The 56949-nt window shown below is 69.8% G+C and carries 55 protein-coding genes and 5 pseudogenes (1 of these 60 only partly in view); 46 read left to right on the forward strand and 14 right to left on the reverse strand.

The window, feature by feature from the left end; all coding sequences use genetic code 11:
• Positions 1-238 precede the first annotated feature (238 nt).
• A complete protein-coding gene (locus tag QK440_RS12055) occupies positions 239-1762 on the forward strand; it encodes an aldehyde dehydrogenase family protein (protein WP_282793054.1) in 1524 nt (507 codons plus the stop codon).
• Between the two features lie 162 nt (positions 1763-1924).
• Here QK440_RS12055 and QK440_RS12060 read toward each other — a convergent pair whose 3' ends face one another.
• Positions 1925-3313, reverse strand: coding sequence for an integrase (locus QK440_RS12060; protein WP_282793055.1), 1389 nt, complete (start codon positions 3311-3313; stop codon positions 1925-1927).
• Positions 3310-3507 carry a DNA-binding protein gene (locus tag QK440_RS12065; RefSeq protein WP_282793056.1) on the reverse strand — a complete coding sequence of 66 codons (198 nt, stop codon included), beginning with the start codon at positions 3505-3507 and terminating at the stop codon, positions 3310-3312. The genes QK440_RS12060 and QK440_RS12065 overlap by 4 nt, the downstream gene beginning before the upstream one ends.
• A 1067-nt stretch (positions 3508-4574) precedes the next feature.
• Here QK440_RS12065 and QK440_RS12070 point away from each other — a divergent pair.
• Positions 4575-5044 (forward strand): annotated as a pseudogene (locus tag QK440_RS12070) (transposase); the annotation flags it as partial.
• A gap of 642 nt (positions 5045-5686) precedes the next feature.
• Here QK440_RS12070 and QK440_RS12075 read toward each other — a convergent pair.
• The 3 genes from QK440_RS12075 to QK440_RS12085 all read right to left on the reverse strand — a co-directional run bounded on the left by QK440_RS12075 (position 5687) and on the right by QK440_RS12085 (position 7537).
• Positions 5687-5968, reverse strand: a complete 282-nt coding sequence (locus QK440_RS12075) for a hypothetical protein (protein ID WP_282793057.1) — start codon at positions 5966-5968, stop codon at positions 5687-5689.
• 124 nt (positions 5969-6092) lie between these two features.
• Positions 6093-6638 carry a GNAT family N-acetyltransferase gene (locus QK440_RS12080; protein WP_282793058.1) on the reverse strand — a complete coding sequence of 182 codons (546 nt, stop codon included), beginning with the start codon at positions 6636-6638 and terminating at the stop codon, positions 6093-6095.
• A complete protein-coding gene (locus QK440_RS12085) occupies positions 6635-7537 on the reverse strand; it encodes an XRE family transcriptional regulator (RefSeq protein WP_282793059.1) in 903 nt (300 codons plus the stop codon). The genes QK440_RS12080 and QK440_RS12085 overlap by 4 nt, the downstream gene beginning before the upstream one ends.
• A 704-nt stretch (positions 7538-8241) precedes the next feature.
• On the opposite strand from QK440_RS12085, the gene QK440_RS12090 reads away from it, so the two are divergent.
• The 13 genes from QK440_RS12090 to QK440_RS12150 all read left to right on the forward strand — a co-directional run bounded on the left by QK440_RS12090 (position 8242) and on the right by QK440_RS12150 (position 21165).
• Positions 8242-8715, forward strand: coding sequence for a hypothetical protein (locus QK440_RS12090; protein ID WP_282793060.1), 474 nt, complete (start codon positions 8242-8244; stop codon positions 8713-8715).
• A gap of 213 nt (positions 8716-8928) precedes the next feature.
• The gene (locus tag QK440_RS12095) at positions 8929-9384 is read left to right on the forward strand and encodes an ATP-binding protein (protein ID WP_282793061.1); all 456 of its coding nucleotides are present in this window, start codon (positions 8929-8931) and stop codon (positions 9382-9384) included.
• Complete coding sequence (locus QK440_RS12100) at positions 9381-9989, forward strand: class I SAM-dependent methyltransferase (RefSeq protein WP_282793062.1); 609 nt, start codon at positions 9381-9383, stop codon at positions 9987-9989. Before QK440_RS12095 ends, QK440_RS12100 begins: the two co-directional genes overlap by 4 nt.
• Before the next feature lie 58 nt (positions 9990-10047).
• The gene (locus QK440_RS12105; protein ID WP_282793138.1) at positions 10048-10245 is read left to right on the forward strand and encodes a DUF5999 family protein; all 198 of its coding nucleotides are present in this window, start codon (positions 10048-10050) and stop codon (positions 10243-10245) included.
• Positions 10242-12401 (forward strand): tetratricopeptide repeat protein, encoded by a 2160-nt coding sequence (locus QK440_RS12110; RefSeq protein WP_282793063.1) that lies wholly within the window; start codon positions 10242-10244, stop codon positions 12399-12401. Before QK440_RS12105 ends, QK440_RS12110 begins: the two co-directional genes overlap by 4 nt.
• A 585-nt stretch (positions 12402-12986) precedes the next feature.
• On the forward strand, positions 12987-13139 hold the full coding sequence (locus tag QK440_RS12115; RefSeq protein ID WP_282793064.1) for an FxLD family lanthipeptide: 153 nt from the start codon (positions 12987-12989) through the stop codon (positions 13137-13139).
• 71 nt (positions 13140-13210) lie between these two features.
• Positions 13211-16216: a lantibiotic dehydratase gene (locus tag QK440_RS12120; protein WP_282793065.1), complete on the forward strand. Its 3006-nt coding sequence runs from the start codon at positions 13211-13213 to the stop codon at positions 16214-16216.
• Entirely contained in the window at positions 16213-17757 is a 1545-nt protein-coding gene (locus QK440_RS12125; protein WP_282793066.1) for an SCO6880 family protein, read from the forward strand. Before QK440_RS12120 ends, QK440_RS12125 begins: the two co-directional genes overlap by 4 nt.
• 61 nt (positions 17758-17818) lie before the next feature.
• Complete coding sequence (locus tag QK440_RS12130; protein ID WP_282793067.1) at positions 17819-18313, forward strand: DUF6238 family protein; 495 nt, start codon at positions 17819-17821, stop codon at positions 18311-18313.
• Between the two features lie 43 nt (positions 18314-18356).
• On the forward strand, positions 18357-19871 hold the full coding sequence (locus tag QK440_RS12135; protein ID WP_282793068.1) for an ATP-binding protein: 1515 nt from the start codon (positions 18357-18359) through the stop codon (positions 19869-19871).
• 16 nt (positions 19872-19887) lie between these two features.
• Positions 19888-20457, forward strand: coding sequence for a hypothetical protein (locus QK440_RS12140; protein ID WP_282793069.1), 570 nt, complete (start codon positions 19888-19890; stop codon positions 20455-20457).
• A 118-nt stretch (positions 20458-20575) separates the two neighbouring features.
• Entirely contained in the window at positions 20576-20986 is a 411-nt protein-coding gene (locus QK440_RS12145; protein WP_282793070.1) for a hypothetical protein, read from the forward strand.
• A 26-nt stretch (positions 20987-21012) separates the two neighbouring features.
• The gene (locus QK440_RS12150) at positions 21013-21165 is read left to right on the forward strand and encodes a hypothetical protein (RefSeq protein ID WP_282793071.1); all 153 of its coding nucleotides are present in this window, start codon (positions 21013-21015) and stop codon (positions 21163-21165) included.
• 310 nt (positions 21166-21475) lie between these two features.
• Here the strand turns inward: QK440_RS12150 and QK440_RS12155 are convergent, their stop codons facing one another.
• On the reverse strand, positions 21476-21952 hold the full coding sequence (locus QK440_RS12155) for a hypothetical protein (protein WP_282793072.1): 477 nt from the start codon (positions 21950-21952) through the stop codon (positions 21476-21478).
• A complete protein-coding gene (locus tag QK440_RS12160; protein ID WP_282793073.1) occupies positions 21949-22548 on the reverse strand; it encodes a hypothetical protein in 600 nt (199 codons plus the stop codon). The genes QK440_RS12155 and QK440_RS12160 overlap by 4 nt, the downstream gene beginning before the upstream one ends.
• A gap of 870 nt (positions 22549-23418) precedes the next feature.
• Between QK440_RS12160 and QK440_RS12165 the strand changes: the two genes are divergently transcribed.
• The 10 genes and pseudogenes from QK440_RS12165 (at position 23419) to QK440_RS12210 (ending at position 32164) form a co-directional block, all read left to right on the forward strand.
• Entirely contained in the window at positions 23419-23967 is a 549-nt protein-coding gene (locus QK440_RS12165) for a hypothetical protein (RefSeq protein ID WP_282793074.1), read from the forward strand.
• Positions 23968-24254: 287 nt separating this feature from the next.
• Positions 24255-24563: a hypothetical protein gene (locus QK440_RS41385; protein ID WP_349239286.1), complete on the forward strand. Its 309-nt coding sequence runs from the start codon at positions 24255-24257 to the stop codon at positions 24561-24563.
• Entirely contained in the window at positions 24452-25393 is a 942-nt protein-coding gene (locus QK440_RS12175) for a glycosyltransferase (protein ID WP_349239287.1), read from the forward strand. Before QK440_RS41385 ends, QK440_RS12175 begins: the two co-directional genes overlap by 112 nt.
• Before the next feature lie 267 nt (positions 25394-25660).
• Positions 25661-26263: pseudogene (locus QK440_RS12180) on the forward strand (TnsA-like heteromeric transposase endonuclease subunit); the annotation flags it as partial.
• Between the two features lie 163 nt (positions 26264-26426).
• Positions 26427-28460, forward strand: coding sequence for an integrase (locus QK440_RS12185; protein WP_282793075.1), 2034 nt, complete (start codon positions 26427-26429; stop codon positions 28458-28460).
• Positions 28457-29230 carry an AAA family ATPase gene (locus QK440_RS12190; protein WP_282793076.1) on the forward strand — a complete coding sequence of 258 codons (774 nt, stop codon included), beginning with the start codon at positions 28457-28459 and terminating at the stop codon, positions 29228-29230. The genes QK440_RS12185 and QK440_RS12190 overlap by 4 nt, the downstream gene beginning before the upstream one ends.
• A 104-nt stretch (positions 29231-29334) precedes the next feature.
• Positions 29335-29592, forward strand: coding sequence for a hypothetical protein (locus QK440_RS12195; protein WP_282793077.1), 258 nt, complete (start codon positions 29335-29337; stop codon positions 29590-29592).
• Positions 29589-30941: a TniQ family protein gene (locus QK440_RS12200; RefSeq protein WP_282793078.1), complete on the forward strand. Its 1353-nt coding sequence runs from the start codon at positions 29589-29591 to the stop codon at positions 30939-30941. Before QK440_RS12195 ends, QK440_RS12200 begins: the two co-directional genes overlap by 4 nt.
• 23 nt (positions 30942-30964) lie before the next feature.
• A complete protein-coding gene (locus QK440_RS12205) occupies positions 30965-31117 on the forward strand; it encodes a hypothetical protein (protein ID WP_282793079.1) in 153 nt (50 codons plus the stop codon).
• A 12-nt stretch (positions 31118-31129) separates the two neighbouring features.
• The gene (locus tag QK440_RS12210) at positions 31130-32164 is read left to right on the forward strand and encodes a hypothetical protein (protein WP_282793080.1); all 1035 of its coding nucleotides are present in this window, start codon (positions 31130-31132) and stop codon (positions 32162-32164) included.
• A gap of 63 nt (positions 32165-32227) precedes the next feature.
• Here the strand turns inward: QK440_RS12210 and trxB are convergent, their stop codons facing one another.
• Together trxB and QK440_RS12220 are read right to left on the reverse strand one after the other, a co-directional pair.
• A complete protein-coding gene (trxB, locus tag QK440_RS12215; RefSeq protein WP_282793081.1) occupies positions 32228-33202 on the reverse strand; it encodes a thioredoxin-disulfide reductase in 975 nt (324 codons plus the stop codon).
• On the reverse strand, positions 33199-33612 hold the full coding sequence (locus tag QK440_RS12220; protein ID WP_282793082.1) for an arsenate reductase ArsC: 414 nt from the start codon (positions 33610-33612) through the stop codon (positions 33199-33201). The genes trxB and QK440_RS12220 overlap by 4 nt, the downstream gene beginning before the upstream one ends.
• Positions 33613-33707: 95 nt before the next feature.
• Here QK440_RS12220 and QK440_RS12225 point away from each other — a divergent pair, with 95 nt between their 5' ends.
• The 5 genes from QK440_RS12225 to QK440_RS12245 all read left to right on the forward strand — a co-directional run bounded on the left by QK440_RS12225 (position 33708) and on the right by QK440_RS12245 (position 38379).
• Entirely contained in the window at positions 33708-34016 is a 309-nt protein-coding gene (locus QK440_RS12225; protein WP_282793083.1) for a metalloregulator ArsR/SmtB family transcription factor, read from the forward strand.
• Positions 34013-35119 carry an ACR3 family arsenite efflux transporter gene (gene arsB, locus QK440_RS12230; RefSeq protein WP_282793084.1) on the forward strand — a complete coding sequence of 369 codons (1107 nt, stop codon included), beginning with the start codon at positions 34013-34015 and terminating at the stop codon, positions 35117-35119. Before QK440_RS12225 ends, arsB begins: the two co-directional genes overlap by 4 nt.
• Entirely contained in the window at positions 35116-36177 is a 1062-nt protein-coding gene (locus QK440_RS12235; RefSeq protein ID WP_282793085.1) for an ArsO family NAD(P)H-dependent flavin-containing monooxygenase, read from the forward strand. Before arsB ends, QK440_RS12235 begins: the two co-directional genes overlap by 4 nt.
• 127 nt (positions 36178-36304) lie before the next feature.
• Entirely contained in the window at positions 36305-37576 is a 1272-nt protein-coding gene (locus QK440_RS12240) for an APC family permease (RefSeq protein ID WP_282793086.1), read from the forward strand.
• Positions 37577-37872: 296 nt separating this feature from the next.
• On the forward strand, positions 37873-38379 hold the full coding sequence (locus QK440_RS12245) for a DoxX family protein (protein ID WP_282793087.1): 507 nt from the start codon (positions 37873-37875) through the stop codon (positions 38377-38379).
• Positions 38380-38389: 10 nt separating this feature from the next.
• On the opposite strand, the gene QK440_RS12250 is transcribed toward QK440_RS12245, so the two are convergent.
• Complete coding sequence (locus QK440_RS12250; RefSeq protein WP_282793088.1) at positions 38390-38695, reverse strand: PadR family transcriptional regulator; 306 nt, start codon at positions 38693-38695, stop codon at positions 38390-38392.
• Between the two features lie 162 nt (positions 38696-38857).
• Between QK440_RS12250 and QK440_RS12255 the strand changes: the two genes are divergently transcribed.
• Positions 38858-39661: a phosphatase PAP2 family protein gene (locus QK440_RS12255; protein ID WP_282793089.1), complete on the forward strand. Its 804-nt coding sequence runs from the start codon at positions 38858-38860 to the stop codon at positions 39659-39661.
• Between the two features lie 14 nt (positions 39662-39675).
• Complete coding sequence (locus QK440_RS12260; RefSeq protein WP_282793090.1) at positions 39676-39888, forward strand: hypothetical protein; 213 nt, start codon at positions 39676-39678, stop codon at positions 39886-39888.
• Positions 39889-40027: 139 nt separating this feature from the next.
• On the opposite strand, the gene QK440_RS12265 is transcribed toward QK440_RS12260, so the two are convergent.
• On the reverse strand, positions 40028-41518 hold the full coding sequence (locus tag QK440_RS12265) for a SulP family inorganic anion transporter (protein WP_282793091.1): 1491 nt from the start codon (positions 41516-41518) through the stop codon (positions 40028-40030).
• Positions 41519-41929: 411 nt separating this feature from the next.
• On the opposite strand from QK440_RS12265, the gene QK440_RS12270 reads away from it, so the two are divergent.
• Positions 41930-42340: a MerR family transcriptional regulator gene (locus QK440_RS12270; RefSeq protein WP_282793092.1), complete on the forward strand. Its 411-nt coding sequence runs from the start codon at positions 41930-41932 to the stop codon at positions 42338-42340.
• A gap of 60 nt (positions 42341-42400) precedes the next feature.
• Here the strand turns inward: QK440_RS12270 and QK440_RS12275 are convergent.
• From QK440_RS12275 to QK440_RS12285, 3 genes and pseudogenes are all read right to left on the reverse strand, one after another.
• Positions 42401-42598: pseudogene (locus tag QK440_RS12275) on the reverse strand (N-acetyltransferase); the annotation flags it as partial.
• Positions 42599-42684: 86 nt separating this feature from the next.
• A complete protein-coding gene (locus tag QK440_RS12280) occupies positions 42685-43044 on the reverse strand; it encodes a metalloregulator ArsR/SmtB family transcription factor (RefSeq protein ID WP_282793093.1) in 360 nt (119 codons plus the stop codon).
• Between the two features lie 84 nt (positions 43045-43128).
• Complete coding sequence (locus QK440_RS12285) at positions 43129-44202, reverse strand: NAD(P)/FAD-dependent oxidoreductase (protein ID WP_282793094.1); 1074 nt, start codon at positions 44200-44202, stop codon at positions 43129-43131.
• A 105-nt stretch (positions 44203-44307) separates the two neighbouring features.
• Here QK440_RS12285 and QK440_RS12290 point away from each other — a divergent pair.
• The 13 genes and pseudogenes from QK440_RS12290 to QK440_RS12350 all read left to right on the forward strand — a co-directional run.
• Positions 44308-45707 (forward strand): annotated as a pseudogene (locus tag QK440_RS12290) (NAD(P)-binding domain-containing protein).
• Entirely contained in the window at positions 45704-46933 is a 1230-nt protein-coding gene (locus QK440_RS12295; RefSeq protein WP_282793095.1) for an MFS transporter, read from the forward strand. Before QK440_RS12290 ends, QK440_RS12295 begins: the two are co-directional and overlap by 4 nt.
• A 475-nt stretch (positions 46934-47408) precedes the next feature.
• Positions 47409-47624 carry a hypothetical protein gene (locus tag QK440_RS12300; protein WP_282793096.1) on the forward strand — a complete coding sequence of 72 codons (216 nt, stop codon included), beginning with the start codon at positions 47409-47411 and terminating at the stop codon, positions 47622-47624.
• Between the two features lie 17 nt (positions 47625-47641).
• On the forward strand, positions 47642-47887 hold the full coding sequence (locus QK440_RS12305) for a hypothetical protein (protein ID WP_282793097.1): 246 nt from the start codon (positions 47642-47644) through the stop codon (positions 47885-47887).
• A 72-nt stretch (positions 47888-47959) separates the two neighbouring features.
• The gene (locus QK440_RS12310) at positions 47960-49129 is read left to right on the forward strand and encodes a hypothetical protein (protein ID WP_282793098.1); all 1170 of its coding nucleotides are present in this window, start codon (positions 47960-47962) and stop codon (positions 49127-49129) included.
• Between the two features lie 154 nt (positions 49130-49283).
• Positions 49284-49583 carry a hypothetical protein gene (locus tag QK440_RS12315; protein WP_349239288.1) on the forward strand — a complete coding sequence of 100 codons (300 nt, stop codon included), beginning with the start codon at positions 49284-49286 and terminating at the stop codon, positions 49581-49583.
• Between the two features lie 2 nt (positions 49584-49585).
• Positions 49586-49936, forward strand: a complete 351-nt coding sequence (locus tag QK440_RS12320; protein WP_282793099.1) for a hypothetical protein — start codon at positions 49586-49588, stop codon at positions 49934-49936.
• 894 nt (positions 49937-50830) lie between these two features.
• Positions 50831-52171 carry a hypothetical protein gene (locus QK440_RS12325; protein ID WP_282793100.1) on the forward strand — a complete coding sequence of 447 codons (1341 nt, stop codon included), beginning with the start codon at positions 50831-50833 and terminating at the stop codon, positions 52169-52171.
• Between the two features lie 42 nt (positions 52172-52213).
• Positions 52214-53473 carry an MFS transporter gene (locus QK440_RS12330; RefSeq protein ID WP_282793101.1) on the forward strand — a complete coding sequence of 420 codons (1260 nt, stop codon included), beginning with the start codon at positions 52214-52216 and terminating at the stop codon, positions 53471-53473.
• Positions 53451-54260: pseudogene (locus QK440_RS12335) on the forward strand (IS5 family transposase). The gene QK440_RS12330 and the pseudogene QK440_RS12335 overlap by 23 nt, the downstream one beginning before the upstream one ends.
• A gap of 54 nt (positions 54261-54314) precedes the next feature.
• Complete coding sequence (locus QK440_RS12340) at positions 54315-55166, forward strand: chromosome condensation regulator (RefSeq protein ID WP_282793102.1); 852 nt, start codon at positions 54315-54317, stop codon at positions 55164-55166.
• Positions 55167-55378: 212 nt separating this feature from the next.
• The gene (locus tag QK440_RS12345; RefSeq protein ID WP_282793103.1) at positions 55379-55876 is read left to right on the forward strand and encodes a hypothetical protein; all 498 of its coding nucleotides are present in this window, start codon (positions 55379-55381) and stop codon (positions 55874-55876) included.
• Between the two features lie 966 nt (positions 55877-56842).
• Positions 56843-56949 carry the 5' end (the start) of a serine hydrolase domain-containing protein gene (locus tag QK440_RS12350; protein ID WP_282793141.1) on the forward strand. Its footprint extends 1009 nt past the window's final position, so only the first 107 of its 1116 coding nucleotides appear in the window; its start codon is at positions 56843-56845; the stop codon falls past the right edge of the window.

Here is a 56949-nt window from a genome sequence, read left to right on the forward strand (position 1 = left end):
GGCCGTGCTCCAGGCGCCGGGGTCAGGCCCTCTCACCGGGCCGGTCCCCACGTCCTCACACCGGTTGCCCGAACAGCAACCGACAACCACAGCCCACAGCCCACAGCCCACAGCCCACAGCCCACAGCCCACAGCCGGGCAACGAGGTCGGAGACGCAACGTACTTGCAACCTTCTTCTTCCTACGCTCGCGGCGAGAGCTGCCCGACGGCGGGCAGCGTGTTCGGGGAGGCAGTCACATGGCCCGTTACGCGGCGCCCGGTACTGAGGGTGCGGTCGTCTCCTACAAGGCCCGGTACGACCACTTCATCGGGGGCGAGTACGTGCCGCCGGCGCGTGGGCAGTACTTCGAGAACCCGAGCCCCGTCAACGGCCAGCCGTTCACGGAGGTGGCTCGGGGTACGGCCGAGGACGTGGAGCGGGCGCTCGACGCGGCGCACGCCGCCGCGCCCGCGTGGGGTCGTACGTCCGCCGGGGAGCGCGCGGCCGTACTCCGGCAGATCGCGGACCGTATGGAGGCCAATCTCGAACAGCTCGCGGTGGCGGAGAGCTGGGAGAACGGCAAGCCGGTGCGGGAGACGCTGGCCGCTGACATACCCCTGGCCATCGACCACTTCCGGTACTTCGCGGGGGTGATCCGGGCCCAGGAGGGGACGCTCAGCGAGGTCGACGAGGACACGGTGGCGTACCACTTCCACGAGCCGCTGGGGGTCGTGGCGCAGATCATCCCGTGGAACTTCCCGATCCTGATGGCGACATGGAAGCTGGCTCCCGCGCTCGCCGCCGGGAACGCCGTGGTGCTCAAGCCCGCCGAGCAGACCCCCGCCTCGATCCACGTGTGGCTGGATCTGGTGAGCGATCTGCTGCCACCGGGCGTCGTGAACGTCATCAACGGCTTCGGGGTGGAGGCGGGCAAGCCGCTCGCATCCAGTCCCCGGGTGGCGAAGGTCGCGTTCACCGGGGAGACCACGACAGGGCGTTTGATCATGCAGTACGCCTCGGAGAACATCAAGCCGGTCACGTTGGAACTGGGCGGCAAGAGCCCGAACATCTTCTTCGACGACGTGTGGGCGGCCGACGACGACTTCCGCGACAAAGCTCTCGAGGGCTTCACGATGTTCGCGCTCAACCAGGGTGAGGTCTGCACGTGTCCGTCGCGGGCGCTCGTCCAGCGCGGGCACTACAGCGAGTTCCTGGAAGCGGCGATCGCGCGCACCGAGTTGATCAAACCCGGTCACCCGCTCGACACGGACACGATGATCGGTGCCCAGGCCTCGAACGACCAGTTGGAGAAGATCCTGTCCTACCTGGACATCGGCCAGCAGGAGGGCGCCAAGGTCCTCACCGGCGGGCAACGCGTCGAGTATGACGGGGAGCTGGCCGGGGGCTGGTACGTGCAGCCGACGATCTTCGAGGGTGACAACCGGATGCGGATCTTCCAGGAGGAGATCTTCGGCCCGGTCGTCTCGGTCGCTTCGTTCAACGACTTCGACGACGCCATGAAGATCGCCAACGACACCTTGTACGGGCTGGGCGCGGGCGTGTGGACGCGGGACATCAACACCGCGTACCGGGCGGGTCGTTCGATCCAGGCGGGTCGCGTGTGGACGAACTGCTACCACGCCTATCCGGCGCACGCGGCGTTCGGCGGGTACAAGCAGTCCGGCATCGGCCGCGAGACGCACAAGATGATGCTGGAGCACTATCAGCAGACGAAGAATCTCCTGGTGTCGTACTCGGCGAAGAAGCTCGGCTTCTTCTAGACGCACGAAGAAGGGCGCCTGACCTGGGCTTTCACCAGTCAGGCGCCTTCCGGTCGGCCCGCTCAGAGCAGGGCCCGATTTACAACGTAACTCCCAGTTCCTCCCACCGCTATCCCGCTGCTGACCAGCTCTTCCGGACCAGTCACGGACCAAAACGCCGACTCATCCCTCAGGCACCACACCCTGACTGACGCGGTCCCACTCCTGCATGGACTGCTCGATCAGCCGGTTGGCCTGCTCCCTGACGCCATCCAGGAACTTCGCGTAGTACCGGAAGAGGACCTCGATGCTCTGGCCCGCGCGGCGAGCGCATTCGGCTGGGTCCACACCGGAGTACAGCCAGAACGAGATCCCGGCGTGCCGGAGATCGTAGGGCCGCTTGGCCAGCCCGGAGGCGAGTTCCGTGCGGGTCAGCACATGGTTCCGTGCCCGCGCCCACGTAATGCCATATGCAGACGCGTCCACATAGTTGCCGGCCTGGTTCCGAAACACCCGACCGTCCGGCGCCACGCCGAACCGCTTGATGTGCGCCCGCAGGACGCGCACGAACTGCGGCGGGATGGGCACCGGCCGGGTCGCGGTAGCCGCACGGCGCTTGAGCGAGTGCACCTCGTGCACCGCGCCGTCGTCCGTCCACTCCTTGCCCGCGGTGATGACGCCGCCCGACAGGTTGAGCATCCCCCACCCGGCCCCGGGCAGGCGGCACTGTTCGAGCCGGAGGTGAATGACCTCCGCCGGCCGCATGGCCGCGTAGTACATGCAGCCGAAGAACGCTTCCAGGTGGGGGCCGCGCCCGCGCTGCTGAGCTACCGCCGTAAGCAGCCGGGAGACTTGGGCCGGATTGGGGACGGCAGCCGGGTCGACCTCCTCGCTGACCGCCGGAGCGTGCCACCTCAGCCCGTTGAGGGGATTCTCCGCGAAGTAACCTTTTTCCACTGCGGTGTTGAGCACTTCGCTCAACGCAGCTCGCTTGCGCCGGGCCGTCTTGGCCGCAGCCGCTTTGCCGTCCAGCTTTCGACACAGAGCGTCCAGCGCCCCTCGCAGCACGTCGGCTTCCGCGAGAGCACTGACGGGCAGGGAGTTTCGCTTCAGCCAGTCCAGGGCCTTCCGCCATTCATCGGTCGGCTCTTTGGCCCATGCGTTCTTGTTGAACGCCCACGAGTACAAGGCGCGCCGCAGTACCCGCGGCTCCGGATATGTTACGCCAGGGTGCACCAGGGCAGGCGTGACGGTGGCGAATGCGTCGGCCAGGGTACGGCGGGTGTTTCCCGGTGTGTGGTCCCACCGTTGGTCGAGGTATTCGCGGGCAAGGTCGTACCACGTCGTTCGCTGCTTGATGGCTCGCAGCTCGGACGTCGGCAGACCCGTGTGTTCATCGAAAGGCTCGCCCTCGCGCGCCGCCGTCATCAGCTTCGCATGCCGACTCTCGGCGAGCCCGAGGGTCATGAATGACTCTGATTTTTCGCGTCCGTTGACCGTCCACCGGACCATAAACGCCTTGCGCCGGTCAGGGCGCTCGCGTATGTCCCAGAAACGGACGTTGTAACTCATCGCCAAGTGTCAGAATCTCTCTCGCAAGCGTCCCACCAGGCATCCAGATCTGTGCGACGGCACCGGAGTTCACCATTGGGCAGCTTGATCATGCGGGGGGCTTGCCCGCGGGCGCGCATGCGGTAGAACGCCGACGGACTCATACGGATCTCCGCAAGAACCTCGGTCAGCTTCAGCGCAGAAGGACGAGCCATGCAATTTCACCTTCGTATCGAGAAAGACTCCATGCCGGAAATTTACGCGTGCATTGATGCGCAGCACAGACCGCCCGCCCTGCAGGGCCACCCCTCGCGGAACAGCCGATAAGACGCAGGAGGCCTAACGGATCGACACAGCGTGGGATTTTCCTCACGGCACACAGGCGAGCAGCCAAGGAGAAAATCTGACGTAGTAAACAGTCAGCCAAAGCCATGGGCATGAAGACGCGGTCATAGATAGGGCAGCAGGCGGCAGCAGCGCCCGATACCTCCTCGCGAATGCGTGCGGCACTGCCAACTGCGTCCGTCCGCCACGACTCCACCGCCAGGCACAGCCGCGCGCGAACACCTCAATGCTCTGCACGATCCCCGGTTTCGCTAACCGGGGATCGTCTGATATGTATCGCTCAGCGCAACTAAGGGGAGGAGTTTCGTGCCCCCGCCCCGTGCTGTCCAGCACACCAGCCGATAGGACCGCAGTGCCAGCGTTGGGCCCCCGGCGTCGCGTTCTAGCAGCCTGTCGCCAGTTGGGCGGTCAAGATTTCTAGAGATGACGCACCCAGAGGCGCCGAGGACTCGGGCTACGTAACCGGTCACGGACCTGGCGTGCGCAAAGACCGGGTGGTCACGGCGGTAGCCGCGTTGCAGTAGGCCCTCACCAAGAAGCCCGGCACGCAGACGCACAGACACATCGCCGTGGATAGGGGCCCTGGGTCTCGCGTCTTTCGGCTATCGACGCATTCACGGAGCCGAGCATCAGGAAGATAAGAGCGGTATTGCGGACGGACTCGAAAGCAGGCTCGACAGGTGGACCTCCGTGGGGTCGGTTGCTCGGTGCGGAGACCGCGCAGCGTGATCTGCGTATCGCCGCTGACCTGGTGTTTCCCGGGACGTTGTACGTTGACATGGTCTCGGAAAAGGTTCCAGCCCTTCGGCGGTCTTTCCCGTCTGCCGTGGGCGAATGCTGTCCTTTGACAGCGAACCCAGGTCTCCGTCTTGGCAAAGCGGAACTCCTTGCCATGCTTCGGCGGTCGCCCGCCCTGGGGTAGGACAGGGGAGACGAGCTGTTCGACCTCACCGACGCGTTGCTGTATGTGGACGGGCCGGTGACGGCGCCGGTCGACTTGACGCTGGTGGCTGAGCACTGGCGCGGACACAGCGCGATGTACGACGCGCTCAACAGCGGAAACGTGGATGCGTCCCGGCTGCGCCAGGTGCTGGCCGGCCTGCCCATGCCGCAGGCCGCCGACGGCCGCCTGGTCCTCGCGGTCAACGTGAGCAACTGGCTCCGCCCGGACGCGCCGACCAGCGCGGATCGTCTGTTCTGTCACGTCTAGGGCCGCAGCGGACGGCCCTGGGATCAGTTCGTGCCCGGCTGGTCGTACTCGTTCGTCGCGGCCCTGGAGCGGGCCGGACGTCGTGGTGCCAGCTCCTGGACGCCGTGCGTTTCGGGCCGGACGACAACGTCGCCGAGGCCACCGCCGCCCAGATCTGCCGGGTGGTCGTGGATCTGATTGAGATGGGCCGCTGGCACGCGGATGGCCGGTCGAAGCCCTATGAGCCCACCGTGCCTTGCACGAATCGCCGAAGGTGCGCACGCACGGTGTTGGGCTGCTCCAACCAAGGCTCGTGCCCGGCGTCTTCGACGCGAGTCAGCGGAAGGTCGAGCCTGAGCGCGAGTGATTCAAGAGCCGCCAATACGTGGAGCCGCTCCAACTGCGCTGCGGACATGCGGCGGCTTCGCTCCGCTCGCTCAAGTGGGCGGTGGAGCGCTCGGTGAGCCGGTGGATGCCGTCGAAGAGGGTGTCGTGGCTGTAGCGGGGGCGGTACAGCAGCAGCCGCGCGACTCCGGCCCCTGGACTCGTACGAGATCGCTGATCGTCTGCGGGCCCTGAAGGCGACGTAGTCGGCCCGGTGAGCCAGCAACCAGCCTGCCTCCGGGCCCGGGCCCGGAGGCAGGCAGCGGGCGACGGTACGGTGTCGGCCGGGCGGCAGTCCGGCCATGTCCACCGTCGCCCCCGGCCCTCGCGCCATCTTCGTCTACCTCGCCTGCCTGGTCGCCTCACCAGCGCTCACCGCGCACTTCGGACTCGTCCCTGTCGGCTTCGGCCTCGCCGCACCGGCTGGGACTGCAGTCTCCGCGCTCACCACCTGGGCGCGGCACGGCGATCGACGCCTACGGCCGGGCTGTCGTAGTCCTGATGTGGCTGCCCGGCAGTATCCTGGCCGCCTTCCTGGCGCCAGCCTCCCTCGTCATCGCGACCGTCCTTGCCTTCTTGGCCACCGAGCTGGTGACCGCCGCGGCGTGGAAGGCGTTGCGACCGTACGGGAAGTGGGCAGCGGCCGGTGCAATCCTCGCCGCCGGGGTCGTCATTGACGTCGCGACGTACGCGTTCATCGCGGGCCTGCCCATCGCGTCCGTGACGCTCGGGAAGCTCGTTGCGAAGTTGTGGATCACTGCTGCGGTCGCTGTGACAGGGCTGACGGCGCGCAGGCTCCTGAATCGCTCGGCTGGCTCCCGCCTGGGGTGCTTGCCCTGCGGAGAGCAGCCTCGCGGGAGACGTCCTAACTTTCCGGTGTGGTCACTCCTCGTCAGTGCTGAAGGACCGCAGAGGCTTGACCATGACTGCATACAGCGGTGAGTCAGCAAACGGGCGTTGCTCACCCACCTTCTCGTAGCCCCACGTTTCGTAGAGCTTCTGCACCTTTGGGTGGGTGACGTCGACCAGGAGGACGGCGAGGTCCTCACTGCGCTCCTTCAATAGTTCTTCGTGTAGCTGATTCGCTATTCCCTGCTTGCGCCAAGATGGGCGCACCATGATTTCTGAGACGGCGTAGGTGGCTGTGTAGCCGTTTTTTGGCTCGAATTCAGTTTTGCGCCACCATTCGCGCCCCGAGGATAGTGGAGCGCCGTAGGCGAAGCCGGTCGGTTCGGTACCGTCGAAGGCGACTACGCAAGTGAAGCCTTCCATCTCTGACCAGTGATCGACGAACCAGGGGAACCGCTGGTTGAACTCGTCGTGCATAGCGTCACGGTAGGAGTCGGCGTGCACATCGATCAGCATCTGCTTGAAGCCCTCGGGGAGGCTTCCATGGCGATAGTGCTGCAGGTCGATCAGCTTGGTCACACTCGACTCCATTCGTCTCGCATGCGTTCCACCCAGTCGCGGGTGTACGTCGCGGAAGGGGCGGTCCTGAGCAGGTCGCGGTGGAAATCGCCGACCAGAGTGCGCATCCGTTCAGGCAGGGGTGCGCCGTTCATGATCGAGAAGACGGCGGCCGCAGACTGAGTGGCCTGCTCCGGTTCCCCTTGCTGCAGTTGGGCGCACGCAAGCTGGCACGTTGCCAAAGCTCGGTTGCGCTGAAATTCGTGTGGAATTTCGCTTAGGGCTCGGTGCGCCATGGCTTCCGCGGTGGCGTGTTCACCGATGCGGAAATGGGCGATTGCCGAGAGGTGGTTGAGTTCAGCCGGTCCGTAAAAGGCCGTCCAGCGTGGCCGCCTGTTCTCAGGTGCCTTCAAAAGGGCCTCCTGGGCTGACCCGAGCGCTCTCTTAGCCGCTCGGCGGTCCCGTAGCGCCGCGTAGGACAGTGCGAGACGTGCGCGTGCCAGAGAGCTGAAGAAGGGGTCGATTCGGGCAGCCTTGGAGGCCACCGCTGCCTGAGCTGCAGAACGATGCTCTGACCAGTTCTTCCGCTGGGAGGAGAGCAAACCGATGTTGATCCAGACGTGTATCACCGTGGGCGGGTCCTGAGAAAGGCCGGCGAAGGTAGTGGCCTCGTGCAGGCATCTCTGGGCAGTGTCCAGGTCGCGCAGGTCGATGTACGACCAGGCTGCGAGGTTGGTGTACTCAGCGGCCAACGCATACAGAGCGCGCCGCACCTTCTCGCTGGCGTTCCGTTGCTGGAGGTCCAGTACCTTTTTGCGAGCGCTGAGTGCCCGTACAGCCAGAGAAGCGTCTCCGCCTTGGCGGTCGTCGGCTTCCACCAGCGCCTCCATGCCGGCAGCAGCCCGCTCAACGTCGGACATGCCCACCGATCTACGCCGTCTAAGCACGGGGGCAGCTCCGGCTGCGGTGCCGGTGGCCGAAACCATGAAAGCGCGACGCTTCATAGGGTCCTCCTGCATGGAGCGGGGCGCACTGAGCCCCAAGTCCGTCACAGGGCAGCCGAACACATGCTCAAGTGCGGCGCAAGTACGGCTGATTGGGCGGCGACTCGACCCGTCAAGCAGCGCTCGGACCGTTCGCGAGGACATGGTCCCTGGGCGGCCGGTGGTCGTCAGCAGCGCGTTGTTGCACCGGCGGGCCAACTCCTCCTGCGTGAGGCCGAGTTGCTTCATGCGGGCCTGAAGGGCGAGGTTCGCTCCCATGTACCGAACGTAGCGCTGCGACCACGGTGTTGCCCAGGGGCAAGGTAATGCGAACGTAAAGTCTTCCGGTTGGTGGGAGACAGAAAACCGGAACTTTGCCTGTTGCCGCCTACCGAGAACTCGTTGACTGGTCACCTGCCGTCGGGCCGGGCTCGGCGCGAGGGCAGAGAGCGATACCCGGCTGTACCCAGGCGCGCGCCTGGGGCTTTGAGCCGGAGGGACTGACCGTGACCATCACCAATGGAGGTGCTGGCATGACCGCCTCGCTGCCCCACCGTGTCCGTACCCCAGCTCGACGGCCGGTCCCCCCTGCCGGCCCGCCCCTCTTCCGCCGCGAGGAATGGGCTGCCAGCCCCGCGAGCGTGGCCCCCGACATGGGTGACCTGGCCGACCGCGTCAGGGGCCTCATGAACCTGGCGGGCGGTGGGACAGGGTGCGTGCCGCTGGGCGGGAGGCTGTTCGATGTCGTGGTCACCGCGACCGGTCATGCCGCGCGGGCCATGGTCCGGCTCATGGACGAGGTGCAGATCGACGGCTGCGGGCCCGTGATCGAGGACCCGGGGCGGTCGTGGTTGTACTGGCTCGTGCCGCCCGGCACCAGCCTCCGGTGGGAGCCGCACCGGTACGCCATCTGTCTGGGGCGCCCGTACGAGCTCGCCCTGCCGCCCCTTGGCCGGACGGAGCCTCCGGGCCCTTACTGGCTGCGGCCCTGTAAGGCCGACCGGCTAGTGCCCGCGACTCCGCTCCGGGACAACCTCGACCGCTTCCAGCCCGCGCCGGTACCGCACGAGGTGCTGCTGGCCGCCGAGCTGCGAAGCCTCGGGTGCCCGAGTTGATCTTCGTTGACCTCCCCTCCTGTCTCTGCGGACCTCTCCCTCCTCGCCGCCCGTAGAGACCCGCGGGCCCTGCCTACGGGGGGCAGGGCCCGCGGCCCACCCCTTCCGACCCTCCTGAGGACGCTGCTGATGCCCACCACACGGCCCCCACTGCTCCCGCCCGTCGGCCCAAGCTCACGCCCGCCGGACCCTGGGATCACGGTCTCCCTCGCCATGCCCGCGTATCCGCGGGCGGAGTGGTCGACCACGCTGGCGCCCGTCGGCGACGTGGCGCGTGCAGCCCGGCTGCACGCGCGGACACGTCTGCCGATGCTGGGCTGGCACGGCGACGTCGAGACCGCCGCCCAGGTCGCCTCCCGGCTCGTCGACAACGCGATGACCCACGGCCACCCGGACCCGTCGGAACTGCCCTTGGGACTGCTGCTGGTGGTGACCGCAAACGACGAGCTGATCATCGCCGTCCAGGACACCAACCCCGCCTTCCCCGACTTCGCCGAGCTCGCCCACGGCCCCCTGCCGCCGCACACGATGTCCCAGAGGCCGTCGAGCTTGACCTGGATACGCCGCGACCTCGGGGGGAGGATCGCCTGCTGCACGAGCCCGGAGTCGAGCACGAAAACCGTGCAGGTGACCCTGCCCCGCCTCGCACGGCAGGAGGCGACGGGATGACGCTCCCTGCGCAGCTTTCTGCGGCCGACTGGGACGAGTACCACCGGGCAGGCCGGGGGTGCATGGTCACCGACCTGGAAAGAGAGCGGTTCCTGAGTCTGGCGCCCGCGCCGCTGGGCCGTCGGGTGGTCGATATCGGGTGCGGCAGCGGACGGTGGACTCGGCAACTCGCTCAGTGGGGCGCGCAGGTCACCGGCTATGACTACTCCTCTGAAGCCCTGGCTCAGGCCCGCGCCCACGCCGCCGCCGGGCCCTCCTACGAGCAGTGGGACGTCACCGGCGGGCCCATCCCCACGAGCCTGGCTCCCGGCACCGTGGACCTGGTCACCTGCCGCCTGTCCCTGGCGTACCTGGACATCGCGCGGTTCCTCGGTGACGTCACCCGCTGGCTCACCCCCGACGGTGCCCTCTACATCCTGACCCCGGTGAAGGACGACAGGCTCGACGCCCCACGGCAGCCGCCCACGGATGAGGACCCCTACCTGCGGGCGCTCCCCCAGTCCCAGCTCAACAGCCTGAGGGCCGACAGCCAGTGGAAGCGGCACCAGCTCAACGCGACGGGCGGCCGCTTCACCGCGCTGGTACTGCAAGGGCCAGCGGCCTAGCGCGGCCGCAGGCCCGCCGAGCACTCCCATACCGTCCGCCTCACATAAGGACCCGATGATGTGTCCGCACCAGCCGCCGTGTCCCTCCGCAGAGGCCTCTGACCGGGAAGCCGCGGCCCTGACCACCCACCGGCCCGAGCAGGGCTGGAGCCTGCTGTGCAACGGCGTCGTGCTCTTCGACGACACCGGTGAGCTGCTGCCGGACGGCGAAGTCCGCGCGCCGTGCCGCCCTACCGACATGCCGGTGGCGGCATGACCAGCGGTCAGGGCGGCGGGACGGACACGGTGCGCAACCTCCTGTCGGGAGCCTGCGTCGGCGGCGCCGTGCTCCAGGCCGGCACGGTCCACGCCGTCCACGTCCGCACTCCGGCGGTCGCGCCGCCGCCCGTCCCCCGGCAGCTCCCGCCCGTCCCGGCCACCTGGACCGACCGCCGCTCCGTGCTGCGGGAGCTGGACGCGGCCGCCGCCGGCGGGTACGCCGCCGCCTCCGCGCTGGTGGTGCTGTCCGGGGTCGGCGGGGTCGGCAAGAGTGCGCTGGCCGCCCGATGGCTGGCCAGCCGTGCCGATGACTGCCCCGGCGGCCAGGTGTACGCCGACCTGACCCATCCTCCCGCCCAGCCCTCCTCCGTCCTGGTGCGCCGGGTCCTGCGGCACTTCCTGCGGTCCCTGGGCCACGACCCGGGCACGGACGACGTCGCCGAGCTCGCGGCCTGGTGGCGCTCGGCGAGCCACGGGCGGCGCCTGGGCGTCCTGCTGGACAACGCGCGCGACGCCGAGCACGTGCGGCCGCTGCTGCCCGGCGGCAGCGGCCACTTGATCGCCGTCACCTCCCGGATACCCCTGCACGCCCTCGCCGTCCACGGCGCCCTCCAGTGCGAGCTGCCGCCGCTCAACCCGGCGGTGGCCGAACGGCTCGTGGCCCGGATTGTGGGCCGCGACGTCGCCCGCGGGCACCGAGAGGCGATGCGGCAGGTCGCCGCGCGCTGCGGCTACCTGCCGCTGGGTCTGGTGGTCGCGGCCACCAGCCTGGCCTCCCGCCCGGAGCGGCCACCTTCCGACTTCGCCCGCGGGCTGATCCCCCCAGCGCGCCCCCCTCACCTGAAAGGCCATACCCTGATGCCTGTTCTGCAGCAGAGCTACCGCGACTTATCCGCCGACGTGCGCCGGGCGTACCGGCTGCTGAGCATGGTGCCGCTCAGCGCGATCGAGGTCGACGCGACCGCCGCCATCCTCGATCTGCCTCATTTCGGGGCGGCCGCCGTCCTGGACAGCCTGGCCGACGCCCGACTCCTGGTGCGCCTCGGGCCGCGGTCCGGACGCGGGGAGACCTATCGCTACCACGATGAAGTCCTCCCGCACGCGCAGGACCAAGTCCGCACCGTCGACGGTGCGGTCGCCATCGACGAGGCCGTACGGCGCGGCGGGGACTGGCTGCTGGCCACCTTCACGAGGGCCGAGCGCATCCTGACCCCCCACCACCGCACCCTGGACCGCGACCTGCACCACTACGTGGCGCCCGTGGCCTTCAGTGGCATGGAGGGGGAGGAGCAGGCCCAAGCGGCGCTGGAGTGGGTCGAGGCCCACATGCCGGATGTGGAGCTGATGGCGCGCGAGGCCGCCGAACGGAAGTGGCACGCCCTGGTATCGCAGCTGGTGCACGCCGCCTGGCCCGGCGTCCACATCCTGCGTCCCCTGGGGCTGTCCGCCACACTGCACCGCCTGGGAGCGAAGGCCGCCGAGGAGTGCGGGGACAGGCTGATGCTGCGGGAGATGCTGACCACCGGCTGCATCGCGCTGCGCGGCCTGCACCACCTCCCGGAGGCCGCCGAGTGGGCCGACCGCGCTCTGGACCTCGCCCAGGAGGACAAGGACCTTCGCGGCCAGGGGCAGGCGCATCACGAGCTGGGACTCTGCGCGCGCGAGCAAGGAGACCTGGATGCGGCCTGGGAGCATCTGAGTGAGGCACTCAGAATCCGCGACGAGATCGGGGATATCCGCGGAGTGGCCCTGACCCGTCTGGTGCAGGCGGAGATCGTCATGGCCGATCACCCACAGCAGGCCGTCGACATCGCGGGGCCCGCCCTTGCCGCTCTGCGCGAGGTGAGCGACCGGCTCAACGCTGCCCGGGCGCTGCTCATCCTCGCCATGGCGTACTACCGCTGGGACGCCCCCAGCAAGGCCCGGCACCTGCTCGACGTGGCCAAGGGCGACTTCGAGGGTGTTGGCAGCCTCTCGGGGCAGGCCCGCGTGCTGCGGCTGCGCGGGCTCATCGCCGAGGAGCAGGGCGACACAGCCGCTGCCCGCGCACACTACGGCGAGGCGATAGCCCTCTACGAGCAGGTCAGTCCGCGCGAGGCCAAGGAGCTCACCGCCCACCTCAGTGCCATGCCGCAGGCCTCGCCCGGCTCCTGAGCGGCTTCTGGCACCCAAGCGCCGCTCGGCGTCGTCGCGGACAGGGACGTACGGCGCCGAGCGGTACCCGCGGGCTTCCTCCCTGCGCCCCCGAGCCTCCTGGCAGCACCCGCACCGGGCCGGCGGGCGGGTGCGCAGGAGGGCGGCAGAGGAAGCGGCGCCCGCCGGACTCAGGTATCCGGCGTCAGGGCGCCCCGGCCGCCACTCAGGGCAGGGCGGCCGGCCCGGCCCCTCTCCACTGGCGGTCAGCCTGCAGGATGACCGCCAGTGGAGAGGGGCCAAAATCGGCTGTAAGGCGCGATTCCGAACAGAAGAACCACTGACTAGCCTCCGGCAAGTGTTCGCATCGCACCCTCAACGCCCAGGCGAGCGAACGAAGCAGTTGGCCCCAACTGCCCGATGCGGCGGAGCTGGACCGGAACGCGGTGCAGACAGGTGCACGGACCATGCGCCGCTTAGGAGGTGCGAGTTGAGCAGTGCTCGCGCAGTCGGCTGCACTCGGACGGCAGCCTTCTGCGGGGGCCCTGTGCTCCCTCGTCCGCGCACCGCGCGGACGGTTCCGACTACCAGTTCGGAGGTACTGGGATGGATGCCACGGTCATAGCTGCCTTGCCGCTCGCCGAGGACGAATGGGTGCTCGACATCACGGTCACGGACGCTCCTCGTGTGATGGCGCGCGACGACTGCGACACCAACGACGGCTGCCAGTCGACCTGCGATTCCGCCTGCCTGAGCTAAGTACCAGTTAGTCCTGCGCGGGGCCGGAACCTCTCCCGCCCCGCGCAGGCCGAGCAGAACGGGGAACCACGATGACGCGAGCCCGACTCCTTCAGCGAGGTAACGCCCTCCTTCTGCGCGCGGCCGTGCTGCCGTTCGAGGACGTGCCCACCAGGTGGCCGTCGATGGAGGTTCCCCACGACTGCCGCCGCTGGCTGAAGGAGGTCATGAGCCACGCCTGCTTCGCGGACGGCCTGCGCGCTGCCTCGCCACGCCTGGCCTGCGCTGTGGACCGAGTGCTGTCGGGTGAGGACGTGCCGTCCCGGCACCTTCGTAAGACGGTCCTGGCGACCGCGCGATACTGGCTGCGGGCCACCGGGCGTCCCACGCCCTTTGGGCTGTTCGCCGGTGTGGCGAGCGCGCGGTGCGGCCCCGCTGCAGCGGACTTCGGCACCCGGCACCGCCCGACCGCCCGCGCCGACACCCTCTGGCTCGATCATGTCCGCCGAGACCTCCAGCAGCGACCGGACGTCCTGCCGCACCTGTCGCTGCAAGTCAACGACGTGACGGTGCGGCGCGGAGCCGTACTGGAGCGTCCCCTGCCCGGTGGCCGTACCGCAAGCGCTCACATCACCAGGCCGCTCGCCGCAGTCCTGGACCGGGCCTCACAACCGGTGCCCTGCCGGGCCTTGATCGACCATCTCGCTAGGCTGGGCGGCACCCCGCAGCAGGCCCTGCGCCTGCTCGCGGAAGCACTGAAGGCAGGCTTCCTCACCAGCGGACTCTTCGCTGCCATGACCGAGCCCGACCCCCTGGGTCACCTCTTGAGCGTCCTGAAGCCCTACGCCCCGAGTCTGGATGAGGGCACGGTGGCTCTCCTCGATGACCTCGGCGGCGTCCACCGTGCTCTGGCCGAGCACGCCTCTACTCCGTGTCCAGAGCGAGCCTCCGCACTGCGGCACACCGCCGAGGAGCGCATGAAGGCCATCGCCGATCAGGGCCGGGTGCGGATCAGCGTAGATCTGCGGCTCGACGCCACGGTCCAAGTTCCCTCCGTCGTCCTGGAGGAGGCGGAGCACGCGGCCGACGCGCTCCTGCGGCTTACCCGGCATGCGGGGGAAAAGCCGGAGTGGGCGGCGTACCACTCACAGTTCTGGGAGCGGTACGGCGCCGGGTGCCTGGTCCCGGTCCGCGACGCCGTCGACCTCGCCGCGGGCGCGGGGCTGCCCGCCGACTTCCCCGGGTCCTTGTGGCCCGAGCCGGCCACCACCATGCTGCCGCGCGACCAGATGCTCACGGCCAAGGCGTGGCACGCGGCTGCACGCGGCGAACAAGAGATCCACCTCACTGACAGGGACCTGGACGCCTTGGACGCGAGCCCGCCAGGTGTGGCCAGGGCACCGCACGCGGAGGTGGGCCTCCGGATCTTCGCGTCCACTCGACAGGCTCTAAATGCAGGCGACTTCACGGTGGCCGTACGGCCGGCCTGGAGCACCGGCACCCTCACCGGCCGCTTCGCGACCACCCTCACCGACAGCGGACTCGCCGAGGTCTATCCCGGGCTGCCGACGCTGGTCAAGGGTGCCTTGCCTGCCCAGCTCTCCTTCGCGCCGGTCCACCCCCATGCCGAGAACGTGGCCCGCATCCCGGCCTTCCTGCCCCACATCATCTCCATCGGTGAGCACCGCACCCCGGCCGCACACCTGATCCCACTGGATGATCTCGCGGTGCTTTCCACCAGCAAGCGTCTGCACCTGATCAGCCTCTCGCGACGCCGCGTGATCGAACCCGTGGTGCTGCACCCGCTGGCCCTGGAGAAGCAGGCACCGCCGCTCGCTCGCTTCATCGCGCAACTCGGGCGCGGGTTCGCCACGGCGTGGACCCAGTTCGACTGGGGGCCACTGGCCACCGGCATGCCGTTCCTCCCGCGGGTGCGCTACCGCAAGGCCATCCTGTCCCCGGCGCGCTGGCGCCTGACGACGGCCGACCTGCCCACCGGCCCCTTCCACCCCTCCTGGCACAACACCCTCACCGCCTGGGCCCGAACCTGGAACTGCCCGACGCACCTTGACCTGCGCGAGGACGACCGCACCCTGCGCCTGGACCTGGACGAACCCCTACACGCCCGCCTGCTGCACGTACACCTCCAGCGACACGGCAGCGCCGACCTGACTGAGGCCCCCGAGGAGCAGGCTCTGGGATGGATCGGGCACGCCCACGAACTCACCCTCCCCCTTGCTTCCACGCAGCCACCGCTGCCGCACCCCGAGGTGGCGAGCGCCCCAGTGGTCACCAACCGGATGCTGCCCGGCCCCGGTGACGCGCGGCAGCGGTACGTGCAGGCCAAGATCTTCACGCACCCGACAGCCATGGACCAGATCCTCACTCACAGGCTGCCCGGCCTCCTCGACGAACTCGGCGGCCCGCGCTGCTGGTTCGTCCGTTACCGCACCCCGCAGGAGGAAGACCACCTGCGCCTCCGCATCGCCGCCCCAGGAGGCGCTGAGCACACAACGGTCACGCGCGCGCTCGCGCGCTGGACGGCACAGCTTCAGCACGACGCGCTGGCTTCCCGGTTCGTGTTCGACGGATATCGGCCCGAATACGGCCGCTACGGTACCGGGGCAGCGCTCCACGCCGCCGAGTCGGTGTTCGCCGCAGACAGTGACACCGTCCGCTACGCCCTGACCGATCTCACCGGTCTGGACCGCGCGGTCCTGTGCGCTCTCAGCACGATCGACATCGCGCGCGGGCTGCTCGGCGACAGCCAGGGCACCGGGTGGGTGGCGACCGCCACCGCCCCGTGCGCGGGCGAGCCCGCGGTGACCCTCCAGACCCGCGCGTACGCCCCCACCGGCGCACTGGCTCAGCACCCCGGATGGACATCCCGCCTGGACGACGCCTGGCAGCGACGCCGTATCGCCCTGTACGGCTACCGGGCGCACCTGAGCGAACACAAGGTGGACGGCGTCCTGGAGTCGCTGCTCCACATGCATTACAACCGGCTCATGGGCCCGGACCGCGAGGCCGAGGCGGTATGCCGCCACGCCGCCCGCCAGGCCTGCCACAGCCTGCGGGCGCGTGAGGCCACGCAGTGAACGACCACGCGCACGACCTTGGCCGCGGGCTGCCCGCCACCCTCATTCGCCAGGCCGCACTCGCCCACCAGGACGGCAACTGGGAACAGGCTCACCACACTGCGAAGCTCATCGCACAGCACCCCGCCGACGTCCACCCGGCAACGGCTGGTCTCTTCAGCGGGGCGCCCGCGGTGGCCTTCGCCCTGCACTCCGCCGATCACCGTGCCTACCGACCCGCGCTGGCCCGACTGGACAAGTGGATCGCTGACCTCGTACACGCACGGCTAGCTGCGGCACATCGCCGCATCGACACACGCCAGCCGCCGCGCATGCGGGAGTACGACCTCATCAGCGGCCTCACCGGGCTCGGCGCCTACCTCCTGCACCGCGCAACCCGCCCCGACCTGCTGCACAAGATCCTGCGCTACCTGATCAGGCTCCTCCGGCAGCCCATCATCGCCAACGGCCACCGCCTGCCCGGCTGGTGGACATCGGACAGCCCCGCGGGCAAGACCGAAGCCGACTGGCCCCTCGGGCACGGCAACCTCGGCATGGCCCACGGCATCGCCGGACCCACCGCCCTGTTCGCCCTCAGCGCCCGCGCCGGGCACACCGCACCCGGTCAGCATCAGGCGCTGAACGACGCCTGCGACTTGCTCGAGGTATGGGCCCGCCCCCTGCCCGCAGGCGGCGACGCCTGGCCGGAGACCCTCACCCCGGTCGCCGGGCAGGTGTACTCCGAGCTGGTCGCCGCCGCAGGTCCGGCCGCCGCACCGCACGAGGCGTACCTGGCCATCTCCTTGGACCTCAAGGCCGCCAAGCGCCTCATCTCCCAGGCCGGCGGCGGCTTCCCCGGCGCGTTCACGGTGATGGAGCAGACCACCTCCGCCATCGCCCAGGCCGCCCGCAGCGCCGGGCTGATGGTGACCGGCTGGCTGACCGCTCGCGAGATCGCCGCCGTCATCCGCACCGCCTACGACCCCAGGGCCCTCTCCGGTCTGCAGCAGTGGTCCGAGAGCGGCCGGGCCGAGGCCGATCCGGCCGCCGCCAGGCCCGTCGTCCAGGTCGAGGAGTACGACCGGGTGGCCACCGACTCCGCGCGCCACGCGACCTACTGGGTCGAGGACTGGCCCCGGACGGAGACCGGCGCCGGATTCCTCCACGGGTTGATGTTCACCGCCGGAGTACGGCGCAGCCTGTCCCTCATATACGTGCCCCAGGGGCTCGAGTCCGCGATGCGCGACGTCCAGCGCAAGAAGGCCGCGATCATCTCGGATGCCGCCGAGCGCTCCCGCCGCGGCCAGGTCGACTCCGAGGCCGACAGCGTCGAGTACGCCGACGTCAAAACCCGCGAACGCCAGCTCATCGCCGGCCACGCGGATGTCGCCCTGACCGGCCTGCTCACCGTCTCCGCCGAGACCGACGCCCTGCTGGATGCCGCGTGCGCGCAGATCGAGACCGCCGCCGTCACCGCCCAGGTCGACCTGCGGCGCCTCTTCTACCAGCAGCCCGACGCCTTCACCCTCGGCGCACTACCTCTGGCCCGCACGGCCCTGTAGTCCACCCGGCCCCGCCTCTGGGGCCCGTGCCCTGCCGCACCGGCAGGAAGGATCCACCCCTTTGACCTCAGCCACCCCCGCCAGTGACGCGTACCCCTACCTCCGGGCCGCCAGCGCCGGAGTCCGCCACCACACCCGCGCCCTCGCCACCGGAGCGGCGGCCACCGCGCCCGTGGCCGCGGGCCGCACGCACCTGGACGTGCTGCACGCACACCTAGTTGCCCTGCACCGCCTCCTCGACCAACTCCAGACCGCCACCCGGCCACCGCACCCGGCGGCAGGACGGCATCTGACCACCGCCGGCACACGGCTGTGGCAGGCCACTGCCGCCGTCCACGACGCTTTCCACCTCCTGCCCGCCGTCCACGCGGGCTCTGCGGACGAGGAGAAGTGCCAACCCGAGCGGCTCCCCGAAGGCCCGCCGGTACTGACCATCTGCCAGCGCCACCTCGCCGCCGGCCACCTCGTGCGCCGCACCACCACCCCCACCGACCTCAACCACCCCCTGCACGGCCACACCACCGCCTGCGCCCAGCAACTCCCCTCGACCGTGTGATCGCCCGCCTCCCCGACCGCCGTCATCCGAAAGCCACTCCGTCATGAGCCACCGGCCCGCCCGGCGCGCCCGCCGCGCCTCGGCCTCGCCTCTGTTCATCCCGCACGGCACCGACCGCGCCAGCCGCAAGGCGGCTCGCCGGCAGCTCGCCGAAGCCGCCGCCAAGGCCCGTGCCGAAGCCGCCCTGCACCCAGTCGGCGGCGAACCGGCCGAGCAGGAGCTGCCGCTGCCCCTCTTCCCGCCCGGCGGTCGTCCCGGCCCCGCCTCCGCCCGCGGCGGCAAGCTGAAATTGCCCGCGCACCGCATGACCACCGCGACCGTCGCGGGCGCTTACCCCTTCCTCGCCGAAGGCGGCCTCGGCGCCGAGGGCATCTACATCGGCCGCGACGTCCACGCCGAAGCCTCCTTCTGCTTCGACCCGTTCGCCCTGTACGGCAAAATCGAAGGCTTCACCAACCCGAACGTGCTGCTCGCGGGGGTGATCGGCCAGGGCAAGAGCGCCCTGGCGAAGTCCTTCGCCCTGCGGTCGGTGGCCTTCGGGTACCGCGTGTACGTGCCGTGTGACCCCAAGGGCGAATGGACCCCGGTAGCCTCAGCCCTCGGCGGCACCTCCATCACGCTCGGCCCCGGCCTGCCGGGCAAGCTCAACCCCCTGGATGCGGCCCCGCGCCCGCCGTCGGTCTCCGACACGGACTGGGCCAGCGAGATCCGCAAGAGGCGTCTGCTGCTGCTCGGCTCCCTGGCCCGCACCGTCCTCGGGCGGGACCTGCGGCCGATGGAGCATACCGGACTCGACGTCGCCCTGGACGCCGTGGTCACGCGCGCCACCGCCACCGGACGCACCCCGCTGCTCGGCGACATCGCCACCATGCTGAACAGCCCGGACGACCTCGACGCGGCCGGCGGCCTGATGTCCGGCCGCCTCGGCGACGCATCCCGCGACCTCGCCCACGCCATGCGCCGCCTCGTGCACGGCGATCTGGCCGGCATGTTCGACGCTCCCTCCACCGTGGCATTTGACCCCAACAGTCCGATGCTCACCATCGACCTGTCACGGCTGGGCGGCTCCGGCGACGACACCGCCCTCGTCCTCGCCATGACGTGCGCGTCGGCCTGGATGGAATCCGCGCTCTCCGACCCGAGCGGCGGCCGGCGCTGGATCGTCTACGACGAAGCCTGGCGCCTGATGCGCCACCCCGGCCTCCTCCAACGCATGCAGTCCCAGTGGAAACTCTCCCGCGGACTCGGCATCGCCAACCTCATGGTCATCCACCGGCTCTCCGACCTGCTCACCGCCGGCGACGCAGGCTCCCAGGGCCGAGCCCTCGCCGAGGGTCTGCTCGCCGACTGCTCCACCCGCATCATCTACCGGCAGGAAACCGACCAACTTCACGCCGCTGCGGTCCTCTTGGGCCTCACCTCCGTGGAAAGCGACGCCATCGCCCACCTCAACCGCGGGCGCGGCCTGTGGAAGGTCGCCGGACGATCTTTCATCGTCCAACACCTCCTCCATCCACAAGAATTGTCACTTTTCGACACAGATGCCCGAATGCATTAGAACCCTCCGGAGACTCATGAATTCCGATGCCCAGCGTGAACTGATACCTCGCAACGACACCCTCCAGATGATCGGCGCACTCAACGAACTGCAGGGCAGACTCGTCGCCGCCGCCGACAGGTACCAACTGCTGGACGACACCGGCCGTGTACCGGCCGCGCCGTCCTTCACCGAACTGTTCCAGCACGCCACCGACGCGCAGGCCCTTTCCCGCGACGTCATCCACATGACTGTCGACTTCGCACGGAGTACCCACAGCACGAGCCGCGTCGGCAGCAGGGTTCTCGCCCACCTCACAACGGCGGCCACCATGTCGAGTCACGCAGTACCGAACTTCGCCGAGACCGCAGAGAACGCCCTTTCCCTGCCCCGAGTCTCCAACCCGGTTGACCGGCAGTACCGGGACGATCGCATGGTCATCGACCACGCCACGGCGCGCGCCTACCTGCGGCGCGCGTCGGAATCACTCCGCGACGCGGCGAAGGAACTCGACGCCCACCTCGACTTCCATCGCTTGTTCCCGGCTCAGGACCGGCAGCAGAGCCCAGCGGCCCCGCCGCCCCTGCCGAGCGCACGCCACCGCTAGGGCGCGCCGAAGCGGCCGAGACAGGCCCGCCCGCCATCTCCCTCATCTCCCTGGACTCCAAGCCTTGATGGAAACCCCTTCCAGCACTCCGCCCTCTTCCTCCGTCGGTTCCCAGATAGTGATCGAGGCCCTCGGCACCTCACCTCAGCGCCTCGGCCGATTGCACGGGACCGACTTCACCGAGGACGTCGTCGCCTGGCTCATCGTCGTGGCCGCCCGCCATCTGGATAGCGTCCACGAACAACTCACCGCCGCCGCCCAGAACGCGGCCTCCAATCTGACGCGCGTCGCCACGGGGCAGACTTCGATCAGCTCGCTGGGCGTGCTGCAGAACAGCGCCACGCAAATCGACATCCTGGCCGCACGCCGCGCCGATGCCATCGAACGCCTCAAGGAAGTCATCCACGCCTACCAGCGGGTGACGGTGCTCGACGAGGCCACCGCACGACTGGCGCATCACGCCGGCCAGGCCCCGACCCGCCCGACCACGCTCAATACCCCTCCGGGCCGCGCACTACGCCACCGTTGACCCTGCCTCTCGCTTCTAAGGCGTCCATGCCCGCCCCACGCGCCGACCTCATCCCCTTCGCCGACGCGCTCACTACCCGCCCGCCCGGAGACCGGCACAGCACGTGCCGCCCACACGAGCAGTACAACGACCAGTTTCCCCTCGACGAGGAGGTCTGGGACAACGGCCACGTCTACTAAACCGTTGGTGAATTCGTCCTCGGCCACGATGCCCGGCTGTCCGGTCCCGACGATCAGCAGTCGTGCGTCATCGACCGTCCACTTCATCGCGACCAGTTCCCCGTGGCCCCCTCGCCCCAGGCGACGGCTTCAAGACCCACCGCTTGACCAGCGTGGACGAGCCCAACGACATCAAGGCCAGCAACGACCCGGTCCGGGCGCCGTCGCGGTCACCCGCCGCGCCCTGCCGCGCGGCCAGAGCGTCCTGGCCGCGTACGCCACAACACCCAGGTGCAGCCCGAGCCACCGCTACGGTCCCCCGCCGTGCAGATCACTGAGGCGGCGGTGGCTGCGCCTGGCCCGCCGCGTTCGTCGAGGTCCGCGCTGCTCGGGACAGGTGCTTCATGTCGTCCGGGTCGCTGCGCCGCAGCACGAACACCTTGGCCAGGGCCAGGAGGCTCGGTCCGCACAGGAGCGTCGCGAGCCACCACGCGTCGGCCGCCACGTACACACCGGCGCCGAGCATGGCCAAGGCAAGCACGGCCCCGACGATCACCTCGGTCATCTGCCGACGATGCGCCCGCTGCTCCCGGCGCTCCTCATACTGCTGCTCTGCCTCACGCTGCATCTTCAGGCGCTGCAACAGCACCCGGTGCTCTCGGACGAGTTCCGGCTCCATCGCCTCCAGTGCGGCTTTCAACTGATCCGTGCCCACATCCGCCCATTGCATAGCGACCTTTAGCCCGGCAGAAAGCAACGGGTCCTCGTCCGGCTTACGGTCAGCAGGCAGCCGACCTTCCCTGTTCACTGCTGCGCTCCCCCGCCCCCGCTGGATACTGGCATGTAGTCCCCGCTTGCGTTCTCCGGGGGAGGCCCGAGTCGCAGAAAGAGGCGGGCCAGTACTTTGTTGATCATTTTCGCTGCCGCGTCTGCTGCAAGCTGTGCCTCTTCGGCCGTAATCTCCTCTTTGCGTGTGAGATCTTCTTCGTCTTCTACGGCCGAGACGAGGCCGCGATAGGAGATGGCAAGGCTCGCCAGCCCGGCTGTGGGGTCAATATCTGATGCGGAGAGCTTGAGCCTGGGCAGGTAGGGCGTTATGAAGGAGTTCAACTGCTGCTCGAGTTGTTGCGTTTTATCTAGCACTTCTCGATAAGCCTGCAGCAAGTCCGTCGGAGTGCTCTGGCTCGTCTCGGCGGGCGGTAGCCGATTTTCCAGGACTAGCGCGATGAGGTGCGCGAGTTCAGGGCTTAGATCCAGGCCCACGCTGCCTTCGATCGAGACGCCCGGCGGCTCGACGGTGTCTGGGGAGGCGCTGTCCGCAGTGGGCAGGGCCTCGGGCGCTCGCCTGCTGAACGCGCGCCGGACGCGCGCCAGCGCTCCGCGACCCTTATGTCGATACGGCATCCGCCTACCCCTCGGCTGTGGCGCCCAGCGATGGACACCATCCTGACGTCACGGGACGGCGGGCGCCACGTGTTCCGCGGGACCGGGTGCCGGTGAGCGCCATGGGACGCGCGTTACTCACGCCCGCGCTTCCAGCAGCGCCGCACGCAGATAGGCCACGTCCACCAGGCGGCCCACCTCGTCGTAGATCAGCAGGTCCCACACCGCAGCGCCGGCGGGTCCGTGCAACCGATTTGCACCTCCGGCCAGCAGAGCAAGCGCGCGCCGGCTACCGGACCAGAGTGAGCCGACCCCCTCGGTTGGGCTCTTACCAAGCTGGGCGAGGCAGTCGCCCAAAGCGGCCATCTCCAGGAGATCAGCGTCAGCCCGCAGACCCCGGAGCGGGCCCAGGCCAACGGCACCGCCCGCGAGATGCTCGACGACCGGCTAAGCAGCACCAATGTGCACCTGAGCAACGCGGCCAGCAACCTGCACCGGGGCGCCGACCGGCTCATCGCGTCGGCACCCGGCGCTCGGCGAGCACCCACTCCTTGGTCCGCGACGCGAAACCGGCCGCCTGCTGCACTGCACGTACCACCCACCGCAGCGGGAATCCACCGCTGACCTGGTCAAACGTCGCACAGTGGCCCTCTTCCGGGCAACTGCACACCTGGCGTCTTCGCACGGGAAGGGGCGGCAACATAGCGGGCAATCCCCGGTTAGCGAAACCGGGGATTGGCCGGACTCTAGAGGCAGATCACCCGCCCCGGCCATCAGGAGCACCTCATCTGCCGCCCCCTCCCTCGCTTCCCTCTGGTCGTAGGCCCCGCCTGCGCGGCCCTGCCCCGCGTGTAGCGCACACCTTTCATCGCACCGCATCTGGAAGATCCCTTGCCGCCCAACCCTGACTTCGAGCTGTACGACAACGTCGGCCGCGACGCCGACCAGATCGCCGCCGCCTGCTACGGCATCGCCACCGGCCGCGACCTGCTGCGGTGGGCGAAGCGAGATGCCGAGCCCTTCCTGGCCGAACGCCCGCTGCCGGACACGCCCCTGCCGAGCTCGGACCTCGCCCCGTATCACGACGCACTCGCCGCCGCCGGGACACCGGCGCAGGCCAGCGCCGTCACCCAGCACCTCCTGGACGCTGCCGAACCCGTGCTCCAGGCGGTCAGCGACTACCTTCTGGCTGCGGCCCGATGGCGCGGCCAGAACCGTGGAGCGGAGCCGGACTCCCCGCCCAAGATGCTGATGGCGGCAGCCAGCCGCAGCCTCGACGCGCTGGCCCTCGCGCACCGAGCCGACCTGGCCATCCTGCGCGCCGCCTACGACCCCGCACCCGCACTGAGGACGCGGGCCGACGCCCCGGCCAGCACCGCGTCCGAGCTCCCTCCAGCTCCGCCGCGCTCCCCTCCCACCGGCCCGGCCCCCGGCCGGTAACCCGCGCTCCTCCGAGGCCACGTGTCCACACACTCTGTCATCGCCCGCCCCACCGGGACCGGATACACCGGCATATATGTCCACCTCGACGGCTACCCCAGTGCTCGCCTCCCCCTGCTGCTCGCCGCCTACCAGCACCGGTTCGCCCGCGACGTCGACGCCATGAGCGTCCATCTCATCGGCCAGGTGACCATCGCCTGGGACGAGCTGGGCACCGATCTCCTCGACGGCGCCCCGCGCCGCTGCTCAAGCAGCTGACCGGCGGGCAGAGATGGCCCAGCCGCGAGATGGACGCCGTCATCACCTCGGACGGCTCGTCGCCCGAGCGGGAGGTCATCACCGAGGCCAACTCCAGCCCTGTGTCCTGGCGTTACGTGCTGCATCCCGTCGGCATCGAGGTCATCAGTCTGTACGCGGCCAACCGCGGCCCGATCGTCGACTGGGACACCGACCCGCGCGCCCGGTTCAGCGACCACCCCCACCTGTGGCTCCCCGGACAGCCGGTGCCCGCCACACGACCGCCGCGCCCCACACCAGCCCCCATTGCCCCGGCTCCCGCCTCACCGGCCGCACGGCCCGCCCCGCCCCACCGCTGACCTCACACCTTTCGTCTCTGGAGAACGTCCTGTCCTCGCCCTCCCGTCCCGACATCACGGTCGTCATCGCCACCCGGCTGCGGCCCGAACGCCTGGGCTACCTCTCCGAACTGCACGCCAGCCTGACGCGGCAGACCGTGCCGTGGGAGGCCGTCCTCGTCCTTGACGGGGCCGACCGCGCGCTGCTGCCCGAACCGCTGGCCGCCGATGCCCGCATCCGCGTGGTCGAACTGCCCCGCCCGGTCGGTGCTGCCGCCGCCCGCAACCTGGGGCTGCGCATGGTTCGCACCCGCCTGGTGTGCTACATGGACGACGACGATCTGGTGCCGGACGACAGCCTTGCCATCCGGCACCAGCGGATCACCGAGACCGGGCTGGGCTGGGTGGCGGGCTGGAGCGCCGACCTGCACCCGGACGGCTCCACGACGATCTGGCGCTGTCCCACGCCTCCCGGCGTGCACCAGCCCGGGGACGTGACCGGGTACTGGGCGAGTCCCGAGGCCCAGATCCCGCTCGGCCAGACCATGCTCCTGGCCCAGACCGACCTCGTCCTCGCCGCGGGCGGACACGGCGGGCTCCCCTCCGGGGAGGACTTCTTGATGGTCAACGGCGTGACCAACCTCGCCGCGGGCGAGCTGCTGCCGCACGTCGTCTATTTCTACCGGCAGCATCCCGCCCAGATGACTGCGGGCGGCGCCGTGGCCTACCGGAGTCTTCGGGGGCCTTCGCGCGAGTTCGCTTTCCGGCATGGTCGTGCGCTGCGCGCCGCGCTGAGGCCCGCGCGAACTGTAGGATCCGCCACTTCGCTGACAATGAAGGCAATCCATTGACAATGGATTGACAAATCCGCAGGCCCGTTGTCAACGACTACCGACCGTAGCGGACATTGTCGGCGCTTTTCCGGTCTTCGTCAGTGTGCGGTGCTCGTCCTTCGTACCGTCCTGGGTATGGCAGCACGGAGCACGGGCAGCGCCCCGCGTAGGCGCAGAGTTCCAACGGTGTCGATCCGGTACGAGGACACGTCGGTACGTGAAGTGCCCGTACGTCTAGTGCGGTTGGCGGACTTCGTGGAGTCGAAGCCGTAGCGGGAGGTCCGCTCCGTACACGGGATGGCCCACTACTCGGGGAAGTACGCATCGGTGACGACGGGCGGGCACGTCGTCTATGAGAGCCGCCTCGAACTGGCGCGACTGCTGCTGGCGGACTTTGATCCCGAGGTGCAGGCCATCTTCGCTCAGCCGTTTCAGCTGGCGGCTCGGGCCGGTGACCGGGTGCGGCGCCATGTGCCGGACTTTCTGCTGGTCATGCAGTCGGGGACCGTACGGGTAGTCAACGTCAAACCAGCGGGCCGTCTGAAGGATCCGAAGATCGTGGAAGCCCTGGCATGGCCGGGTGAGCTGTTTCGGCAGCACGGCTGGGAGTACGAGGTCTGGTCGGGCGCGGATCGGGTGCTGCTGGAGAATGTGCGGTTTCTGGCTGCCTACCGGCGCCCCGGGGTGGTGCCCGAGGCTGAGGTGGAGCGGGCTTGGGAACAGGCGGTAGACGGTGAGGAACTGGGCCTGGCCGAGCGTCGGCTGGTGGGTATCCAGCCGCCCGAGGAGGCGAGGCCGGCGCTGATGGCGCTGTTGTGGTCTGGGCGGCTGCAGACGGATCTGTCACGCCCCTTGTCGGGTCAGTCGGTGCTGCGGAGGTGGGCATGACCGCGTGGACGACGCCTCTGCGGCCAGGGCTGCCGATCAGCTTCGACGGTGAACAGTTCACGGTCGCTGAGATCGAGGGCCGCCGGATTCTGCTCCGACCGGCGGTCACGGTCGCCGGGGTGCCGGAGTGCCGAAGTGGCGACAGGTCGATATCTCTGTGCTCTTGGCACATCCGACCACCGAGATCCTGGTCCCGGTGCCGCAGGAAGAGCCGGCGGCCGCTGCTGGCCTGGGTGGTCTCGATGATGACGGGGACAGCGAACTGACCCGGCGGTTCCGTCATGTGCAGGAGGTCCTGACGGGATACCAGCTCGGTGACGAGGTCCTGGCCCTGCCGGGCGAGCCGCGGCCCGACTACGCGCCCGGGAAGCCGTGGATGCACCGGTACGCGGCCAAGGCGATGGAACTGGGTGTGTCTGAGACCACAGTCCGGAACTGGGTACGGCAGGTGAAGCGCTCGGGTCCGGCAGGGCTGGTGCATGAGCGTCCGCGGAGGAGTGTGCTGGACCGGGCTGACTCTCGTTGGGTGGAGATGGCCCGCGTGGTGCTGAGGGGGCACGAGAGGTCGTCTAGGCCGGTGCGGAATCTGGTCCTGATCGAGATCGAGGAGCGTCTGAAGCGGGAGCACGGGGAGGGCGTGGTCCCGGTTCCGGCCCGTACGACCGGCTATGAGCTGCTGCGGGCGCTGTCCAAGGGCACGAATGCCTTCGAGGGCAGCACCAAGGGGAAACGGTCGATCGCAGACGCCCCGAAAGGGACCTACGGACGGCTGCGGGCGACACGGCCGGGCGAGTACGTGGTGCTGGACACCAACTGTCTGGACGTCTTCGCGATGGAACCGGTGACCTGCCGGTGGGTGCGGTGCGAACTCACCGTCGCGATGGACCTTTACAGCAGGGTGATCACCGGGCTGCGGCTCACCCCGGTATCGACCCAGTCGACGGACGTTGCTGGGGTGCTGTTCGAGACGGTCCGTCCGCGAGAGGTTCGGGAAGACGGGGGTGAACCGCTGCCGTATTGCGGAGTCCCCTCCACCGTCGTGGTGGACGCGGACAAGCTGGTCGACCGGGACGGGCAACCGCTGCTGCCCTCGGTCGCGGCCGAGACGATCGTTTTCGACCACGGCAAGGTGTATCTGTCGAACCACATTCAGAGCGTGTGCGCGAAGCTGGACATCTCCCTGCAGCCGGCCCGGCCGAAGACGCCGACCGACAAGCCGGTCGAGCGGTGGTTTCGTACCCTTAACCAGGGATTGCTTGCCGCGCTGCCCGGCTACAAGGGATCGGACGTGCACAGCCGTGGTGAGAAAGTCGAGGAGGAGGCGTTCTTCTTCATCGACGAACTCGAAGCGATCATCCGCGAGTGGATCACGCAGATCTACCACAGGCGCTTTCACCGCGGCCTCTGTGTCCCGGAAGTCCCGGGGCTGCAGCTCAGTCCGCTGGACATGTTCGAGCACGGCGTCACCCGGGCCGGCCCGCTGAGAATCCCGGCCCGCCCGAACCTGGCCCTGCAGTTCCTGGAGGAGGAACGCGTCCCGATCCACCACTACGGAGTCGAGATCGGAGGGCTGCGCTACAACGGGGACGCGCTGAACGAGTACCGCAGCCGGCCCAGTCCCTATCGCGGAGTGGATGCGGGCAAGTGGCCCATCGCGGTGGACCGCGGGGATATCACCAAGGTGTACTTCCAGGACCCCAAGCTGCGGACGTGGCACACGCTCGACTGGGAGCACGCGCCCGCTCTGGGAGGACCGGTGAGCAGGGAGGCCCTGGTCTACGCTCGTCGGCTCGCCAGGAAGAAGCACCGGTTCCCGGATACCAAACGCGCGCTGGTCGAACTCCTTGAGCGGTGGGGTGCTGGGCTGGCTGAGGACCGCACCGAGCGGCGGATGGCCGTGCGCCTGTCCCAAGAACGACTGCGCCTGGTGGGCGAGGACGACGCACCGCACGATGCGAAGAATGAAATCACCACCTTGCCCTCGGTCCGGCGCATCGCCGCCATGAGTGGGCCGGAAGCCGGGCCCGGGGAGACCTCCGCTGGCTCTGGTCTTCGGTCCGCCAAAGCACAGAGCGAGGATCTGGGCGGAGATGACGACGAAGACGAGAAGTGCGAAGCCCTCTTCCCCGGTGACGAAGGCATTGCCGCTCCCGTCAGCGAGGACGATTACTACGCTGACGTCTGGAACAGCCGGTGAGCGCGGCCGGAGGCTCCGGGCCGTTCGAGGGGGATGACCGCCAGTACAGTCCGACCCGGCTGGCCGGATGGCTGCAGGAGGTCTACGGCCCCGACCGGAACCGGCCCGAGCAGCTGAGCCGGGCCCAGCTCGCCGGCCTGTCGCTGCGGGCGCTCTCGGTCCACAACGACAGGCGGGAGGTCTGGCACGCCAACATCGGCCCCATCGACACCCCCCAACTTCTCGCCTTGCATGCGGATTTGCGTGAGATCGTCGAGTCGAACCGGCAGGACGGCAACAAGACCAAACCGGCCGCTCTGGTGGACGCCCACCCAGGGCTCGGCAAGAGCACGGCGGTGCGTGCTTATGGCTGTGACCTGTTCCGTCGGCAGGTCAGCCTGCGCGGGGACACCACGGCGGCCGGTGCCCGGGGGGTGCCGGTCATCTACATCGCGCTGAGCGGCAACACTCAGATCCGCGGTCTGAACGCGGCGATCTGCCGGTTCTACGGGCTGCCTGTCAAGGGGGACGCGGACACGCTGGCCGAGCGGGCCGTGGACGCGGTCTTGTCGATGAAGACCGTCGCGATGATCATTGACGACATTCACTTCCTGGCGGGTTCGAAGTCCAACTCGGTCCGCATGGCCAACCAGCTCAAGTACCTCTCCAACGTCTTCCCCGTGACCTTGATCTACGTCGGTGTCGGGGTCCAGGAGCGCGGTATCCTCCATGAGGGCCTTCGCCGAGGGAGAGCCCGCTCGCGCAGTTCGGGCGCCGCACCACGGCGCTGACGCTGGCGCCCTTCCAGGTCGATGACGACGAGGGCCGCCTGCAGTGGCGTCAGCTGCGCAAGCCGATCGAGCAGAAACTCGTCCTGGCCGACAAGCACCCCGGCATGCTCGCCGAGGACCTTTCGGACTACCTCTTCGCGCGCTCCACCGGGCACTTCGCCTCGCTGATGTCGCTGATCAACCGCGGCTGCCTGCGCGCGATCCGCAGCGGCCACGAGCGCCTGGACGAGGAGCTGATGAACCAGGTGAAGAACGACGCCGCAGCCGAAGAGGCCCGGAAGGAACTGGAAGCCGAGATCAAGGCCGGCCTCAAGACCACGCGGCCCAACCAGGGTCGACGGCAGCGGAGGAAGTCGGCATGACGGGCTGGAGTGACGAGCGCATCCCCATCGCCGTGGCACCGGCCCCGGGGGAGGCCCTGGACAGCTGGCTGGAGCGGTACGCACAACGGCTTCGGATCAACACCTTGGACTTCGTCGACTACCTCGGCCTGCCGCACTCCTCCGCGCGCACGATGGTCCGCCGCCTGACCGACGGCGAACGCGACGTGCTCCAGCGCCGCACCGGGATCGAGGCCGAGCAACTGACCGCAATGACCTTGGAGCCCTACGACGGCTCCCTGGTACGCATCGACCCCGTCACATGGCGCCTGCGGTGCCCGCCCACCTGGCGGCACTACGGCAACACCTCCCGGTACTGCCCGGCCTGCCTGAAGGAGCAGCAGGCGCGGTGGCAGGTGCGCTGGCGCCTCGCCTGGGCTTTCGCGTGCACCCGGCACCATCTGCTGCTCCTCGACCTGTGTCCCCAGTGCCAGAACGCACCGCCCGTGGCCACCCGCGGCCGGCACCGCATCGTGCCGCGGCCCGAAACCTGCCGATCCTGGATCATCCAGCGGGGCCAGGACGTCCGCTGCGACTTCCCCCTCGCCCACGCACCGGCAGTCCGCCTGCCCCCAGACGGGGCAGTTCTTGAAGCCCAGCATGTGGTGGGCACCTCCGTGCTCGCCGACCACCACGGCGCCGCCTCACGCCAGCGTGGCGGCGAGCTGTCGTTCCTGGGCCGCCGGGCCCTGCGCGGCATCCACGCGCAGCTCGAGCTGGCGCCACCCGTGGTCGGTCGGGTCCTCGAAGAATGTGGCGGGACCACACCCAGGGTCGCCGCCACCAGGGAAGTGCATGACCCGCACAACATCGCCGTCGGCACAGCCCTGGCCGTCATCGCCACAGACCTTGACCACCCCTCTTGTGACGAGCTGTTCGCCTGGCTGCACCGCGACAACGGGCAGCCCATCGGCATGCCCCGCGATCACCCCACCTCGGATCTGGGGAACTGGAGGCCGGCCGGACCACGCGTGATCTCGCGGATCCTCAAAGCCTCGGACGCACAGCTCACCCTCAAGGCCCGGTTGCGCTACCGGACGGCGACCCCCGATGCCGCGTCTCCCGCGCTCACCGAGGAACAGGTGAGCCAGCGGGCGGCGAAACTGCCCGGGATGCTGTGGGCGTCCTGGATGCTGCGGCTGCTGCCGGCCAAGGCCGCGCACCAGCCGCGGATCGGCGGCATGCGCCGCGCCTGCGTGAACCTGATGCTGATCCCCGCAGGCCCGATCGGGCACCGGGAAGCCACCCGGCTCATGGACAACAGCCATTTCCGCAGTCAGCAGGAGCGCTACTGGCCTTCGTGGACGAGGACCACATCGCCAGCACGCTGACGCACTTTGCGCACGTCGTCGACATGCACACCGTTCCGATCAACTACGCGCGCCGCCGGGCCATGTTCGCTGACGAGAGCGTCGAGCTGTGCCTCGACGAGAGGCGGCACTGGGAGATCTGCCGCAGCTTCGGCAGCCGCCAGTTCACACCAGTACATCGGGAGCGGGCCCGCTAGCAGGTGCGCCGCTTGCTGCTGGGGGCCGAGCCCCACCGGGGCAACCACCCGCCCGCATGGGCTCACCGCTTCACCTACCGGCTGCATCCCGACCTCCGTGCCTTCCTCACCGATCAGGCTGCTGCGATCCTCGCCGCTCACAAGATCAAGGAGCCGGTGTGGTGGGAGCCGCCCGACGACTGGCTCAACGGCATCGCGCTGCCCGTCGCCCCGCTGGACATCACCACGGAGTGCCTGGCCGCGCTCCTCGCCACGGGGCCGCCCGCCGGCGACGTGGCCAAGGAACTCGGCCTGACGATGCACCAACTGCGGTTGCTGCTGGAGAGCCGAGGAGTCAGCGCCCCGAAACCGCCCGGACCCCGAGGGCCGGGGCACCTTACTCCCCGGAAAGGCGACCTTGCGCCCGATCGCCTGCGCCACCTCTACATGGAACGGGGGATGCAGCAGAAGGACATCGCCGAACTCGCCGGATGCAGCCCCGCTATCGTGCGCTACTCCTTGAGAGAGGCCGAAATCCCGCTCCGGCCGCGCCGCGCAGCCGGTGAACTCGCCCGGTCCGTCGACCCCGCCTGGCTCGCGACCGAGTACTACGTCAAGGGACGCACGGCCGCGGACATCGGACGGGAACTCAACACCGGTGGTAACAGCATCACCAACCTCCTCGACGCATGGGAAATCCCCCGGCACCCCACCAGCGGCCACACCCCTCCGCCACGCATCCACACGAATCCATTCGACAGCTTGCCGGTGAAGCTCTCGCCGGCCATGCGCCGCATCAGCATCCGCCAGAACAGTCTGACCGCCCTGCGAAGCGCGGTGCTGGTGCCGGGATACCCCACGCGCCGCTCGGCAGCCCTCACCCTCGGCATCCCCCGCACAACGTTCAACGCGCGCCTTCGCCTGGTGGAGGACGGCGCCCGGTTCGCCGTGTTCAACCACCGCAAGCGGCCGGTCACACTGATGCCGCGCGGCCAACGCCTCATCAGGGAGGCGAAGCGCCTGATCGCCCTCTTGGACGAGTCACGTGCGGCGCACCAGGAGGGGTGAACTGCCGGTCAGCCGCGACGCCGCGCCCCTTGCAGGCCCAGCGGACATGCGGGTGACCGGGGATCAGACCGCGAAGGCTGCCGTGTGCTCGCTGGCATCAAGGCTACTGCGAGCGGCGAGGTACCGCTCGGCGTCCAGTGCCGCGGCGGCGCCGGTGCCGGCGGCGGTGACGGCCTGGCGGTAGGTGTGGTCGACGACGTCGCCGGCGGCGAAGACGCCGGGCAGGCTGGTGCGTGTCGTCGGGGCGGCGACGGTGATGTAGCCCTCGGCGTCGAGGTCGAGCTGACTGATGAACAGTTCGGTCCGCGGATCGTGCCCGATCGCGATGAACAGCCCGGTCACGTCTAGGTCGCGGGTGGCGCCGGTGAGGACGTCGCGCAGGACGACACCGCCGAGCATGCCGTTCCTCTCCTTGATCTCGGCAATCTCGCTGTCGAAGGCAAAGGAGATCTTGTCGTTGGCGAAGGCCCGCTCCTGCATGACCTTGGAGGCACGCAGGGTAGAGCGGCGGTGGACGACGGTGACCGACTTGGCGAAGCGGGTGAGGAAGGTGGCTTCCTCCATGGCGGTGTCGCCGCCGCCGACCACGACGATGTCGCGGTCCTTGAAGAAGAACCCGTCGCAGGTGGCACACCACGAGACGCCGCGGCCAGACAGCTCCTCCTCGTTCGGCAGGCCGAGCTTGCGGTAGCCGGAGCCGGTGGCGATGATCACCGTCTTCGCGCGGTGGACGGTACCGGTGGAGTCGGTGAGGAGCTTGATGCCACCGGCCAGGTCGACGGCCACGATGTCGTCGTCGATCATCTCGGCGCCGAACTTCTCGGCCTGGGCTCGCATGTTCTCCATGAGCGCTGGGCCGTCGATGCCGTCGGGGAAGCCGGGGAAGTTCTCGACCTCGGTTGTGGTGGTCAGGGAGCCGCCGACGAAGATGGAGCTGCCGAACAGCAGGGGCTGCAGTTGGGCGCGGGCGGTGTACAGGGCGGCGGTGTATCCGGCGGGGCCGGAGCCGATGATGACGACGTCGCGTATCTCGCTCATGCTGTCTTCTCCGGGGCGATCTCGGCGATCAGGCCCTCGACGAGGGTCTTGATCTCGTCGCGGATCGGGCGGACGGCCTCCACACCCTGTCCGGCCGGGTCCTCCAGCTTCCAGTCCAGGTAGCGCTTGCCGGGGAAGATTGGGCAGGTGTCGCCGCAGCCCATGGTGATGCAGACGTCCGACTCCTTCACCGCGTCGACGGTAAGGATCTTCGGCGTCTCCTTGGAGATGTCGATGCCGACCTCGGCCATGGCCTCAACGGCCGCCGGGTTGACGGCGCTGCCCGGGTTGGAGCCGGCGGAGCGGACCTCGACGCGGTCTCCGGCCAGGTGGGTCAGCCACGCGGCGGCCATCTGGGAGCGGCCGGCGTTGTGGACGCAGACGAACAGGACGGACGGCTTGTCGGCCATGGTGATCGTTCTCTCTCGTCGCAGGGCGGAATCCAGCCGCCAATGACTTCAGCCCCCGCTGGTATCAGCGGGCGATGATGTGAGAGTATCAGTGCATGCTGACTTCAGTCGATCCTGACGTGATCCGGGTGCTGGGCGATCCGCTCCGCCTGAAGATCGTGACCCTGCTGGCACGCGAGACGCTGTGTACGACGCACCTGGTCGAGGAGACCGGAGCCAAGCAGACCAACCTGTCCAACCACCTGAAGGTGCTGCGCGAGGCCGGGCTGGTGGAGACCGAGCCGTGCGGCCGCTTCACCTACTACAAGCTCAAGCCCGAGGTTCTGGCCGGGATCTCCGAGCAGTTCGCCCAGCTCGCCGCCTCCGCCCGCAGCGCCGCCGAGAACAAGAGGGCCTGCCCGTGACCTCCACCGAGCCCACCACCGCGCCCGGCCCGTCCGGGGGCGACTCGATCGTCAAGAAGCTCTCCACCCTCGACCGCTATCTCGCCGTGTGGATCCTGATCGCCATGGCCGTCGGCCTCGGTCTGGGGCGCGCGATCCCCGGACTGAATGACGCGCTGGCGAAGGTGGAGATCGGCGGGATCTCCCTGCCGATCGCGCTCGGCCTGCTGATCATGATGTATCCGGTGCTGGCGAAGGTCCGCTACGACAAGCTGGACGCCGTCACCGGCGACCGCAAGCTGATGATCTCCTCCCTGGTCATCAACTGGGTCCTCGGGCCTGCGGTGATGTTCGCGCTGGCGTGGATCTTCCTGCCGGACCTGCCCGAGTACCGCACCGGATTGATCATCGTCGGTCTCGCCCGCTGTATCGCCATGGTCATCATCTGGAACGACCTCGCCTGCGGCGACCGCGAGGCCGCCGCCGTCCTGGTGGCCCTGAACTCGGTGTTCCAGGTGATCGCGTTCGGCCTGCTGGGCTGGCTCTACCTCGACCTGCTGCCCGGCTGGCTGGGCCTGGGCGACGGCGAGCACCTGGACATCTCCATGTGGGAGATCGCTCTGAACGTGGTCATCTTCCTCGGCGTCCCGCTGCTGGCCGGCTTCCTGACCCGCCGCATCGGGGAGAAGAAGATGGGCCGCGAGGGCTACGAGTCCAACTTCCTTCCGAAGATCGGCCCGTGGGCGCTGTACGGGCTGCTGTTCACGATCGTCATCCTCTTCGCCCTCCAGGGGAAGACGATCACCTCGCAGCCGCTGGATGTCGCCCGGATCGCGCTGCCGCTGCTGGTCTACTTCGCGGTCATGTTCTTCGGCACCTTCCTCCTCGGCAAGGGCCTGGGGCTCGCCTATGACCGCACCACGACCCTGGCCTTCACCGCGGCGGGCAACAACTTCGAGCTGGCCATCGCGGTCGCCATCGCCACCTTCGGCGTCACCTCCGGCCAGGCACTCTCGGGCGTCGTCGGCCCGCTCATCGAGGTCCCGGTCCTGATCGGCCTGGTCTACGTCGCGCTCGCCTGGCGCCGGAAGTTCGCCGCCGACGCGGTGACGACGGCCCCGTGACCCAGCACACGGATGTGGTGGTGGTCGGCGGCGGCCAAGCCGGGCTCGCCGCCGGCTACCACCTGCGCCGCCAGGGACTCGACTTCGTGATCCTGGACGCTGATCCGGCGCCGGGCGGGTCCTGGCAGCACATGTGGGACTCCCTGCACCTGTTCTCCCCGGCCCAGCACTCCTCCCTGCCCGGACGGCTCATGCCCGCCCAGCCCGGTGAGACCTATCCGGACGCCGGGCACGTGGTCGACTACCTCACCGACTACGAAAAGGGCTACGACCTGCCCGTCCAGCACGGCACCCGCGTGGACGCCGTACGCCGCGACGGCGAGGGGCTTCTGGTCGAGACGGATACCGGCATCTGGCGGGCCCGCGCGGTCATCAGCGCGACCGGCACCTGGTCACGCCCCTTCCTCCCCGATGCCCCCGGCCGCGTGGTGTTCACCGGTCGGCAACTTCACACGGTGAACTACCGCTGTCCGGCTGACTTCGTCGGCCAGCACGTCATCGTGGTCGGCGGCGGGAACTCCGGCGCCCAGATCGCCGCCGGCCTCGCTCTGGACGGCCGCGTCGAGGTGACGTGGGTGACCCAGCGCCCACCGCAGTTCCTGGCCGACGACATCGATGGCCACGCCCTGTTCGACGTCGCCACCGCCCGCCGCCGCGCCCTCGAACAAGGCCGCAGCGACACCGGTGGCATCGCCTCGCTCGGCGACATCGTCGCGGTGCCGCCGGTCCGCGCCGCCCGGGACGCCGCTCTCCTGACCGCGAAGCCAATGTTCTCCCAGCTCACCCCCGGCGGGGTCCGGTGGGCGGACGGCAGCGAAGCCGGCGTAGACACGGTCATCTGGTGCACCGGATTCCGGCCTGCCCTGTCCCACCTCGCCCCGCTGAACCTGCGCGGCACACATGGCCGCATCCCCACTGACGGCACCCGGGCTCTGGGCGAACCGCGGCTGCACCTGCTCGGCTACGGCGACTGGACCGGTCCGGCCTCCGCCACCCTCATCGGCGTCGGCCGCCGGGCCCGCGACGCGGCCCGCGCCCTCACGGCCCTACTGCGCTGACCTCCCGTCGCCCCTCAAGGAGACCCGGCCGCTGCCCCGGGGCCAGGAGATGGAGGGCGGCCACCTCCCGTATCGTCTGCCGATATCGATCTCCGTCATGGATGTCTGTGTCGCCGAGGAGTGAGCGATGAGCAAGCAACCGACCGCCGCCGGAATGCCGGACGAACTGCACCGCCGGCTCGGGGTGTCCGACGCCGTGCTGATCGGCCTCGGATCGATGATCGGCGCCGGGATTTTCGCCGCGCTCGCCCCCGCCGCGCAGGCTGCTGGGTCGGGGCTGCTGATCGGCCTGGCGCTGGCCGCCGTGGTGGCGTACTGCAACGCCACCTCCTCTGCCCGGCTCGCCGCCCGCTACCCGGCCTCGGGCGGCACCTACGTCTACGGCCGTGAACGTCTCGGCGACTTCTGGGGCTACCTGGCGGGCTGGAGCTTCGTGGTCGGCAAGACCGCCTCCTGCGCGGCGATGGCGCTGACGGTCGGCGCATACGTGTGGCCCGGCCAGGCCCACGCGGTCGCGGTTGCGGCCGTGGTGGCCTTGACCGCTGTGAACTACACGGGCGTGCAGAAGTCCGCGCTTGTGACTCGCGCGATCGTGAGCGTGGTCCTGGCCGTGCTCGCCGCCGTGGTGGTCGCCGCCCTCACCTCCTCCGCCTCACAGGCGGCCCGCCTCGATGTCAGGGACGACGCCACCATCGGCGGGGTGTTGCAGGCTGCGGGCCTGCTCTTCTTCGCCTTCGCCGGATACGCCCGCATCGCCACCCTGGGCGAGGAGGTCCGCGACCCGCAGCGCACCATCCCCCGGGCCGTCCCCCTCGCGCTGGGTATCACCTTGGTCGTCTATACCTTCGTCGCCCTCGCCGTCCTGACGGTCCTCGGCCCGGACGACCTGGCCAAGACGGCGGCGCCGCTGTCGGACGCGGCCCGGGCCGCCGGTGCCGACTGGCTCGTCCCGGTCGTCCGCGTGGGTGCGGCGGTGGCCGCGCTCGGCTCGCTGCTCGCGCTGATCCTCGGCGTCTCCCGCACCACGCTCGCCATGGCCCGCGACCGGCACCTGCCGCACGCGCTGGCCGCGGTGCACCCGAAGTTCAAGGTGCCCCACCACGCCGAGCTCGCCGTCGGCGCCGTCGTGGCCGTGGCCGCCGCGACCGGAGACCTGCGCGGGGCGATCGGCTTCTCCTCCTTCGGTGTCCTCGCCTACTACGCCGTCGCCAACGTCTCCGCCTGGACCCTCACGCCCGAGGAGGGCCGCCCCGCCCGCGTGATTCCTCTCGTCGGCCTGGCCGGCTGCATCGTGCTGGCCTTCGCCCTGCCCCTGTCGTCGGTCATGTCCGGCGCCGCGGTCCTGACCGCCGGTGCCGCCTGGTACGGCGTCCGCCGCCTGGCAGCAGCGCGCGGCTGACCACCCCCGCGGTCCACCTGATCATGTGACCGGCGGTACTCAGGGCCGAATCGGGGCGCCGTTCGATCACGTCGCCCCGCTCCGCCCCAGGGACTTCGTCGCGATGCCCTGCCGCCTTCCAGGATCTGGTCCGAGTCGATCATCAGCGTCCTCGCCGGCAGCACCACTGTGGCTGGCGTCCCCGGCTCAGGCGGGCGACGCGTCCGCGCCGAAGAGGCGCGAAACCGCCGGTGCCCCTCTATCTCGCGGGACGATATCGACAGCCGATGCGTCTTCGATGGCAGAGGGGCACTCCCATGACGCAGCTCAGCACCTTGCAGACGAAGCTCACCTTCACCAGGGCACCCGCCGCGACGGTTCTCATCCGCCTGTATGTCGGGGCCGTCTTCCTGTCCGAGGGCATCTTGAAGTTCCTGCGCCCCGACGCGCAGGGCACCGGCCGCTTCGAGAAGGCCGGCATTCCGGCCCCCGGCTTCTTCGCGCCGCTCGACGGCTTCTTCGAGATCGCCTGCGGCCTGCTGATCCTGGCCGGCCTCGCCACCCGCCTCGCCGTGATCCCGATGATCGTGAACATGCTCGGCGCGCTGCTGATCACCAAGCTGCCGATCCTGTGGGGCGACGCCACTTTGTTCATCGGCAAGTCCGGGTGGTGGGACTTCGCCCATGAATCACGCACCGACCTCGCCCAGCTGTGCGGCAGCCTCTTCCTGCTCCTCGTCGGCGCCGGCGCCTACTCACTCGACGCCCGCCTCACCCGCCGAGCCGCCAGCCCGGCCGCGGATGCCGAGGTCGCGAGCCGGTGACGCGCCGGTTCTATGGGGCGTCGTCGCCGAGGACTTCGCGGGCCAGCTCCGCCAGTGCCTTGCGGTCTTCGGCGAGGGCCTTCTTCCCGGCCTCGGTCGCCTTGTAGACGCGCCGGGTACGGCCGTCGACGACCCGCTGCTCGGAGGTCAGCAGTCCGTCCGCTTCCAGGCGGTGCAGCGTCGGATACAGCGTGCCAGGGCTGATCTGGTAGCCGTGCGAGGCGAGCTCCTCGGTCATCCACGCGCCGTGGATCTCCTCCTCGGCCGCGTGATGAAGGATGTGCAGCCGCACCGCACCCCGCTGGAACTCCCGCACCTCTACCCCACCTCGCCGCCCACCGGGCAGTGACGAAACCGATATCGGGTACCGAGTCTACGACGCGGCGCGCCGTTTCCGGCTCTGTGCGTGTGCCCGCTGTGGTCGGCGAGCCAGGCGCGGGGCACAAGACCAGGACCCTGACCCTTGGAGGCAGCCTCGATGACGGACACCGACAGGCCCGGCAGGCGGCCAGGACCCGCCAGAAGAGCGGCGACCGCATGGCTCGCCGCACCGGCCGGTAAAGCCGCCCTGCTGCTCACCGCCGCCGCAGCGCTGACCATCACCCTGGTCGCCGCTGGCGCGCAGCCCGTTCTGCGCCTGGACCAGACGGTGGCCGTGCGTCTGCACACGGCGGCGCTCCAGCACCCCGGCCTCACCCACGCCAGCCGGATCGTCACCGACTGGGTCGTCGACCCGTGGACCATGCGCCTTCTGCTCGCCGCAGCCGTGGTGTGGCTGTGGCACCGCCGTCGGCGGCTCCTCGCCTGGTGGGTGGCCTGCACCTCCGCCGTGGAATGGGCGCTGCGAACAGTGCTGCGCTGGGCCCTCGGCCGCGACCGGCCCGAATGGGAACGCCCCGTCGACTCCGCCGACTTCGCCGCCATGCCCTCGGGCCACGCCATGACCACGGCCGCCACCTGCGTGCTGCTGCTGTGGCTCGCCCGTATCACCCACCTGCCCACCGGCCTGGTGCGCCTCGGCGCGGCCACCGCCGCTGTCGCCGTCGCCGCGGCCTGCTTTACCCGGGTCTTCCTCGGCGTGCACTGGCTCACCGACACCCTGGCCGGGACCCTCCTCGGTGCCGCGCTGGCCACAGGCTCCGCCGCGACCTGGCACGCCGCCCGGCCGCACGAGGACGCCGCCCGGACAGGCGCCGCGCCCGCCGCCGACGATCTGAGCCAGGGCCTGCGACAGCCCCGCCCGAGCAGATATCGTGAATCGACATCGGATACCGATATCTGAAGGCGGGTCCCGTCATGGACAGCGAGCACTCCCTCGACCGCGTCATCGAGCACCTTGCCGCCCGCTTTCCGCACCACCGCGAGCAGGTCGTCGCCGAGGTGGTCTATGCCACCCACACCCGGCTTCGCCGGAACGCGACCGTCACGACGCACCTGGCCGCGCTGACCCAGCGGCAGGCCGGCGACACCCTCGCCCGTACCCTGCCCCGGCGCAAGACGACCACCTGACCGGGCCCGCTCTCCCCTTCCTCCCCGTCTTCCCCATCCGCGCTGTCCTGGTCGTATGGCCACGGCGTACGGACATGTAGCGCGAACGGCGAGCGGACCCCGGCCAGGTGCCGGGGCCCCCTCGCCGTTCAGGACCGGGTCAGTGGCTGCCGGCGAGTTCGCCGGTGAGCTTGGAGTGGAGGTCGGCGCTGGGATCGTTCAGGCCGATGATCTCGACGGTCTTGCCACGCTGGGCGTACTTGGTCTCGATGGCATCCAGGGCAGCGACGGAAGAGGCGTCCCAGATGTGCGCGGCGGACAGGTCGATGACGACCTTGTCGGGGTCGGCGGTGTAGTCGAACTGGCCGACGAGGTCGTTGGAGGAGGCGAAGAACAGCTCGCCGGTCACGGTGTACAGGACGCTCGTACCGCTCGGGGCGACGAGCCGGGTGACCTCGGCGAGGTGGGCGACGCGCTTGGCGAAGATGACCATGGCGGTGATCGAACCGACGACGACGCCGATGGCGAGGTTGTGCGTGACAACGACCGTGACGACGGTGATGACCATGACGGCGATCTCGCCGGCGGGCATCCGCCTGAGCGTCTTGGGGGCGATAGAGTGCCAGTCGAAGGTCGCGAACGACACCATGACCATGACGGCAACGAGCGCGGCCATGGGGATGTCGGAGACGACCGGGCCGAAGACGATGCACAGCACCATCAGGAACACACCGGCGAGGAAGGTAGAGAGGCGGGTGCGGGCGCCGGACACCTTCACGTTGATCATCGTCTGACCGATCATGGCGCAACCGCCCATGCCACCGAAGAAGCCGGTGACGATGTTGGCGACGCCCTGGCCGATGGACTCACGGGTCTTGGAGGAGTGGGTGTCAGTGATGTCGTCGACCAGCTTGGCCGTCATCAGCGACTCCATCAGGCCGACCAGCGCCATCGCGAACGCGTACGGGGCGATCGTCGTCAGCGTGTCCATCGTGAACGGCACGTCCGGCAGGCCGGCTACGGGCAGGGAGGACGGCAGTTCGCCCTTGTCACCCACGGTCGGTACGGCGATGCCGGCCGCGATCGTGATCACGGTCAGGATGACGATGGAGACGAGCGGGGCAGGAACCACGGTGGTGATCTTCGGGAAGAACACCATGAGCGCCAGCCCGCCGATGATCAGCGGGTACACGGCCCACGGCACGTCGCGCATCTCGGGGACCTGGGCCATGAAGATCAGGATGGCGAGGGAGTTGACGAAGCCGACCATCACCGAGCGCGGGATGAACCGCATCAGCTTCGCCACCCCGAGCGCGCCCAGGGTGATCTGGAAGACGCCGGCGAGGATGACGGCGGCGATCAGGTAGCCCAGGCCGTGCTCACGGTTGAGCGGGGCGGTCACGAGGGCGACGGCACCGGTGGCGGCGGAGATCATCGCGCGGCGGCCGCCGACGACCGAGATGACCACGGCCATGGTGAAGGAGGAGAACAGGCCGATGGCCGGGTCGACGCCGGCGATGATCGAGAACGAGATCGCCTCGGGGATCAGCGCAAGGGCGACGACCAGGCCCGCCAGGACCTCGGTGCGCCAGACCTTCGGGTTGTTCAGCCAGTCGGGCTTCAGGCCGCGCAGGCGCGCGGCCGGGGGCACAGCGGTAGCGGAAGGCAAGAGTTCAGGAACCTGTCGTGCTCGGGCACACCCCCGTGGCAGGCCGGGGATGTGCGGGAGGACGCGAAGGAGCCGGGCCGGCACCCCGCGGGACGGCCCCGTCAGCGCGGAGCCGGAAAAACCACAACGGAAGGGAGCGGGCGCGAGGGCGCCACCGGCTCACGTCTAGGAGCGAAGCGTCACGGCGGGCAGGCGGCGCCGGGCGTCATGGGCTCGCGCACGCTTCTCTCCTGCAAGAATCGGATCTTCGCCGGGGCGGCAGCGACCCCGGAACGGCAACAGCGGAGCAGCCGGACCGCCCTCACCTTCATCAACTCTACCCTAACGTTAGAGTAGGCATCGGCGGGCACGCGCAGGAGGCACCGCCGTGAGGGAAAGGCCAGGAGCAGGGACGTGGACGGCAAGCACATGCAGATCGGCGAGGTCGCCGCGCGCACCGAGCTGTCCCTGCGCACCATCCGGCACTACGAGGAGAGCGGCCTGGTCGTCCCCTCCGCCCGCTCCCAGGGAGGCTTCCGCCTCTACACCGAGATCGATGTCGCCCGCCTCATGGTCATCCGCCGCATGAAGCCGCTCGGCTTCACCCTTGACCAGATGCGCGACCTGCTGGACGCCACCGACCGCCTCGACGCCGGCGGCGAGCTCGGCCCGGATGAGCGCGCGGCGCTCCTTCAGCGCGTGCGAGAGTACGAGCAGAGCGCCGTGGAGCAGGTGGAAAAGCTGCGCGTCCAGCTCGCCCGCGCCGAGGACTTCGCCGCCACACTGAGGGCACGGCTGCCCGAACACGAGCCGGTGCACCCCTGACCCGCTCCCGCCTCCGGCGTGCTCCACCCCCGGCGCATCAGGGCCTGTGGCTGCAACTCCGGAATGCTCAACCACCCCCGCGTATGCGCACCGGTCCGAGACCCTGCTCGCCGTGACCCAGCCCAGCACCGACCCGTCCGCGTCGAGGGCGGCGAAGCGGTGCTCGGCCAGCTTCGCGGCCTCGAACGCCTCCCCCAATGGTGGGCTGGTCTCGAAGGTGGCGCCCTCGGCGATGCCCGCCTGGTAGATCGCCAGCACCTACCCGGCATGCCCAACCGCCAGCGGTACCACCACCGCGCCCCGCTCGCCGCTCACCCCTCTGTTCTGTCTGTTCCGTTCGACCGTCAGGCCGCGGCCGGCAGGGTCAGCAGCTTGCCCATCGCGGCGAGCACCGACGGCTCGACCCGGTAATACACCCAGGTGCCGCGCCTCTGCGAGGTGAGCAGCCCGGCCTCCTTGAGCTTCTTCAGGTGGTGGGAGACGGTCGGCTGGGAGACGCCGACGTCGGAGATGTCGCACACGCACGCCTCACCGCCCTCGTGCGAGGCCACGGCGGAGAACAGCCGCAGCCGGACCGGGTCGCCAAGCGCCTTGAACATCCGCGCGGCCGTCTCGGCCTCCTCGGCGGTGAACGGCCGCTCGGTCAGCGGCGGGCAGCACGGGGCCACGGCCTCCGGCTCCAGCAGCGCCTTGGTATTCGGCATACATCTATGTTGACACATGTCGAATCAGAGGGCGAGGGGCGGAGCCGATCGCATCGCCGCCCCTCGCGGGCCGGCCCTCGGCCGTTACAGGCCGGCGGCGGCCGGGGCCTTGCCGACATGGGCGGCCAGTGGGTCGATTACGTACGCGGCGTCGCGGCCGACGCCGCGCAGCGTGTTGGAGGCGAAGGACCGCTGGAACTCCAGGCCGAGGTAGACCAGGCCGGGGTGGGTGAGGGAGATGCCCCCCGCGTGCAGTGGCGCCCCCTGCTCGTCGAGTGCGCCGAGCTTGGCCAGGTAGTCGAGGTGGGGCCGGTAGCCGGTGGCGAGCAGTACCACGTCGGCCTTCTCCCGGCTCCCGTCGTCCCATATGACCTCATCGCCGTCCAGGGCGGTGAACATCGGCCGCCGCTGAAGGCGTCCCGCCTCCAGGGCGTCCTGGTAGCGGCCGGTGTCGAGGACGAGGGTTCCGCCGACGTAGTGGATCAGCCAGTGCGGCGGGAGGTGGTCGAAGCCGGTGGCCGTCAGCCAGTGGGTCAGGTCCTTGCCGTCGCGGATCTGCGGCAGGAAGCGGACCGGGGCGCGGGTGGCCAGGGTCACCGTGGCCACTTCGGCCAGTTCGTAGCCGACCTGGACGGCGGAGTTGCCGCCGCCCACCACCACGACCCGCTTGCCCGCATACGGCTCGGGGCTGCGATAGTCGGTGACATGCAGCACCTCGCCGGTGAAGCCGTCCTGTCCTGGCAGGTCGGGCCGCAGCGGGTTGCCGAAGGCGCCGCTCGCGGCGACGATCCCGGCCGCACCCAGGCGGCGGCCGTCGGCGGTGTGCAGGACGAAGCCGGCGCCATCGCTCTCCACGCTCTCGACACGGGCGCGGGTGCGGATCTCCGCGTCCAGCCGGTCCGCGTAGCGGGTGAGGTAGTCCACGACCTCGTCGCGGTGCGGATAGCGGTCCCCGTCCCCGCCGAACGCCAGGCCCGGCAGGGAGCTGAACCCCACGGGCGAGAACAGCGTGAGGCTGTCGTAGTAGCCGGGCCATGACCCGGCCGCCCGCCTGGAGGCTTCCAGTACCACCGGCATCAGCCCCCGCTCGCGCAGGACGTGGGCGGCGGCCAGCCCGGACTGCCCGCCCCCGATGACTGCGACATCGACGTACTCCATGAACCAGACCCCTCAATTCGACGAATGTCTATGTTGGCGCCCATCGAAGCAGGCGGCATCCTGGCAGCGCAAGCCATCGACGGACATCGAAACAAAGGAGTCGCCGTGCACGCGCCCACCACCACCGAGCTGCCCGTCGTGGTCGTCGGGGCCGGCCCGACCGGCCTGGCCGCCGCCGCACACCTCGCCGAACGCGGCATCACGCCGCTGGTTCTGGAGGCTGGAGCGTCTGCGGGCGCCGCGGTGCGCGAGTGGTCGCACGTGCGGCTGTTCTCCACCTGGGGCGAGGTGACCGACCCGGCTGCCGAGAAGCTGCTGGCGCCCACCGGCTGGATACGGCCCGATGCGAGCACGTACCCCTCCGGCGGTGACTGGGCAGAGCAGTATCTGCAGCCGCTGGCCGATGTCCTGGGCGAGCGCGTCCGCTTCGGCGCCACCGTCACAGGTGTCTCCCGCGCCGGTCGCGACCGCGTGGTCGACGCCGACCGCGAAGCCCAGCCCTTCGTCGTGCACTTCACCACGGCCGACGGCCGTGAGGAGCGCGTCTTCGCCCGCGCGGTCATCGACGCCTCCGGCACCTGGGCCACTCCGAGCCCGGCCGGCGGCAGCGGCCTGCCTGCGCTCGGCGAGAAGGCAGCCGCGGAACGGATCACCTACCGCGTTCCCGAACTCAAGGACCCAGCCGTGCGCGCCCGGTACGCGGGCAAGCGCACCGCCGTCATCGGCTCCGGGCCTCCGCCTTCACCGCCCTCGCCTACCTCGCCGACCTCGCCAAGTCGGACGACGGCGCGGGCACAAAGGGGGTGTGGATTCTGCGCCGGGGTATCTCCGGCTCCACCTTCGGCGGCGGCGAAGCCGACCAGCTCCCCGCGCGCGGCGCCCTGGGCCTGGCGGCGAAGGCCGCCGTCGACGACGGCCACGCGGACGCAGTCACCGGCTTCCGCACCGAGGTGATCGAACGCGACGCCGAGGGCGGCCTGGTCCTGGTCGGTGAGGACGGGCGCCGCCTGGATGCGGTCGACGAGGTCATCGTCCTGACCGGTTTCCGCCCCGACCTGTCCTTCCTCGACGAGCTGCGCCTGAACCTGGACGAGCGCCTTCAGGCGCCGGTCGAGCTGGCTCCGCTGATCGACCCCAACCAGCACTCCTGCGGCACCGTCTACCCCCACGGCTACCGCGAGCTCTCCCACTCAGAACAGGGCATCTACCTGGTGGGGATGAAGTCCTACGGCCGCGCCCCGACATTCCTCGCCATGACCGGCTACGAGCAGGTCCGCTCCGTCGCCGCCGCGATGGCCGGTGACCTCGACTCCGCCGACCGCGTCGAACTCACCCTGCCCGAGACCGGAGTCTGCGGTGGCGCCGGCCTGTTCGACACCCCCGACGCCGCTGACGCCGACGGGGGTTGCTGCGCCCCTGCGCCGCAGCTCGTCCAGCTCGGCGCCCCTGCGGCGGTCGGCGCGGCTGCCGAAGAGGCTCCGGCAGGCGGTTGCTGCGGCTCGTGACCGAGCTGGGCACCACCGCGCGCGGGGCCGCGACCGGAACAGGGGACCGGTCGCGGCCCCCCGCCGCCCTGCCCGCCCTCTGCGCCATCCAGATCGTGAGCTGGGGCATCCTCTATTACGCCTTTCCCGTCCTCAACCCGCAGATCACCGCTGCGACCGGCTGGTCGGCCGGAGCGACCACGGCGGCGTTCTCCCTTGGCCTCGTCGTCTCCGCCCTCGCCGGGATTCGCGTCGGGCGCATCCTCGACCAGCGCGGCCCACGCGCCGTCATGACGGTCGGCTCCGTGCTCGGCGTGGTCAGCCTGGTGATCGTGGCTGCGGCCCCGAACGTCTTTGTCTTCATCGTCGGTTGGGCACTGGCCGGGCTCGCGATGGCGGCCACCTTCTACCAGCCCGCGTTCGCCGCCCTCACCCGCTGGTGGGCCCCCGACCACGTGCGAGCCCTGACGATCGTCACCCTCGCCGGCGGGCTCGCCTCCACCGTCTTCGCACCCCTGACCGCGGCCCTCGCCGACCAGATGTCCTGGCGACACGCCTACCTCGTGCTCGCCGGCATTCTGGCCCTCGTCACCATCCCCGCTCACGCCCTTGCACTACGCGCACCCTGGCCCGACACCCCAACAAGCCCCGCACACCCGACCGCAGGCACGGCCAAGGTCGGGCGCAGTCGGCCGTTCCTCCTGCTCGCCGCGGCCTTCACCCTGTCCGGCTTCGCGATGTACGCCGTCGTCGTCGCCCTCGTCCCGCTCCTGCTGGAACGCGGGTACACCACCAGCCAGGCTGCCTGGGTCCTCGGCATCGGCGGCGCCGGACAGACACTCGGCCGCACCCTGTACGCCGCCCTCGCGCGTCGCACCACTGCCAGAACCCGCACAACGAGCCTCATCGTGCTGGGCGGACTGACCACCGGCGCCTTCACCGTCGTCCCGGGCCCGTACGCCCTGCTCATCGCCGTAGCGGTTGTGGCCGGCATGGTCCGCGGCAACCTCACCCTCCTTCAGGCCACCGCCATCACCGACCGCTGGGGCGCAACCCACTACGGTCGCCTCTCCGGACTCCTGGCGGCACCAGCAACCACCGCCGCAGCCTTCGCGCCGTTCGCCGGAGCAGCCCTCGCCGGATGCCTCGGCGGCTATCCCCACCTCTTCGGCCTGCTGGCGCTAGTCTCCGGACTCGCTGCCCTAACCGCGCTGGGTACGGCACACGCCCACGCATACGGTCGGTAGCCGGCACTGTCAATAGAGCGGAGCTCGGTGCTCAGCGGATCGACGTGGCCTTGCCGCCGCAGATAAGGACGGCGGGTGTGGGCTGGACGGCCACCACCCCCACATCGCCTGGACGATTCGCCCCCCTTCAAGCCCCAACCCCAAGCGATCCGGCGGGAATTCTCGCCCAGGCACCCCGGCCAAGCGGCCGCAACATAGCCGACGATCACCGGTTAGCGAAACCGGTGATCGTAAGGACCATTGAAGCTCATCCCATCCCCGAGCTTCATGCGGAGAACAGTGCCATCCTTCTTGCGGCCCCGTCCGAGGTCCACTACCGCCAGTGACTACCACTCAGATCCCGGCGGGCCATTCTGCTCATGATCACCAGGCACACGCGCTGCTCATCAGGCGCGGAAACCGGGGTTTCCGCAGGAGCCAGTGCTCATGAAGTCGCACTCCCTACACGAACGCGGGGGCAGGAGCTGGCGTCCTGATGGCCTCCGGCGTCACCCAGGTGAACTTGGACTACCTCGCCGGGCGTCTCAGCGACGTCCCCGGCCAGCTGCCCACTACCCACGCAGAGGTGGACCCGGCGGCGCTCACCGACGACCTCGCCCTGCTCGCCCACCACCTCACCTACGCCGGCGAACGCGCGCAGGAACACTTCGCCCCCCCGAGACGGTCCACCTCCCCGAACGCCACATCCTGACGCCCCGGGCCGAGGCGATGACCGCCGTCACCAGCGTCATGGGCCACCTGGCCGAGGCCCTGGGCTGTGTGTCCACCGGCTTCTACCGCCAGGCCTTCCCTGGGGTGGAGACCTCACATCCGCGAGGCGGCCCCAAGACGCTGCGGATCATCACGGCCGAGAAGTGCAGCGCCGCCCGGACCCAGCTGATCGCCGCCGCCGCGCAGCCCCCACCGAGACCGGCACCAGCGCCCAGCGGCTCGGGTTGTCCATGGCCCCGGTGAGGCCTCCGACCGCTCAACGTTCTCCCCTCGCGGTCCCCGTGTCGCGGACTGCGCGCTGACCACCAGGACCACATGCCGCCCACGCCCCTCGCTCAGATCATCCTCAGCACCAGCCGTGCCCACGGGCTCGTCGCCATCCCCCACGGCGAACAGCACCGCCAAGCTGCCCGTGCGCTGGAGGAAGCCGGATTCCAGCGGAACCCCGACGGTGCCTTCGTCGCACCGCTGGCCGACGGACCAGCCACCCGCCAGATGGGCCGTGCCCTGGTGCACCGCGCCCATGAGCACGGCGCGACCATCATCACCAGCACCCGGCCCTGCCTCGCGGACTTCGGCGAGGACCTCGCCGCCGGGTTGCCCGGCACCTGGAGCGCGAGAATGGAGCTCCACTACCACCCCGCGGTGCAAGAGGACCTCCTTGGACCGCTGTGGGACAACGGAGACCTCCTCCAGGCTCTGCTCCACGATCCCGTTCCCGGCGTGGTCTTCCTCAGGAACTCGGCGGGCACCGAACTACTGCTGATCGAACGCCCCGGGCACAGCAGCGGCTACCTCCTGGGCGCCCTCGCGCCCGAGGCGTACGACGACAACTGGGAGGAGCCGCATGCGCCGCGCAGCATCGTGCTGCCGGGCGAACCGGACCTCGCGGCTCGTCTCGCCGCTACCTCGTTCCTGCCCTCCTACAGCCGGGCCCTGCACCAGCGTCGGCTCGACACCGTCCTGCGCGCGCTGGAGCGCATCCGGGCTGAGTACGAGACCCTGCAGGCCATCAAGGCGTCCGGCCGCTACAGCGACGGCATCCCGCTCGCCGACTCCCGGATGGTTCCCGAGATGGAGCGCACGTTCGCCGACTACGCCTGGCTCTCCTTCCGCGACGTCCTCGAGCACGCTCCCGTTCTGCTCAGCCGCTGTCACCCCGCCGCGACCCCCTGGCCCCAGGACGCCGCCGCACTGGACCGCCTGCGTCAGGCGCTCGCCGACAGCCAGGAAACGCGGAACGAGGACCAGGAACTGCGCGGCGCCCTCTTCTCCGTCGGCGGGTGGAAACAGGCGCGCAGCCGCTTCGGTCTCGCCGCCCTGCCCGCGATCGAGACCTGGCTCGCCGACAGCGCGGCGTTCCAGCGCCAGGCCCGTGCCGCCGTCCCCGGCGGACCGTTGGCGCTGTCGGCCCCGAGCCCGCGCCTTCTCACCACCCGCCCGGCCTCCCCCGCCGTGCCCCGTTCTTCGGGGGCACACCGCTGACTCCGCAGAAAGGATCCGCTCTCTGTCCGATCACTTCCACTTCGCCGTCCACCCCGAGCACGGCTTCGTCGCCGCCCCCACGGCCGTCAGCCCGCATCTGGCCGAGTGGTTTCTCACCCGCGAGCAGTTCGAGCCCGTCCCCGAACTGCCGGGGGTGTACCGCCTCACCCAGCCGGAACAGGACGGCCAGCGCCGCACCCGCCAGGCCGTACAGGACCTGCGCCGCCACGGATTCACCGTGCAGGCTGACTACTCGCTCGACCCCGCGCTCACTCCCGGGCCCGCCCGGCTCCAGGTCCGCAACGGGCTGATGGAGCGCCGCCAGCGCCTCGCCCAGGCCGCCGCGGCCATCTCGCCGCAGCGCGCCCCCGCGCTGTCCACCGCCCCGGCACAACCGGCCACCGTGCCCCTCACCCCACGCGCCCAGGGCCCCGGGCCCGCACGGGGACGGTGAGCATGCGCACCGAGCCCATCCGCATCGCCCGCAAACGCGGCGGCGAGGTCGAAGTCGAAGGCCCGGTCGACGAGTTCGCGGCACAGATCCTGGGCCGCGCGGGCTTCATCTTCCGCCCGACCCTCGGTGGCATGTGGATCCGGCTGCACTTCGACACCGGCCAGGAGCGCGAGAACCAAAGGGCCACCCACGCCGCCCAGATGCTCAGCGCCGCGGGCTACCAGGTCGACCTCGACCCGAACCTGCTCCCCGCCGCCGGACACCGCGCGCCGGTGAACTGGTGGCCACCGCGCACCGGAGCCGCGATGACGTCGCAGCCCGCTCCCCACTCCGCTCAGCGGCGCCGACGCTGACCATCCCGACCTCTACAGGATCATGCCGACCCCATCCGCCAAGATCACGCTGTACCTCTCCGCCAACGACAAGATCGTCGCACTGCCGAGCGGGACCGGCCGCCAGTGGGCCGAGACCGCGCTGGACCTGGCCGGCTTCGTCACCCACCACGACCAGATCCGCACCCTGGCCCTGGATGACCAGGCCCGAGCGCGTCAGGCGCTCACCCATCTCCACCAGGCCGCGCGCGACTGCCAGGTGAGTGTCACCACCCACCCCCACCCCTACCTCGGCGACATCGCCGAGGTGATCGTGGCGGCGCTGCCCGGCCGCTGGATGGCAGATGTCGAGCCCCTGCCGCAGGAACAAGACCCGGACTATCTACGGGACTTCTTGTGGGAAACGGGCGGTATCTCCGATGTCCTGGAGAAGACCCCGGTGGGCTTCGCGGCGATCCTCCGTGACGGCGGCGGCACCGAGCTGCTGCTGATCGAGCGCCCCTCGGACGGCTCGTACATGGTCGGCGCTCTGACCCCGAGCCCTGATGACGTCCACGTGACCGCCGCGGCCCCGCGCGGCATCGTCGCGTCGGACGCACGGCTCGCCACCCGGTTCATCCAGACGCGCCTGCTGCCTGACTACGAGCGGGCCGTCCATCTCTCGCGTCTGGACGAAGCGGAGCAGGACCTGCGCTGGGCGCGCGAAGAGCACGAACCCGGGACGTACGACGCCGTGGATCTACAGGCGGCGCTGTACCGGTTTCGCAGCCACGCCATCGCGTTCCTCGCCACCCTGCGCGGCACCACGCTGCTCTCGGCGGACCAGGCCGTCTTCCTCGACCGCATGGAGGCCGGGCTGAACCTCGACGCACTGGACGATCCCGCTCCCGAGGCCCTCGCCGATGCGGGGGCGGTGTGGCTCACCGACGGCGAGAAGTTGATCGAGATGGCCCGCGCCGCCACACCCCCTGCCTCCGTCACGCCAGCACAGCGCAAGGCGCTGGCCACCGCCGCGCTGCCCCCACCGGCAGTAGCCGCGAACGCCCCCAGCCCGCGCCGCTGAACCCCGCACCCAGCTACCACACCTCTGTCCCGGAGCACCTCATCACCGACACCTTCGCCAACGACCTCGGCACCGCCCTCGACGACCTGGACACCTTCCAGACGCAGTTCGCCCTGACCCACAGGCGCTATGAGCGCGCCTGGTCTCACGCGGCCGACACCGCCGACTCGCGCACCACGGCAGTCATTGCGCACGGCAGGCGCCAGGAAGGCGTCGAGGCGTTCGAGCGCTACGTCCTGCCGCACGCGGACACGCTGCTGGCCGCCGCGCGCAGCGCTGTGGACGCCATGCCGCCGGCCCGGCACCATGCCGCCTGGCGTGAGCTGATCGAGGACCTGGCCCACGCTGTCGGTCACATCCATCGCATCCGGTCCGCGCCCGCTGGCCAGGACGAGCCTGAAGCCGCCCGCGTCCGCCACCTCCAGGTGTGGCCCTACGTTCTGGCCTGGGCCGAGCGCTCCTTCATCATCAGCGGCCTCGCCGAACAGCACCGTCCCACCGGCCCGCCGCTCACCGCCGAGGAACAGCAGCTCTGGACGGAGCGGGCACGGGCAGCGTGGCAGCGCGGCGACCTGGACGCCGACGACGTCTGGTACAACGGCGACAACGAGCTGATCACCGTGGCGCACCTCGTCGAGCACGACACCCAGACGGTGGTGGCGCTGGAGGGCGAACTCGGCAGCGAACGGATGCGGGTGCTCGGCCACTACGACACCGTGCGGGAAGCTGTCGACGCGGCCCCGCCCGCGGTGCCCGCCGGGGTCCTGCGCCCGGATGTCTCTCCCTTCGCGCCCCAGGCTCTCGCAGCGGAGGCTCCGGTCGTGAACCTGGTCCGGCAGGTCGACGAGGCGCGGCACACCGGGGACGTCTACATGGCGCTGCTCGACGCCGTGGACGACTCCGCCTTCTCCCGCGGCCCGCTGCCCCGCCTGGTCGAACTCCTCGACCGGGCAGCAGCGTTCGCCGACGCGCTGGAGACGAAGCAGGGCCAGCACTCCGCAGCCCGTCTGTCCGTCCTCGCGCGGCAACTGGGCGCGCTCAGGGAAGAGATCGAGTCCACCATGGAGGGCCTCGGGACCGGCGTCCTGCCACCGCACCGCACGCCCCGCCCCGTGTTCCACATCGCCAGCCCTCCCCCGGCGCCGTCGCCCCCTCCACCCGCGCCCCACGCCCCCGGCACTGCCCGCCGCTAGCGCACCCCCGCGCCGGGGTGCCTCGCCCCCAGAAAGCACGCGTTGACCTCCACCACCGGCTCTGGCCCGCTGCTCGCGCACCGCCACGTCGCCCGCCTGCTGTTCGGCACACTGATCGGACGCCTGCCCAACGGCATGGCGCCCGTCGCGATCCTTCTCCTCGTCGCCGACCAGGGCGGATCGCTGAAGACGGGCGGACTGCTGTGCGCGCTGTACGGACTGACCTCCGCCATCGGGCAGCCGGTCCTGGGCCGGCTGGTCGACCGGCGCGGCCAGAGCCTGGTCACCGCGGCGGCAGTGCTGCTCAGCACGGTCTGCCTACTGGCCCTGGCCGTGACCGAGGTCGCCGCCCGGCCGGGCCTGGCCGCCGTCCTCGTCGCGCTCGCCGGACTGAGCACCCCGCCGCTGGAAGCAGGACTGCGGGCCCTGTGGCCCGTGGTCCTGCCCGACGAGGCGCGGCGCCGGGCCGCGCTCGCGCTTGACACCGGTGCCCAAGGGCTGATTTACGTCACCGGCCCCCCGCTGGTCGCCGTGCTGTCCACGACGACCGGGCCGCGCACCGCGATGGTGGTGAGCGCCGTGCTCGGGCTGCTCGGCGCCGCCGTGGTGCTGAGTGCCGAGCCGTCGCGCCGCTGGCGCCTGGCTCCCGCAACCCAGCACACCGGGGGGCTCGGGCCCCTCGCGCACGCGGGACTGGGCTGGTTGTTCGTGGCGGTCAGCGGAATCGGCTTCGCGCTGGGAGCGATGAACGTGTGGGCGGTCGCCCTTGCCGAGGATCTCGGGATGGACCTGCTGTCCGGGCTCATCCCCGCCGCGCTGTCCACCGGCAGCCTCCTCGGCGGCTTCCTCTACGGCAAGCGCACATGGCCGGGCACCCTCACCAGACAACTTCTGGGCGCCGCGTCGCTGTTCGCGGCCGGATGGCTTCCGCTGATGGCGGCCAGGGGCCCCGTCCCCGCGGTCGCGCTGACGGCAGTGCCCGGTCTGCTGCTCACCGCCCTGATCACCTCCGCGTTCCTGACCGTGGACGCCCTCGCCCCGGCCAGCACCACCACCGAGGCGTACGCCTGGCTGATCGCCGCGGTGGGCGCCGGCCAGGCCGCCGGGACCGCCCTGTCCGGCGCACTCGCCGAGCACCCACCGATCGGAGCGGCCCTTCCCGCGGTCGGCGCCGCGCTTAGGACTGGAATCAGAATGAGGTCTCTGGAGCACAGGAATGACGTGGCGTCAGTTAGCGTTGAGCGGCCCGGAGGGGAGAGTCGCGACCGAGACACGTGGTCTGCGCAAGCCGTGGGAGGTTGACGATGGGCTGTGGGAGCGCATCGAGCCGCTGTTGCCGGTGATTGAGCGGCGCTTCCGGTACCCGGGGCGTCGTCGGCTCGATGACCGGCGGGTTCTGTGCGGCATCCTGTTCGTGCTCTACACCGGCATTCCCTGGCGCTACCTCCCGCAGGAACTCGGCTCCAGCTCCGGGATGACCTGCTGGAGGCGACTGCGGGAGTGAAACGAGGCCGGGGACTGGCAGCGCCTGCACGAGCTGCTGCTGGCCGAACTGCGGGCGGCCGGCATACTGGATCTCTCCCGGGCGTCAGTCGACTCAAGCCATCTGCGGGCGATGATAGGTGGTGCGGCCACCGGCCCGTTCCCGGTGGACCGGGGCAAGACCGGCAGCAAGCACCACGTGATCGTCGATGCTCACGGCATCCCGCTGGCCACCACGCTGACCGGCGGCAACCGCAACGACGTGACCCATTTGATCCCACTGATCCGAGCGGTCCCGCCGATCCGAGGCAAACGCGGCCAACCGCTGCGCCGCCCGAAGCACCTCTACGCCGACCGCGGCTACGACCACGAGAGCTACCGCGACCAGGTCCGACGGTTCGAAATCACCCCGCACATCGCCCGGCGCGGCACCGAACACGGCTCTGGACTCGGCGCACACCGCTGGGTCGTGGAAGGCGCTATCGCACTACTGCACTGGTTCCACCGCCTATGCATCCGCTGGGAGATCCGCGACGACATCCACCAGGCCTTCATCACACTCGGTTGTGCCGTCATCTGCTGGCGACGTCTGAGGAGCCCGCTCTGATTCCAGGCCGAAGTAAGGTGGAATCCCGTGTCGCAACTAGCGCAAGGAGGCGGAATGCTCGCCAACTCGTCAGCGCTGGCGGCCGGAAGGCGTCATTCGGTCGGACGGCGCTGCGATGGAACCGTTATCGCCGTGGGCAATACCGCAGCCGCTGAATGTCGTGTCGAGCGATGGGAAGACGTCGTCGCGGTGGCAGCTGGCAACGTCCATACCGCGACGAACACGGGCAGGTCTCATACTGTGGGACTCCGGTCGGACGGCACGGTGCTGGCAACGGGGTGGAATGGCGATGGGCAATGTGATGTCGCCGGATGGCGAGGCGTTACGGCCGTGGCCGCAGGCTGGCGCCGCACGCTCGGGCTACTCGCGAATGGCCGCGTGCTAGCAGTTGGCCGGAGTTCAGAAGGACAGTGCGACATGGAATCCTGGCGCGACATGGTCGTCGTCTCGTGTGGTGACTGGCACTCGGTCGGCGTCCGGTCAGATGGTTCTGCACTGGCCGCGGGGAACAACCGACGAGGGCAGTGTGACGTTGAAGGATGGCGTGACCTGGCCGCCATCTCGGCCGGGTACCTCCATACCGTCGGCCTCAGATCCGACGGGCGGGCAGTAGCGACCGGAGACCGGGTAGCCGGGGCGTGCGAGGTCGATGAATGGGAAGACATCGTGGCGCTCGACGCGGGCAGCTACCACACCGTCGGGGTCACTGCGTCCGGGCGGGTCCTCGCAGTGGGTGACAACAGCTACGGACAGTGCGAAGTCGGCGATTGGCGCGACATCGTCGCCGTGGCGGCCGGTTCAACGCACACCCTCGGCTTGCGTGCCAACGGCACAGTCGTGGCCGCAGGGAACAATGATGACAGACAGTGCGAAGTCGATGCTTGGTCCGGAATCCAGCTTCCATAGGCCTCCGGGCTGCGCCAAGGCGAACTGACACGCCGTCATTCTCGATCCCCAGAGACCTCATTCTGATTCCAGTCCTTACCCTCACCGTCCTGCTCGCCGCCCACCGGCACCTCGCCATCCCTGGCGCCACCGCCCGCCGCCGGGGACGGCATCGCCGCACACCGGCAAAAGCCGACCGCTGAACACCCCGCTACTCACAAGGAAACTCACCCATGGCTGTCCGTACCTCCTTCCAAGTTGTCCACACCTGTGGACACACCGCGACGCACAACATGTCCGACCGGCCCGCCGACAAGCGCGCCTCCTTCGCCCGCTGGCTCGCCTCCAAGGACTGCACCGACTGCTGGAAGGCCGCCCGCGACAACGACAGCGCCAGCAAGGAGGAGTGGCTCGCCGCCAAGCGCGCCGCCGAGCAGCAGGCCGCCGCCGACTGGGCCGCCCAGTTCGAGATGCCGCCACTCGAAGGCCCCGCCAAGGCCCTGGACTGGGGCGAGCGCTCCCGTCATCAGCTGGTCACCGCCGCCTACACCGCGCTGGTCACCGAAGGCACCTGGGACGAGGCGGACTGGGCCGCGCTCGAAGAGAAGATCCGCACGATCACCCGCGCCGGGTGGTGGATCGACCAGCGGGATGCCGCAGGCACTGATCTTCCCGAGCTTCTCGACGCCGCCACCGAGGCCGACCGCGGCACGGAGAACCCCTTCCGCTAGATGGGCGGGGCACGGGGACGCCTTACAGGAGGTATCCCCATGCGAATGCGCACGTGCCGGGCGCGCTGCGCAGATACGAAGCGGCCCGGATGCCTCGTACGGTCGAGGTCCACCGGCCGTCAAGGCTGCACGCCAGAACTTTCCACCTCGCGGACGGTCCCCTGCATGCCGGACGCGATGTCCGGCTGGCAGCCCAACGGGACCTGGCGCACCTTGACTGCCTCTACGGTGACACTGTCCATTCGACGCACGATCTGGCCGCGGGTTGAGTTGCGGGAGCAAGTGTGGCTCCTCCATGCCTGCATCACACACCGACCTGTGAACTGCCGGGCGATGTCGGACCATATGGCTTGGGCAGCGCCCGCAAGGGGGGCTTCGAAGAACTGGTGACGCGCTTCGTGAAAGCGGCGACAATTGCCAATCAAGGCAGGTCAGTTACGGCAGACCGTGTCGACAAGTCGTATCGCCAGGCCCTGTCGAAGGGCAGCACACCCGGTCTCGACTTGGCACCGTCAGAGGCGCAGCGTTCGGGCGACAGCGAGACGGTGGCCGCAGGGTAGCGGCAGCCGCGCAAGCTTCCCGCAATGAGCACGCCGTTGACCGTGCGCCGTCCAGTCTGCGCGACCAGTCCCTCCACTTGCGCGGTGAACGTGAAAAGGACGCCGGACAGGGCCTCGCCATGGAACGGCTGCCCCAGGGCGGGAGGGGGGGGCTGGCCCCACCTGGAGGAGGGTGTTCAGCAGGCTCGTCCCGCACGGCCCTCTCCAGAAATGCTGGAACCCAGCAGATGCCGCTGGGTTCGCTGGGCTCTGATGGTGCACACCGGCATCCATCAGCATCCCCCAGCTTCCAGGAGCAAGCGCTGCTGGAAGTCTTTACTGTTTCCACAGGAGTTGACTCATGGGAGAGCAGACAGAACAGAGTTTTCGATCGACCGGGATGCGGGGCAGCGGTCGACACGCAGTCATGGCGGGCGCGGCTGCGGCGGTCATCTGCACGATGGTGCTGAGTGTGGTAGCTCCGCCCGCCGCGTCCGCGTCCTCCGCCCCCGGGCCTGATGCCGTACAGCAGGG

It is taken from the genome of Streptomyces sp. CC224B (assembly GCF_030010595.1).
Lineage (GTDB): Bacteria > Actinomycetota > Actinomycetes > Streptomycetales > Streptomycetaceae > Streptomyces > Streptomyces longispororuber.

Excerpts from the sequence above, each read along its gene's own strand:
- QK440_RS12055 (WP_282793054.1), top strand. The coding sequence starts at position 239 with ATGGCCCGTTACGCGGCGCCCGGTACTGAGGGTGCGGTCGTCTCCTAC.
- QK440_RS12060 (WP_282793055.1), bottom strand. The coding sequence starts at position 3,313 with ATGAGTTACAACGTCCGTTTCTGGGACATACGCGAGCGCCCTGACCGG.
- QK440_RS12065 (WP_282793056.1), bottom strand. The coding sequence starts at position 3,507 with ATGGCTCGTCCTTCTGCGCTGAAGCTGACCGAGGTTCTTGCGGAGATC.
- QK440_RS12085 (WP_282793059.1), bottom strand. The coding sequence starts at position 7,537 with ATGTCCGACGTTGAGCGGGCTGCTGCCGGCATGGAGGCGCTGGTGGAA.
- QK440_RS12095 (WP_282793061.1), top strand. The coding sequence starts at position 8,929 with ATGCCCGCGTATCCGCGGGCGGAGTGGTCGACCACGCTGGCGCCCGTC.
- QK440_RS12100 (WP_282793062.1), top strand. The coding sequence starts at position 9,381 with ATGACGCTCCCTGCGCAGCTTTCTGCGGCCGACTGGGACGAGTACCAC.
- QK440_RS12105 (WP_282793138.1), top strand. The coding sequence starts at position 10,048 with ATGTGTCCGCACCAGCCGCCGTGTCCCTCCGCAGAGGCCTCTGACCGG.
- QK440_RS12110 (WP_282793063.1), top strand. The coding sequence starts at position 10,242 with ATGACCAGCGGTCAGGGCGGCGGGACGGACACGGTGCGCAACCTCCTG.
- QK440_RS12115 (WP_282793064.1), top strand. The coding sequence starts at position 12,987 with ATGGATGCCACGGTCATAGCTGCCTTGCCGCTCGCCGAGGACGAATGG.
- QK440_RS12120 (WP_282793065.1), top strand. The coding sequence starts at position 13,211 with ATGACGCGAGCCCGACTCCTTCAGCGAGGTAACGCCCTCCTTCTGCGC.
- QK440_RS12135 (WP_282793068.1), top strand. The coding sequence starts at position 18,357 with ATGAGCCACCGGCCCGCCCGGCGCGCCCGCCGCGCCTCGGCCTCGCCT.
- QK440_RS12140 (WP_282793069.1), top strand. The coding sequence starts at position 19,888 with ATGAATTCCGATGCCCAGCGTGAACTGATACCTCGCAACGACACCCTC.
- QK440_RS12150 (WP_282793071.1), top strand. The coding sequence starts at position 21,013 with ATGCCCGCCCCACGCGCCGACCTCATCCCCTTCGCCGACGCGCTCACT.
- QK440_RS12160 (WP_282793073.1), bottom strand. The coding sequence starts at position 22,548 with ATGCCGTATCGACATAAGGGTCGCGGAGCGCTGGCGCGCGTCCGGCGC.
- QK440_RS41385 (WP_349239286.1), top strand. The coding sequence starts at position 24,255 with ATGGACGCCGTCATCACCTCGGACGGCTCGTCGCCCGAGCGGGAGGTC.
- QK440_RS12195 (WP_282793077.1), top strand. The coding sequence starts at position 29,335 with ATGCTCGCCGAGGACCTTTCGGACTACCTCTTCGCGCGCTCCACCGGG.
- QK440_RS12200 (WP_282793078.1), top strand. The coding sequence starts at position 29,589 with ATGACGGGCTGGAGTGACGAGCGCATCCCCATCGCCGTGGCACCGGCC.
- QK440_RS12205 (WP_282793079.1), top strand. The coding sequence starts at position 30,965 with ATGCACACCGTTCCGATCAACTACGCGCGCCGCCGGGCCATGTTCGCT.
- trxB (WP_282793081.1), bottom strand. The coding sequence starts at position 33,202 with ATGAGCGAGATACGCGACGTCGTCATCATCGGCTCCGGCCCCGCCGGA.
- QK440_RS12220 (WP_282793082.1), bottom strand. The coding sequence starts at position 33,612 with ATGGCCGACAAGCCGTCCGTCCTGTTCGTCTGCGTCCACAACGCCGGC.
- QK440_RS12225 (WP_282793083.1), top strand. The coding sequence starts at position 33,708 with ATGCTGACTTCAGTCGATCCTGACGTGATCCGGGTGCTGGGCGATCCG.
- QK440_RS12240 (WP_282793086.1), top strand. The coding sequence starts at position 36,305 with ATGAGCAAGCAACCGACCGCCGCCGGAATGCCGGACGAACTGCACCGC.
- QK440_RS12245 (WP_282793087.1), top strand. The coding sequence starts at position 37,873 with ATGACGCAGCTCAGCACCTTGCAGACGAAGCTCACCTTCACCAGGGCA.
- QK440_RS12255 (WP_282793089.1), top strand. The coding sequence starts at position 38,858 with ATGACGGACACCGACAGGCCCGGCAGGCGGCCAGGACCCGCCAGAAGA.
- QK440_RS12260 (WP_282793090.1), top strand. The coding sequence starts at position 39,676 with ATGGACAGCGAGCACTCCCTCGACCGCGTCATCGAGCACCTTGCCGCC.
- QK440_RS12280 (WP_282793093.1), bottom strand. The coding sequence starts at position 43,044 with ATGCCGAATACCAAGGCGCTGCTGGAGCCGGAGGCCGTGGCCCCGTGC.
- QK440_RS12285 (WP_282793094.1), bottom strand. The coding sequence starts at position 44,202 with ATGGAGTACGTCGATGTCGCAGTCATCGGGGGCGGGCAGTCCGGGCTG.
- QK440_RS12300 (WP_282793096.1), top strand. The coding sequence starts at position 47,409 with ATGGCCTCCGGCGTCACCCAGGTGAACTTGGACTACCTCGCCGGGCGT.
- QK440_RS12305 (WP_282793097.1), top strand. The coding sequence starts at position 47,642 with ATGACCGCCGTCACCAGCGTCATGGGCCACCTGGCCGAGGCCCTGGGC.
- QK440_RS12310 (WP_282793098.1), top strand. The coding sequence starts at position 47,960 with ATGCCGCCCACGCCCCTCGCTCAGATCATCCTCAGCACCAGCCGTGCC.
- QK440_RS12320 (WP_282793099.1), top strand. The coding sequence starts at position 49,586 with ATGCGCACCGAGCCCATCCGCATCGCCCGCAAACGCGGCGGCGAGGTC.
- QK440_RS12340 (WP_282793102.1), top strand. The coding sequence starts at position 54,315 with ATGCTCGCCAACTCGTCAGCGCTGGCGGCCGGAAGGCGTCATTCGGTC.
- QK440_RS12345 (WP_282793103.1), top strand. The coding sequence starts at position 55,379 with ATGGCTGTCCGTACCTCCTTCCAAGTTGTCCACACCTGTGGACACACC.